Source organism: Pseudomonas sp. REP124 (assembly GCF_020164475.1).
Classification (GTDB): Bacteria; Pseudomonadota; Gammaproteobacteria; order Pseudomonadales; family Pseudomonadaceae; genus Aquipseudomonas.
In genome coordinates this window covers 1-50,065 of the sequence record NZ_JAIQWX010000033.1, presented here as the reverse complement: position 1 = coordinate 50,065, position 50,065 = coordinate 1, and the positions used below count along the sequence as shown (strand labels likewise).

General features: G+C 61.1%; 44 protein-coding genes and 2 tRNA genes. 12 read left to right on the top strand and 34 right to left on the bottom strand.

Translation table 11 applies throughout. The features are described 5' to 3' along the window. Nucleotides 1–44: 44 nt before the first annotated feature. From dnaB to rnr, 7 genes are all read right to left on the bottom strand, one after another. The gene (gene dnaB / locus K9857_RS11065; RefSeq protein ID WP_224535699.1) at nucleotides 45–1,442 is read right to left on the bottom strand and encodes a replicative DNA helicase; all 1,398 of its coding nucleotides are present in this window, start codon (nucleotides 1,440–1,442) and stop codon (nucleotides 45–47) included. Between the two features lie 135 nt (nucleotides 1,443–1,577). Further along, a complete protein-coding gene (rplI, locus tag K9857_RS11060; RefSeq protein WP_224535697.1) occupies nucleotides 1,578–2,024 on the bottom strand; it encodes a 50S ribosomal protein L9 in 447 nt (148 codons plus the stop codon). Between the two features lie 18 nt (nucleotides 2,025–2,042). Further along, nucleotides 2,043–2,936 carry a hypothetical protein gene (locus K9857_RS11055; RefSeq protein ID WP_224535695.1) on the bottom strand — a complete coding sequence of 298 codons (894 nt, stop codon included), beginning with the start codon at nucleotides 2,934–2,936 and terminating at the stop codon, nucleotides 2,043–2,045. Nucleotides 2,937–2,972: 36 nt separating this feature from the next. Beyond that, on the bottom strand, nucleotides 2,973–3,203 hold the full coding sequence (gene rpsR / locus K9857_RS11050; protein ID WP_002551829.1) for a 30S ribosomal protein S18: 231 nt from the start codon (nucleotides 3,201–3,203) through the stop codon (nucleotides 2,973–2,975). Nucleotides 3,204–3,231: 28 nt separating this feature from the next. Continuing rightward, the gene (gene rpsF, locus K9857_RS30275; protein ID WP_008048087.1) at nucleotides 3,232–3,654 is read right to left on the bottom strand and encodes a 30S ribosomal protein S6; all 423 of its coding nucleotides are present in this window, start codon (nucleotides 3,652–3,654) and stop codon (nucleotides 3,232–3,234) included. A gap of 305 nt (nucleotides 3,655–3,959) precedes the next feature. Continuing rightward, nucleotides 3,960–4,721 (bottom strand): 23S rRNA (guanosine(2251)-2'-O)-methyltransferase RlmB, encoded by a 762-nt coding sequence (rlmB, locus tag K9857_RS11035; protein ID WP_224535694.1) that lies wholly within the window; start codon nucleotides 4,719–4,721, stop codon nucleotides 3,960–3,962. Continuing rightward, nucleotides 4,718–7,336: a ribonuclease R gene (rnr, locus tag K9857_RS11030; protein ID WP_224535693.1), complete on the bottom strand. Its 2,619-nt coding sequence runs from the start codon at nucleotides 7,334–7,336 to the stop codon at nucleotides 4,718–4,720. Before rnr ends, rlmB begins: the two co-directional genes overlap by 4 nt. Nucleotides 7,337–7,561: 225 nt before the next feature. On the opposite strand from rnr, the gene K9857_RS11025 reads away from it, so the two are divergent. The 4 genes from K9857_RS11025 to K9857_RS11010 all read left to right on the top strand — a co-directional run bounded on the left by K9857_RS11025 (nucleotide 7,562) and on the right by K9857_RS11010 (nucleotide 10,762). After that, nucleotides 7,562–7,648 (top strand) — tRNA-Leu (locus tag K9857_RS11025). Between the two features lie 181 nt (nucleotides 7,649–7,829). Next, nucleotides 7,830–7,916 (top strand) — tRNA-Leu (locus K9857_RS11020). Nucleotides 7,917–8,189: 273 nt separating this feature from the next. Continuing rightward, nucleotides 8,190–9,200, top strand: a complete 1,011-nt coding sequence (locus K9857_RS11015; RefSeq protein ID WP_224535692.1) for an iron ABC transporter substrate-binding protein — start codon at nucleotides 8,190–8,192, stop codon at nucleotides 9,198–9,200. After that, nucleotides 9,200–10,762, top strand: coding sequence for an ABC transporter permease (locus tag K9857_RS11010; RefSeq protein ID WP_224535691.1), 1,563 nt, complete (start codon nucleotides 9,200–9,202; stop codon nucleotides 10,760–10,762). The genes K9857_RS11015 and K9857_RS11010 overlap by 1 nt, the downstream gene beginning before the upstream one ends. A 121-nt stretch (nucleotides 10,763–10,883) precedes the next feature. On the opposite strand, the gene K9857_RS11005 is transcribed toward K9857_RS11010, so the two are convergent. The 3 genes from K9857_RS11005 to K9857_RS10995 form a co-directional block, all read right to left on the bottom strand. Next, complete coding sequence (locus tag K9857_RS11005; RefSeq protein ID WP_224535690.1) at nucleotides 10,884–12,818, bottom strand: methyl-accepting chemotaxis protein; 1,935 nt, start codon at nucleotides 12,816–12,818, stop codon at nucleotides 10,884–10,886. A gap of 149 nt (nucleotides 12,819–12,967) precedes the next feature. Next, the gene (locus K9857_RS11000; RefSeq protein ID WP_175375456.1) at nucleotides 12,968–14,260 is read right to left on the bottom strand and encodes an adenylosuccinate synthase; all 1,293 of its coding nucleotides are present in this window, start codon (nucleotides 14,258–14,260) and stop codon (nucleotides 12,968–12,970) included. Between the two features lie 54 nt (nucleotides 14,261–14,314). Continuing rightward, nucleotides 14,315–15,502, bottom strand: coding sequence for an ATP phosphoribosyltransferase regulatory subunit (locus tag K9857_RS10995; protein ID WP_175375455.1), 1,188 nt, complete (start codon nucleotides 15,500–15,502; stop codon nucleotides 14,315–14,317). A gap of 49 nt (nucleotides 15,503–15,551) precedes the next feature. On the opposite strand from K9857_RS10995, the gene K9857_RS10990 reads away from it, so the two are divergent. Further along, nucleotides 15,552–15,797: a hypothetical protein gene (locus K9857_RS10990; protein ID WP_224535689.1), complete on the top strand. Its 246-nt coding sequence runs from the start codon at nucleotides 15,552–15,554 to the stop codon at nucleotides 15,795–15,797. A gap of 17 nt (nucleotides 15,798–15,814) precedes the next feature. On the opposite strand, the gene hflC is transcribed toward K9857_RS10990, so the two are convergent. The 9 genes from hflC to K9857_RS10945 form a co-directional block, all read right to left on the bottom strand. Next, nucleotides 15,815–16,684 carry a protease modulator HflC gene (gene hflC, locus K9857_RS10985; RefSeq protein WP_224535688.1) on the bottom strand — a complete coding sequence of 290 codons (870 nt, stop codon included), beginning with the start codon at nucleotides 16,682–16,684 and terminating at the stop codon, nucleotides 15,815–15,817. Next, nucleotides 16,684–17,862: an FtsH protease activity modulator HflK gene (gene hflK, locus K9857_RS10980; RefSeq protein ID WP_224535687.1), complete on the bottom strand. Its 1,179-nt coding sequence runs from the start codon at nucleotides 17,860–17,862 to the stop codon at nucleotides 16,684–16,686. The genes hflC and hflK overlap by 1 nt, the downstream gene beginning before the upstream one ends. A 96-nt stretch (nucleotides 17,863–17,958) precedes the next feature. Further along, complete coding sequence (hflX, locus tag K9857_RS10975; RefSeq protein WP_224535686.1) at nucleotides 17,959–19,260, bottom strand: ribosome rescue GTPase HflX; 1,302 nt, start codon at nucleotides 19,258–19,260, stop codon at nucleotides 17,959–17,961. 12 nt (nucleotides 19,261–19,272) lie between these two features. After that, a complete protein-coding gene (hfq, locus tag K9857_RS10970) occupies nucleotides 19,273–19,533 on the bottom strand; it encodes an RNA chaperone Hfq (protein WP_110966069.1) in 261 nt (86 codons plus the stop codon). Between the two features lie 94 nt (nucleotides 19,534–19,627). After that, nucleotides 19,628–20,599, bottom strand: a complete 972-nt coding sequence (gene miaA / locus K9857_RS10965) for a tRNA (adenosine(37)-N6)-dimethylallyltransferase MiaA (protein WP_224535685.1) — start codon at nucleotides 20,597–20,599, stop codon at nucleotides 19,628–19,630. Beyond that, nucleotides 20,599–22,509, bottom strand: coding sequence for a DNA mismatch repair endonuclease MutL (mutL, locus tag K9857_RS10960; protein ID WP_224535684.1), 1,911 nt, complete (start codon nucleotides 22,507–22,509; stop codon nucleotides 20,599–20,601). The genes miaA and mutL overlap by 1 nt, the downstream gene beginning before the upstream one ends. Further along, complete coding sequence (locus K9857_RS10955) at nucleotides 22,506–23,936, bottom strand: N-acetylmuramoyl-L-alanine amidase (protein WP_411961554.1); 1,431 nt, start codon at nucleotides 23,934–23,936, stop codon at nucleotides 22,506–22,508. The genes mutL and K9857_RS10955 overlap by 4 nt, the downstream gene beginning before the upstream one ends. Next, entirely contained in the window at nucleotides 23,937–24,407 is a 471-nt protein-coding gene (gene tsaE / locus K9857_RS10950) for a tRNA (adenosine(37)-N6)-threonylcarbamoyltransferase complex ATPase subunit type 1 TsaE (protein WP_224535683.1), read from the bottom strand. Continuing rightward, entirely contained in the window at nucleotides 24,395–25,894 is a 1,500-nt protein-coding gene (locus K9857_RS10945) for an NAD(P)H-hydrate dehydratase (protein ID WP_224535682.1), read from the bottom strand. The genes tsaE and K9857_RS10945 overlap by 13 nt, the downstream gene beginning before the upstream one ends. Before the next feature lie 63 nt (nucleotides 25,895–25,957). On the opposite strand from K9857_RS10945, the gene queG reads away from it, so the two are divergent. Then, nucleotides 25,958–27,022: a tRNA epoxyqueuosine(34) reductase QueG gene (gene queG, locus K9857_RS10940; RefSeq protein WP_224535681.1), complete on the top strand. Its 1,065-nt coding sequence runs from the start codon at nucleotides 25,958–25,960 to the stop codon at nucleotides 27,020–27,022. 103 nt (nucleotides 27,023–27,125) lie between these two features. Here queG and K9857_RS10935 read toward each other — a convergent pair whose 3' ends face one another. Both K9857_RS10935 and orn read right to left on the bottom strand, forming a co-directional pair. Further along, the gene (locus K9857_RS10935; RefSeq protein ID WP_224535680.1) at nucleotides 27,126–27,737 is read right to left on the bottom strand and encodes a trimeric intracellular cation channel family protein; all 612 of its coding nucleotides are present in this window, start codon (nucleotides 27,735–27,737) and stop codon (nucleotides 27,126–27,128) included. A gap of 97 nt (nucleotides 27,738–27,834) precedes the next feature. Further along, nucleotides 27,835–28,377: an oligoribonuclease gene (orn, locus tag K9857_RS10930; protein ID WP_224535679.1), complete on the bottom strand. Its 543-nt coding sequence runs from the start codon at nucleotides 28,375–28,377 to the stop codon at nucleotides 27,835–27,837. A 109-nt stretch (nucleotides 28,378–28,486) separates the two neighbouring features. On the opposite strand from orn, the gene rsgA reads away from it, so the two are divergent. Beyond that, complete coding sequence (gene rsgA, locus K9857_RS10925; protein WP_224535678.1) at nucleotides 28,487–29,518, top strand: small ribosomal subunit biogenesis GTPase RsgA; 1,032 nt, start codon at nucleotides 28,487–28,489, stop codon at nucleotides 29,516–29,518. A 165-nt stretch (nucleotides 29,519–29,683) separates the two neighbouring features. Here the strand turns inward: rsgA and motB are convergent, their stop codons facing one another. Beyond that, nucleotides 29,684–30,709, bottom strand: a complete 1,026-nt coding sequence (gene motB, locus K9857_RS10920; RefSeq protein ID WP_224535677.1) for a flagellar motor protein MotB — start codon at nucleotides 30,707–30,709, stop codon at nucleotides 29,684–29,686. Nucleotides 30,710–30,712: 3 nt separating this feature from the next. After that, nucleotides 30,713–31,564 carry a flagellar motor stator protein MotA gene (gene motA, locus K9857_RS10915; RefSeq protein ID WP_224535676.1) on the bottom strand — a complete coding sequence of 284 codons (852 nt, stop codon included), beginning with the start codon at nucleotides 31,562–31,564 and terminating at the stop codon, nucleotides 30,713–30,715. A gap of 166 nt (nucleotides 31,565–31,730) precedes the next feature. Here motA and K9857_RS10910 point away from each other — a divergent pair, with 166 nt between their 5' ends. Genes K9857_RS10910 through asd form a run of 3 tightly spaced genes read left to right on the top strand, consistent with a single transcriptional unit; the run spans nucleotide 31,731 to nucleotide 35,007 of the window. Then, entirely contained in the window at nucleotides 31,731–33,269 is a 1,539-nt protein-coding gene (locus K9857_RS10910) for an HDOD domain-containing protein (protein WP_224535674.1), read from the top strand. Nucleotides 33,270–33,313: 44 nt separating this feature from the next. Then, on the top strand, nucleotides 33,314–34,129 hold the full coding sequence (rhdA, locus tag K9857_RS10905) for a thiosulfate sulfurtransferase (protein ID WP_224535672.1): 816 nt from the start codon (nucleotides 33,314–33,316) through the stop codon (nucleotides 34,127–34,129). Between the two features lie 17 nt (nucleotides 34,130–34,146). After that, nucleotides 34,147–35,007, top strand: coding sequence for an archaetidylserine decarboxylase (asd, locus tag K9857_RS10900; protein WP_224535670.1), 861 nt, complete (start codon nucleotides 34,147–34,149; stop codon nucleotides 35,005–35,007). A gap of 138 nt (nucleotides 35,008–35,145) precedes the next feature. Here the strand turns inward: asd and serB are convergent, their stop codons facing one another. After that, on the bottom strand, nucleotides 35,146–36,360 hold the full coding sequence (gene serB, locus K9857_RS10895) for a phosphoserine phosphatase SerB (RefSeq protein ID WP_224535667.1): 1,215 nt from the start codon (nucleotides 36,358–36,360) through the stop codon (nucleotides 35,146–35,148). 134 nt (nucleotides 36,361–36,494) lie between these two features. Here serB and K9857_RS10890 point away from each other — a divergent pair, with 134 nt between their 5' ends. Then, nucleotides 36,495–37,976, top strand: a complete 1,482-nt coding sequence (locus K9857_RS10890) for an AhpA/YtjB family protein (RefSeq protein WP_224535665.1) — start codon at nucleotides 36,495–36,497, stop codon at nucleotides 37,974–37,976. A 319-nt stretch (nucleotides 37,977–38,295) separates the two neighbouring features. Here K9857_RS10890 and K9857_RS10885 read toward each other — a convergent pair whose 3' ends face one another. The 9 genes from K9857_RS10885 to K9857_RS10845 form a co-directional block, all read right to left on the bottom strand. Next, nucleotides 38,296–39,012 (bottom strand): membrane integrity-associated transporter subunit PqiC, encoded by a 717-nt coding sequence (locus K9857_RS10885; RefSeq protein ID WP_224535663.1) that lies wholly within the window; start codon nucleotides 39,010–39,012, stop codon nucleotides 38,296–38,298. A gap of 176 nt (nucleotides 39,013–39,188) precedes the next feature. Next, nucleotides 39,189–41,453: a DNA topoisomerase IV subunit A gene (gene parC / locus K9857_RS10880; RefSeq protein WP_224535661.1), complete on the bottom strand. Its 2,265-nt coding sequence runs from the start codon at nucleotides 41,451–41,453 to the stop codon at nucleotides 39,189–39,191. Between the two features lie 7 nt (nucleotides 41,454–41,460). After that, nucleotides 41,461–41,985, bottom strand: a complete 525-nt coding sequence (locus tag K9857_RS10875; RefSeq protein ID WP_224535659.1) for a TIGR02281 family clan AA aspartic protease — start codon at nucleotides 41,983–41,985, stop codon at nucleotides 41,461–41,463. Then, a complete protein-coding gene (locus K9857_RS10870; RefSeq protein ID WP_224535656.1) occupies nucleotides 41,982–42,971 on the bottom strand; it encodes an esterase-like activity of phytase family protein in 990 nt (329 codons plus the stop codon). The genes K9857_RS10875 and K9857_RS10870 overlap by 4 nt, the downstream gene beginning before the upstream one ends. Further along, nucleotides 42,971–44,878: a DNA topoisomerase IV subunit B gene (gene parE / locus K9857_RS10865; RefSeq protein WP_224535655.1), complete on the bottom strand. Its 1,908-nt coding sequence runs from the start codon at nucleotides 44,876–44,878 to the stop codon at nucleotides 42,971–42,973. Before parE ends, K9857_RS10870 begins: the two co-directional genes overlap by 1 nt. A 67-nt stretch (nucleotides 44,879–44,945) precedes the next feature. Further along, nucleotides 44,946–45,554 carry a YqiA/YcfP family alpha/beta fold hydrolase gene (locus tag K9857_RS10860; RefSeq protein WP_224535653.1) on the bottom strand — a complete coding sequence of 203 codons (609 nt, stop codon included), beginning with the start codon at nucleotides 45,552–45,554 and terminating at the stop codon, nucleotides 44,946–44,948. Between the two features lie 218 nt (nucleotides 45,555–45,772). Continuing rightward, nucleotides 45,773–46,588 carry a 3',5'-cyclic-AMP phosphodiesterase gene (gene cpdA / locus K9857_RS10855; RefSeq protein WP_224535701.1) on the bottom strand — a complete coding sequence of 272 codons (816 nt, stop codon included), beginning with the start codon at nucleotides 46,586–46,588 and terminating at the stop codon, nucleotides 45,773–45,775. Between the two features lie 104 nt (nucleotides 46,589–46,692). Next, nucleotides 46,693–47,145 carry a DUF1249 domain-containing protein gene (locus K9857_RS10850; protein WP_175375430.1) on the bottom strand — a complete coding sequence of 151 codons (453 nt, stop codon included), beginning with the start codon at nucleotides 47,143–47,145 and terminating at the stop codon, nucleotides 46,693–46,695. Then, nucleotides 47,136–47,753, bottom strand: a complete 618-nt coding sequence (locus tag K9857_RS10845) for an NUDIX domain-containing protein (protein ID WP_224535651.1) — start codon at nucleotides 47,751–47,753, stop codon at nucleotides 47,136–47,138. Before K9857_RS10845 ends, K9857_RS10850 begins: the two co-directional genes overlap by 10 nt. 221 nt (nucleotides 47,754–47,974) lie before the next feature. Between K9857_RS10845 and K9857_RS10840 the strand changes: the two genes are divergently transcribed. Then, nucleotides 47,975–48,721 carry an RsiV family protein gene (locus tag K9857_RS10840; RefSeq protein WP_224535648.1) on the top strand — a complete coding sequence of 249 codons (747 nt, stop codon included), beginning with the start codon at nucleotides 47,975–47,977 and terminating at the stop codon, nucleotides 48,719–48,721. On the opposite strand, the gene cytX is transcribed toward K9857_RS10840, so the two are convergent. Next, nucleotides 48,690–49,982 carry a putative hydroxymethylpyrimidine transporter CytX gene (gene cytX, locus K9857_RS10835; protein WP_224535646.1) on the bottom strand — a complete coding sequence of 431 codons (1,293 nt, stop codon included), beginning with the start codon at nucleotides 49,980–49,982 and terminating at the stop codon, nucleotides 48,690–48,692. The genes K9857_RS10840 and cytX overlap by 32 nt on opposite strands. Nucleotides 49,983–50,065: the final 83 nt, after the last annotated feature.

The window sequence follows — 50,065 nt, the reverse complement described above, 5'->3', positions numbered from 1 at the left end:
AGCGAGGCTTGCCCGCGAAGAGGCCCCGTCAGGCGACGAAAATCTTATTCGTCATCATCGAAGTTATAGCTACCCGGCGCCAGGTTCTCGAACCGGGTGTATTTACCGATGAACGCCAGCCGGATAAAGCCGATCGGGCCGTTACGCTGCTTGCCGATGATGATTTCGGCGATGCCTTTGTGCTCGGTTTCCGGGTGATACACCTCGTCGCGGTACACGAACATGATCACGTCGGCGTCCTGCTCGATCGCTCCGGATTCGCGCAAGTCGGAGTTCACCGGGCGCTTGTTCGGCCGCTGTTCCAGGGAGCGGTTGAGCTGGGACAGTGCCACCACCGGGCAGTTGAATTCCTTGGCCAGGGCTTTCAGGGAACGGGAGATCTCGGAAATCTCGTTGGTCCGGTTATCACCGCTGGAGCCCGGGATCTGCATCAGCTGCAGGTAGTCGATCATGATCAGGCCGATTTCGCCGTGCTCACGCACCAGACGACGGGTGCGGGCGCGCATCTCGGACGGGCTGATACCGGCTGTATCGTCGATGAACAACTTGCGGTCGTTGAGCAGGTTGACCGCCGAAGTCAGACGCGGCCAGTCATCGTCCTCCAGTTGGCCGGAACGAACCTTGGTCTGATCGATACGGCCCAGGGACGAAAGCATACGCATGATCAGCGATTCACCTGGCATCTCGAGGGAGTACACCAGAACCGCCTTGTCGCTGCGCAGTACGGCGTTTTCCACCAGGTTCATCGCAAAGGTGGTCTTACCCATCGACGGACGGCCGGCGACGATGATCAGGTCGGCCGGCTGCAGGCCACTGGTCTTGTCGTCGAGATCGGTGTAACCGGTAGACAGGCCGGTGATCCCTTCACCTGTGTTGAACAGAGTGTCGATGCGGTCGATGGCCTTGGTCAGCAAATCGTTCACACCCACCGGACCGCTGGTCTTCGGGCGGGCCTCGGCGATCTGGAAGATCTGCCGCTCGGCCTCGTCGAGAATCTCTTCGGCGGTACGGCCTTCGGGGTTGAAGGCACTGTCGGCGATCTCGTTGCTGATGCCGATCAGTTGGCGCAAGGTCGCACGCTGGCGGACGATCTGCGCATAGGCCTTAATATTGGCGACGGACGGCGTGTTTTTCGCCAGTTCACCCAGGTAACCAAGGCCGCCGACCTGGGACGTCTGTCCTTCCTTGTCCAATTGCTCGGCCAGGGTCACGACGTCGATCGGCATGTTCTGATCGGCAAGCTTGGAGATCGCACGGAAAATCAGGCGGTGGTCATGTCGATAGAAATCACCGTCGGAGACTTGATCGAGCACGCGCTCCCAGGCGTTGTTGTCCAGCATCAGACCACCGAGCACAGCCTGTTCGGCCTCGATGGAATGCGGCGGCACCTTCAGCGCGGCGGTTTGCAGATCGTATTGCTCGGGAACTGAGATTTCGTTCATGGCCACTTGGATTGTTTGGAAAAGCAGGGGTTGAAAAACAGGTATTGCCAGAAAGACAAAGGGCACGACCTGTAAACAGGATCGTGCCCGATGTTAACCGCCTGACGGACAAGCCGCCAGCCGATCAGGTGTTGCTTAAGCTGCTACCACGACAACGCGTACGGTGGCTTCAACTTCAGCGTGCAGGTGCACGGCTACGTCGAATTCGCCTACGTTGCGGATGGTGCCGTTCGGCAGACGAACTTCGCTCTTCTGCACTTCAACGCCGGAGGCGGTCAGTGCGTCAGCGATGTCGTGGGTGCCGATCGAACCGAACAGCTTGCCTTCGTCACCGGCAGTGGCAGTGATGGTCACTTCCAGCTCAGCCAGGTGAGCAGCGCGGCTTTCAGCCGATGCTTTACGGTCAGCTGCAGCTTTTTCCAGCTCAGCGCGACGCTCTTCGAACGCAGCCAGGTTGGCAGCGGTCGCAGCGGTGGCTTTGCCGAAAGGCAGCAGGTAGTTACGGCCGTAACCGGCCTTAACGTTTACTTTATCGCCCAGGTTGCCCAGGTTTGCGATTTTTTCCAGAAGGATCAGTTGCATTTGGAAATCCTCTAACTTTTAACCTTCACCGTTCGCGTTATCAGCGTCTTTCGACGCCAGACGCCCGCGAAAATCAATCAGGCTGTCGACGATGGCCAGGACCACCAGCAACGGATAGATCAGCTGCATGAACAGCAACAGCGTTACGTACAACCCCACCAGCCAGAACCTGGCCAGTCGCTTTTGCGCCACCAGCCCGTGAATCAGGGCCAGTCCGGCGAAAACCAGCGGTACGCTGCACAACGGCACAAGCATGGACATCTGGGCACCGAAGTTCGGTGTCACAACCATGCCCGCCAGCAGCAACATCGCGGGCCCCAGCGGGATTCTCACGGCGCGAAACTCGCGACCGAAACCACCTGGGTTGTACAACAACGCCTGCCAGTAGCGCCCGACAATCAGGCTCAGCACACTGACGATTTGCAGCAAGGCCGCTATCAGGCCGGTCAGGATAGGTGCAATCAGGGCCGCGAAACGCGCTTGCTCGTCTACCGACATCTGCTGGTAGACCTGACCGAGTAGCGACGGCATGACTTTGATCAAAGCCTGCGCCAGCATCTCGATCTGGGGACCAAAAGCCGTCCCCAGCACCACTGAAAACACCACTCCCATCGCTATGCTGACCAGCAGCACGCGGAGCCAGGACTCACTTGCGCGCAAAACCAACGCAAGGCTCGCAGACCCCAGCAGCACCAGAAGTGCCCGTGGGTCGTCGGAGTACAGCCACCAGATCAACGCCGGCAGCAGTCCCAGAGCAAGAACGCCCAGGGCGTCCTTCATTCCGCGCCGCAAGAGCACAAGGCATCCGGCGGCAGCACCCAACCAATACAACAGCGGCAACGCCGCGCATCCAGCCACTACCAGAGTGGCCTGCATACGGCCCCGCATGATGAACTCAGCTAAGGCACGCATACATTCAATCCTTTGCTACGTGTCGACTGCCCGGTCTCAGCGGCCGTGGCTGTCGGTGTAGGCCAGCAGGGCCAGGAAGCGGGCGCGCTTGATAGCGGTGGCCAGCTGACGCTGATAACGAGCTTTGGTACCGGTGATGCGGCTTGGAACGATTTTGCCGGTCTCGGATACGTAGGCTTTCAGAGTGTTGAGATCTTTGTAATCGATCTCTTTCACGTCTTCAGCGGTGAAGCGGCAGAATTTACGACGACGGAAGAAACGTGCCATTTGATAGGCTCCTTAAAAGGTCCGTGGATTACTCGTCAGCGTTATCGCTGTTGTCGCTGTCATCACTATCAGCGCTTTCAGCGCCTTCGTGCTCAGGACGGTCGCGACGCTCACGGCGCTCACTGCGGTTTTCTTCAGCCTTGAGCATCTCGGACTGGCCGGTAACGGCTTCGTCGCGACGGATGACCAGGTTACGGATCACTGCATCGTTGTAACGGAAGTTGTCTTCCAGCTCGGCCAGGGCCTTGCCAGTGCACTCAACGTTCAGCATCACGTAGTGAGCCTTGTGAACATTGTTGATTGCGTAGGCCAGTTGACGACGGCCCCAGTCTTCCAGACGGTGGATTTTGCCGCCGTCTTCTTCGATCAGCTTGGTGTAACGCTCAACCATGCCGCCGACTTGCTCGCTCTGGTCAGGGTGGACCAGAAAGATGATTTCGTAATGACGCATGAATGCTCCTTACGGGTTGTAGCCTGCCGCTCAAAAGCGGTCAGACAAGGAGTGAATGACACTTATGGACTTGCGTGGACGAGGCACATGCGCGCCTGCCGTCACAGCAAGGGGCGCAATTGTAGAGAAGGGTCGTGGGAGGTGCAAGGTAATTGGTGATTATTTGAACAACATCAAATCATTCATTCACCACAAAACAACTGTAGGAGCGAGCTCGCTCGCGATAGCGGTATATCAGCCACCATTGAAGTCGACTGATACACCGCATCGCGAGCAAGCTCGCTCCTACAAGGGGACTGCGTGGGTCAGGGCTTTTTAGCGCTGGCCTTTGCGCCGCGCTGACGCTGGGCTTCGAACAGACACACACCTGTTGCCACCGATACGTTCAGGCTGCTGACGCTACCGGCCATCGGTAGATGAACCAGATAGTCGCAATGCTCACGAGTCAGGCGGCGCATGCCCTTGCCTTCGGCACCCATGATCAGAATGGTCGGGCCGGTCAGGTCCTGCTCGTAGATACTGGTTTCCGCCTCCCCTGCCGTACCGACAATCCACAGGCCGCGCTGCTGGAGTTTTTCCAGGGTGCGAGCCAGGTTGGTCACCGCCACCAGCGGGATTACTTCGGCAGCACCGCAGGCGACTTTTCGCACAGTCGGCGTCAAGGTCGCAGACTTGTCCTTCGGCACGATCACCGCCAGCGCGCCCGCGGCATCGGCGGAACGCAGGCAGGCACCGAGGTTGTGCGGATCGGTCACGCCGTCGAGCACCAGCAATAACGGCGCGCCTTCGGTGCGATCGAGCAACTCGTCGAGCATCGCCTCGCCCCAGACCTGACTCGGACTGACTTCTGCGACCACGCCCTGATGAACGCCCTCGACCCAAGCGTCCATTTCCCGGCGCTCGGCCTGGCCGACCTGGACACGATTTTCATTGGCCAGCTCGATCAGCGTCTGCACCCGCGGATCATTGCGGCCTTCGGCCAGCCAGATCTGCTTGACGCGCTTGGGGTGGTGACGCAGCAACGCTTCTACAGCATGCACGCCGTAGATTTTTTCCAACTGACTCATGACTTCGCCTTGGGTTTACGTGCCCCGCCGCTTTTGGCTGGAGCCGAGCCCGCTTTTGGCGGACCTTTACGATGTTTGCTTGGTTTGCTGCCCGCCGCCTTTTCAGACGTCGAGCGCCCGGCTTTTCCCGAAGCCGTTGCCTTGCTGCTGCTCTTCGCATCGGACAGCAGTGCTTTTTTCAGCTCGCGGCTCTTGCGCACTTCGGCGTTTTTCGCCGCCGCATCGCTCGAACGATAAGACTCGGCAGGCTTTTCCTTGGCCGGACGACGACCGGTTTTCGCCGGTGCCGGCTCTGCCGCGGTTTTTGCCGCTGGAGCCGAAGTTTCGGTACCGCGCTTTTTGCGACCGATTGGCGCGCTGATGGTTTTTTCGGCCATCTCGAAGTCGATCTTGCGCTCGTCGAGATCGACGCGCATGACCCGCACTTCAACGGTATCGCCAAGACGGAAGCTGCGACCGGTGCGCTCACCCGCCAGGCGGTGGTGTACCGGATCGAAGTGGTAGTAATCCCCCGGCAGAGCCGTGACGTGCACCAGACCTTCGACATAGATGTCGGTGAGTTCGACGAACAGGCCGAAACCGGTCACCGCCGTGATCACGCCCGGGAACGACTCGCCCACGCGATCTTTCATGAACTCGCACTTGAGCCAGTTCACCACGTCGCGGGTCGCTTCGTCGGCACGACGCTCGCTCATCGAACATTGTTCGCCGAGCTGCTCCAGCGCCGCTTCGTCGTACGGATAGATGCGCGCCTTTGGAATCGTCATCGCACCGGCACGACGAACGTGCGGAGTGTCCTGCTTGGAATGGATCACACTGCGGATGGCGCGGTGCGTGAGCAAGTCCGGGTAACGACGGATCGGCGAGGTGAAGTGGGTGTAGGCCTCGTAATTCAGGCCGAAGTGGCCCTGGTTATCCGAGGTGTACACCGCCTGGCTCAACGAGCGCAGCATCACCGTCTGGATCAGATGGAAGTCCGGACGGTCCTTGATGCTGGCCAACAGCGCCTGGTAATCCTTCGGCGATGGACCATCCTTGCCCTTGTGCAGGGACAGACCCAGCTCACCCAGGAAGGCGCGCAGTTTTTCCAGACGCTCCGGCGGCGGACCGTCGTGAACACGGTACAGCGCAGGAATTTCGTGCTTTTGCAGGAATTCGGCGGTGGCCACGTTGGCGGCCAGCATGCATTCCTCGATCAGCTTGTGCGCATCGTTGCGCACGGTCGGCCGGATTTCGGCGATCTTGCGCTCGGAGCCGAAGATGATCCGGGTTTCCTGGGTTTCGAAGTCGATGGCGCCGCGCACATGACGGGCCGCCAGCAACACCTTGTACAGCGCATACAGCTGCTTGAGGTGCGGCACGAGGTCGGTGTATTCGCCACGCAGCTTGCGCGCCTCGGCGATTTTCGGCGTTTCGAGCATGGCGCTGACCTTGTTGTAGGTCAGGCGCGCATGGGAGTGGATCACCGCTTCGTAGAAGCAGTAGTCGGTCATTTCGCCGGATTTGGAGATGGTCATCTCGCAGACCATGGCCAGACGGTCGACCAGCGGGTTCAGCGAGCACAGACCGTTGGACAGCTGCTCGGGCAGCATCGGGATTACGCGCTCGGGGAAGTACACCGAGTTGCCGCGAACCTGGGCTTCGGCATCCAGCGCCGAACCGAGTTTCACGTAGCTGGAAACGTCGGCAATCGCCACGTACAGCTTCCAGCCGCCGGAGAACAGACGCAGCTTGCCCGGACGGGCCTCACAGTAAACCGCGTCATCGAAGTCGCGGGCATCTTCGCCGTCGATGGTGACGAACGGCAGATGGCGCAGGTCGATGCGCTTCTCTTTGTCTTTCTCTTCGACTTCCGGCTTGAGCTTGCCGGCTTCCTTGAGCACGGCGTCCGGCCAGACGTGAGGAATATCGTAGGTGCGCAGGGCGACATCGATTTCCATGCCCGGCGCCATGTAGTTGCCCACGACTTCGATCACGTCGCCTTGCGGCTGGAAGCGCGGAGTCGGCCAGTGAGTGATCTTCACCTCAACGAACTGACCGATATCGGCGTTGGCGTTGCGACCCGGGGTTACCAGCACTTCCTGCTGGATTTTCGGGTTGTCGGCAACCACGAAACCGATGCCGCCTTCTTCGAAGTAGCGACCCACGATGGTTTCGTGAGCACGGGAAACCACTTCGACGATCATGCCTTCGCGGCGACCACGACGGTCCAGGCCGGACACACGAGCCAGCGCACGGTCACCATCGAACACCAGGCGCATTTGCGCCGGGCTCAGGAACAGGTCGTCGCTGCCGTCGTCCGGCACCAGGAAGCCGAAGCCGTCGCGATGACCGCTGATGCGGCCCAGGATCAGGTCGAGCTTGTCCACCGGCGCATAAGTGCCGCGGCGGGTGTAAATGAGTTGAGCATCGCGCTCCATGGCACGCAGGCGGCGGCGCAGGGCTTCGATCTGGTCTTCCGTGGTCAGGCCGAACTCTTCGACCAGTTGCTCACGGGCAGCAGGCGAACCACGATCAGCAAGGTGCTGAAGGATCAGTTCGCGGCTAGGGATGGGGTTATCATATTTTTCCGCTTCACGAGCGGCCTCGGGATCGAGGGATTGCCAATCGGCCATTAGAGAGTTTTCACCTTGTCTATATGCGGGTTAGTTTGGCATAGGCGTAATGAAACAGGAAATTTCGGACTATATAGAGCCCATATGACGCCTTGTATCGACGCATCCAAGTCGTTTTGAACACCGCTGGTAAAAAAAATCATTTTTTTGGACGACGGGGGTTTACAGTTAAAAAAGCGCTCCGTATAGTGCGCGCCATCGACACGCAGACATGCTGTTGATGATGCCCAGGTGGTGAAATTGGTAGACACGCCAGCTTCAGGTGCTGGTGACCTTACGGTCGTGGAAGTTCGAGTCTTCTCCTGGGCACCAATTTCGAGTTTGAGACTAGATCAGTTTCAGGACTCACACAAAAAACCCGCGAAAGCGGGTTTTTTGCATTCTGGACATGCATTTTGTCAGAACTGATTTATTAAAATTAAATCAGGGGTTTACAGATCAAAACGCTGTCCGTATAGTGCGCCACATCAACAGCGGTAACGCTGAAGATGAAGCCCAGATGGTGAAATTGGTAGACACGCCAGCTTCAGGTGCTGGTGACCTTACGGTCGTGGAAGTTCGAGTCTTCTTCTGGGCACCAATTCAAATTCAAGGTTACGATCTTGAATCTCACAAAAACCCGCGAAAGCGGGTTTTTGCGTTTCTGCCCTCCGGAAGTTTTCACCTCCCCCTGTAGGAGCCGAGCTTGCTCGCGATGGTCGCCAACGATAACGCTGGCTGCCTGATACCCTGCGGAGCCCCCGCCTCCATCGCGAGCGAGCTCGGCTCCTGCAGAAAAGCAAGCGCATTTGAGAACAAATATCGTTTATCATTGTTGCAAGTTTTTGCAATGCGACAGTGAGGAACCCTGCGAATGATGTTTCGAAATACCCTGCGCCGAGGCTTGACCTTCACCCTGCTCGGCCTGGCTCTCGCCACTCCCCTCACCCAAGCCGCCGACAAGGTTTCCCTGACCCTCTACAACGGCCAACACAAGGAAGTCGGTGACGCCGTCGCCAAAGCCTTCGAAGCCAAGACCGGGATTCACGTCAATGTGCGCAAGGGCAGCAGCAACCAGCTCGCCAGTCAGATCGTTGAAGAAGGCGATCGCTCGCCCGCCGACGTGATCTACAGCGAAGAATCGCCGCCACTGAACAAGCTCGGCGAACAAGGCCTGCTGGCCAAGGCCGATGATGCAACATTGGCGGTTCTACCCAAGGACTATGTCGCCAGCAACGGCACCTGGATCGGCGTCACCGCCCGGGTTCGCGTCGTCGCGTTCAATCCCAAGCTTGTCGATGAAAAGAACCTGCCGAAATCGGTGATGGAATTCTCCGATCCGAAATGGCAAGGCAAGGTCGGCTTCGTGCCTACCAGCGGCGCCTTCCAGGAACAGGCCGTGGCGATCATCAAGATGCACGGCATGGACGCTGCCGAAGAATGGCTCACCGGCCTGCGGGCATTCGGCAAGACGTACAGCAACAACATGGTCGCGCTCAAAGCCGTGGAAAACGGTGAGATCGCGACCGTGCTGGTCAACAACTACTACTGGTTCGCCCTGCAACGGGAAAAAGGCCAACTGGACTCGAAACTGCACTACTTCACGGGCGGCGACGTCGGCGGTCTGATCACTGTTTCCAGTGCGGCCGTGGTGAAATCCAGCAAGCACCCACAGGAAGCCCAACAGCTGCTCGCCTACATGGTCAGCGAAGAGGGACAGCGCGTGATCACCCAGACCACCGCCGAATACCCGCTGCACAAGGGCATGGAGTCGGATCGCGGGCTCAAGCCTTTCAGCGAACTGGAAGCTCCGAAGGTGACTCCAGCGGATCTGGGCAACGCTGAAGAAGCCCTGGACCTGGAACGTGATGTTGGCCTGAACTGATGAGCGCATCGTTAACCGCCGCCGCTCAGGGCAACTTTGTGCCGCGGCGCAAGCGGCCATCGATCTGGCTGTTGTTGCCGGTGTTGCTGCTGGTCCTGCTCAGCCTGCTGCCGCTGGCCTATGTCGGGCTCAAGGCCTGGCAGGCTGGCTGGGCCGAGGCGCTGCACCTGCTGTGGCGGCCTTATGTGTTCGGCCTGCTGCGCAACACCCTGGCACTGATGATCGGCGTGACGCTGGCCTGCGGCGTGATCGGCCTGTCGCTGGCCTGGCTGCTGGAACGCAGCAATCTGCCGGGGCGGCGGTTGTGGGGAGTGATTCTGTGCCTGCCGTTCGCCGTTCCGGCGTTTGTCAGCAGCTTCACCTGGGTGTCGCTGAGCGCCAACTTTGAAGGGCTGGGCGGGGCGATCCTGGTGATGACCCTGTCGAAGTATCCGCTGATTTTCCTCCCGGTGGCGGCTACCCTGCGCAACCTCGACCCTTCGCTGGAAGAGTCCGGGCGCACCCTGGGGCAGAATCGCTGGGGCGTGTTCTTCAAGATCACCCTGCCCTTGCTCTGGCCATCGCTGCTCGCCGGCTCGCTGCTGATTGCCCTGCATATGCTGGTGGAGTTCGGCGCGCTGTCGATCATCGGCCTGCAGACCTTCACCACTGCGATCTATCAACAGTTCGAACTGGAGTTCAGCAACGCCAACGCGGCGATGCTGTCGGCGGTACTGCTGATTCTGTGCCTGCTTCTGCTCTGGCTGGAATTGCGCGTGCGCGGCAAAGCCCGGCACGTGCGCACCGGCCAGGGCGCGGCGCGACAGGCCGAACAGGTTCGCCTGGGACCATGGACGGCGGCAGGACAACTGTATTGCCTGATGCTGGCGATCGTCGGCAGCGGGATTCCGCTGGGCATGCTGGGTTACTGGCTGGCGGTGGGTTCGTCGGCAGCCTTTCCGGTTGCCGCCATCGGCGAGGCACTGCTGTCTTCCCTGGCATTGTCCTTGGGCGGCGCGGCGCTGTGCCTGGTGCTGGCGGTGCCCGTCGGGTTGCTGGTGGTGCGCTACAAGGGCCAACTGGCGATCTGGGCCGAACGCCTGCCGTATCTGCTGCACGCCCTGCCAGGCCTGGTGATTGCCCTGACCCTGGTGTATTTCGCCCTGCATTATGTGCCGGCGCTGTACCAGACTTCGGCACTGCTGCTGATCGCCTATGCGCTGCTGTTTCTGCCACTGGCCCAGGCTCCGATCCGCACGGCCTTGAACAAGGCGGCACCGCAACTGGAAGAGGCAGCCCGCACGCTGGGCGCGTCATCGTTCACCGCGTTTTGCCGGGTCACCTTGCCGATCATCTTCCCGGCACTGGGGGCGGCGTTCGCGCTGGTGTTTCTGGATGCGATGAAGGAGCTGACGGCGACCCTGCTGCTGAGCCCGACCGGGCTCAATACCCTGGCGACAGAGGTTTGGGCGCATACCGCGAATGTGGAATTTGCGGCGGCGGCGCCTTATGCGGCGTTGTTGATCGTGGTGTCGGGGTTGCCGGTGTATCTGCTGACGACGCGGATGTATTTGAGCCGCTGAAAAGCTTCGCGGGCAAGCCTCGCTCCTACAGCGGTTGCGTTAACCCCTCGCGGCGAGGACTGCATTAACCCTGTAGGAGCGAGGCTTGCCCGCGAAGGCGTCAGATCAGACGACGCAAAAACTAAGCCCTGAATTGCCCAAGGCTCGCCTTCAACTGCGCCGCCAACCCATCCAGCACCTTGCCGCTGGCCGTGGTTGCCACGACAGCCTGAGCCGCCTTCTCGGCCTGTGCATGAATGGTCTCCACGCGACCACGCACCGCCTGAGCACCCTGCGCCTGATGCGCGGCCGCCTGGGTCGCCAGACCGATCGCCGCGTGCACCTGCTCCACCGAAGCCTGCACCGATTGCTGCAACCGCGCGCTGTCACGCAACACCAGCAAGCCTTCGCTGGCCTGACGCCCCGCCTGCCCGATTGCCGCCACCGCTTCCCGCGCGCCCTGCTGCAAGGCCACGATGTGCGCCTGGATGTCGCCGGTGGAGCTTTGAGTCTTGCTCGCCAGCGCCCGCACTTCGTCGGCCACCACGGCAAAACCACGACCGGTTTCGCCGGCACGCGCCGCCTCGATGGCCGCGTTCAGCGCCAGCAAGTTGGTCTGCTCGGCGATGCCGTGAATCACCGTCAGCACCACCTCGATCTGCTCACTCTGCTGCGCCAGCCGCTCGATCACTTGCGCACCGGTATCGACCTGCCCGGCCAATGCCTCGATCAGACTGCCGACTTTCGCCGACGTCCGAGTGTTTTCATCGGTGGCCTGACGGATATCCACAACCTGCTTCAGCGCCGCCTGCATGGCATGGCTCTCGGACTGTGCCTCATCGGCCATCTGCGACAAAGCCCGCAGGCTCTCGGCCACTTCGTCGCGCTGCATGCCCGCTGCCGCATCGGCGCCGGCATTGCGCAGGGTCATGGCGCCGATTTCCACGCCGGTGCGCTGAGCCACGTCACCGGCTTCGCGCACGATCGGCTGCAACTTATCCACAAAGCGATTGACCGCCGAGGCCATCGCGCCGATTTCATCCTTGCTGTTGATCTGCACGCGCTTGGTCAGGTCGCCCTCGCCGGCCGCCAGATCATCCATGGCGACAATCAGCATCTTCAAGCGATTGACCACGCGACGCCCCAGCACCACGGCGAGCAGCAGCAGAACGCCAGCCCCCACCAGCGCCAGGCTCACACCGATGCGCCAGCGCAGGGTCGCCGCCGCTTCCTGCACGGTACCGGTGGTATTGGCTTTCATCTCGGTGGCGGTGGATTGCGCCGACTGCAGGCGTGCGCGCATGGCTGCCGCACTGTCAGCTGCCGCACCCTTGAGGCTGTCGCCCACCAACTGATCGCTGCTGGCGATCAGTGTGGCGAAACGCTTGTCCAGGGCAGCGAGATCGGTTTCCACCGAAGCAGTCGAAACCCCCATCAGGACCTTGCCGATCTCCACGCCATTGGGGTTGATGGAGGATTCGACGTAGTAGACCGAAGGATCGGACTTGGCCGCATCCAGCACCTTGTCCAGCGCCCGCTCGCCCTGGCCCTTCTCAAGCAGGGCCTTGTTGATCGGGTTTTCCCGGTTCAGATAGCGGGTCAGGTGCTGGCCGGTCGCGTCGTCATAGACCACGAACAGCACGTTCGGATTGCGCTGCGCCCGGCGGGCGAATTCGGAAAGGGTCGGAATGTCGTTGTCCCACATGGCGCGGGGTGCGACCGAGGCCAGGAGCTGCGCCATATCGTTGGCGGAGTCCTTCAGGTCTTTTTCCAGGGTTGCACGCAGTTGTGCCTGCTCTTCTTCCAGTCGCGAGGACAGACCGGCTGTGAGCCGTTGCCGCGTGCTGGCCGAAAGGCTGTCGAGGCTGGAGGTGACTTCACGCCCCGCCTGCTCCAGTTCGCCGGAGAGTTTTTGACTGTCAGCTCCCAGGCGCGAAGCCAGATCGGCTTCCAGCGCAGTCACCGTGCTCCGGGTCAGAGCAACGGCTACCAGCACCTGCACCAAAAGGGCGATACCGAGAGTAACGAATACAGGCCGCAACAGACGGCTTTGTAACAGGGAGAGAACGGCCGACATTGAAATCCCTCTGCTTTGGCGCCATTAAATTGATAGCACGCCGGAAGCAATGCTTTTTTCAATGTTCGCTGCAAAGGTCATGCCGCGCGACGGGCATATACGACAAAGGCCCCGATTAAGGGGCCTTTGTGTTTTACATCAACGACTTATCAGGCGAACGGGTGACGCAGAACGATGGTTTCGTTGCGGTCCGGACCTGTCGAAATAATGTCGATCGGCGCGCCGACCAACTCTTCGAGACGGGTGATGTAGTTGCGTGCCGCCTGCGGCAGCTCTTCCAGGGTCTTGGCGCCCAGGGTGGATTCTTTCCATCCCGGCATCTCCTCGTACACTGGCTCCAGGCCGATGTAGCTGTCGGCGTCGGTCGGCGCGTCGATCACTGCACCGTCCTGGTTCTTGTAGCCAACGCAGATGTTGATGGTTTCCAGACCGTCCAGTACGTCCAGCTTGGTCAGGCACAGGCCCGAGATGCTGTTGACGTCGATGGCGCGACGCAGGATGACGGCATCGAACCAGCCGCAACGACGGGCACGACCGGTGGTTGCACCGAATTCGTGGCCACGCTTGGCCAGGAAAGCACCCACGTCGTCGAACAGTTCAGTCGGGAACGGACCGGAACCTACGCGAGTGGTGTAAGCCTTGGTGATACCCAGGATGTAGTCGATGAACATCGGACCCACACCGGAACCGGTGGCGATGCCGCCGGCAGTGGTGTTGGAGCTGGTGACGTACGGGTAGGTACCGTGGTCGATATCCAGCAGGGAACCCTGGGCACCTTCGAACATGATGTCCTTACCGGCGCGACGAAGCTCGTGCAACTCGGCGGTGACGTCGAGCATCAGCGGCTTGAGCAGCTCGGCGTATTCCATGCACTCGTCCAGAGTCTTCTGGAAGTCGATGGCAGGCTCTTTGTAGTAATTGACCAGTACGAAGTTGTGGTAATCCAGCAACTCGCCCAGTTTGGCGGCGAAACGCTCGCGGTGGAACAGGTCACCGATACGCAGGCCGCGACGTGCAACCTTGTCTTCATAGGCCGGGCCGATGCCGCGACCGGTGGTGCCGATCTTGTGCTCGCCACGGGCCTTTTCACGGGCCTGGTCCAGTGCTACGTGGTAGGACAGGATCAGCGGGCAGGAAGGGCTGATGCGCAGGCGCTCGCGCACCGGTACGCCTTTCTCTTCCAGCTTGTTGATTTCCCGCAGCAGGGCGTCAGGTGCAACCACCACGCCGTTGCCGATCAGGCACTCTACGCCTTCGCGCAGTACGCCCGACGGAATCAGGTGCAAGACGGTTTTTTCGCCGTCGATCACCAGTGTGTGGCCAGCGTTGTGGCCACCCTGGTAGCGCACTACGGCGGCAGCATGTTCGGTCAGCAGATCAACGATCTTGCCTTTGCCCTCATCACCCCATTGGGTGCCCAGGACTACGACATTCTTACCCATAACACTTGTCCTCATTCGCGCAAACTTGGTGCCGGCGGCGGCCGGCAGGAAAACTCAAGAAGCCAGTGGCGATACTTGCCAAAGCCCGTTCTGCTGAATCAATTGCCGGTCGCAGTCCGCTTCACGGGCGGCGGCCAATGGTTGCCCAGGCAAGGCCTGAACGACACGCTGACCCTCACTGCGCAACTGGCAAACCTGCTGCCAGAGTGCCGCATCCGTACTGTCAGGCATCCAGATACCGCCAGACGGTAGCTCGATCTCAGCACGCCCCAGGGTCACCAGGGTTTTCAAATCGGTAGAGAAGCCGGTTGCCGGACGGGCACGACCGAAGTCGGCGCCGATGTCGTCGTAACGACCGCCTTGGGCAATGGACTGGCCAACGCCCGGCACGAACACCGCGAATACCACACCGGTGTGGTAGTGGTAGCCGCGCAGCTCACCGAGGTCGAAGTACAACGGCAGTTCCGGGAAACGCACGGACAGACGCTCGGCAATCGCCAGCAGGTCGTCCAATGCCGCCAAAACCGGAGCCGGGGCTTTCGCCAGACGCTCACGAGCCGCTTCCAGCACTTCGCGGCCACCGCACAGATCCACCAGCGCGCGCAGCATGTCCGACAGATCCGCCGGCAGACCTTCGGTCAAGGTAATGACCTCGTCGATGGCCTTGCGTTGCAATGCATCGAACAATTGCTGCTCGACTTCACCGGACAAACCGGCGGCGCGAGCCAGGCCGCGGTAGATGCCGACATGCCCCAGGTCCATGTGCACGTCCGGCACATCGGCCAGTTGCAGCATGGCCAGCATCAGGCTGATCACTTCTACGTCGCTGCTCGGGCTGGCATCGCCGTACAGCTCGGCGCCCAGCTGGATCGGGCTACGCGAGGACGACAGGGCGCGCGGCTGGGCGTGCAGTACGCTGCCGGCATAGCACAAGCGGTTGGGGCCTTCGCGACGCAGGGTGTGCGCATCGATGCGCGCTACTTGCGGCGTAATGTCGGCACGGAAACCCATCTGCCGACCCGATTGCGGGTCGATGACCTTGAAGGTGCGCAGATCCAGGTCCTGACCTGCGCCGGTCAGCAGGGATTCCAGGTACTCGATATGGGGAGTCACGACGAACTCGTAACCCCAGCTCTGGAACAGATCCAACACCTGACGACGCGCGACTTCTATGCGCGCCGCCTCCGGTGGCAGTACTTCTTCGATGCCATCTGGCAGCAGCCAGCGGTCTACCGTTGCCATTACGCCATTCCCCTTTGATCCGGGCGGCAAGCCGTTGGGCGAGCCTTGAGTGAAGCAGAAAATGATCCGCCCAGCGAAAGCAGCGCGCATGGGCGACGAAGCGAAAAGCCTGAAATGGGCTTCGCCAAGCACTTTCCTCGTAAAACCTGTCGAGCCATCAGGCCTTGGCATCCGCACAAAAACAGCAATCAAACATGCAGACGCAAAAAAGCCGGGAATTTCCCGGCTGCCGCATCATACACACGTTTTCCCAAAGGATCACCCCGCCAGAGGTTTTAACCGCCGGGCGGGGTGATTTCGGTCAACGTCGTATCAAGGCTTGGCTTTTTCCAGGTAGTGGAAGAAGTCACTGCTTGGGTCCAGGACCATGACGTCGGATTTGTTCGCGAAGCTTTCACGGTAGGCACGCAGGCTACGGTAGAACGCGTAGAACTCCTGATCCTGACCGTAGGCCTTGGAATAGATCGCAGCGGCCTGGGCATCGCCGTCACCGCGAATCTCTTCCGATTCACGATAGGCTTCAGCCAGCAGCACGCGGCGTTGACGATCGGCGTCGGCACGGATGCCTTCGGCCAGCTCGTTACCCTTGGCGCGGTGCTCGCGAGCTTCACGCTCACGCTCGGTGCTCATACGTTCGAACACGCTGCGGTTCACTTCTTTAGGCAGGTCGATGGTCTTGACGCGAACGTCGACCACTTCGATGCCCAGTTCCTTTTCGGCCATCTTGTTCAGCGATGCGGTGATGTCAGCCATCAGCGCATCACGCTCACCCGATACCACTTCGTGCAGGGTGCGCTTACCGAACTGGTCACGCAGGCCCGATTCCAGACGACGGGACAGACGCTCGTCGGCAATCTGCTTGAGGCCGGAAGTCGCGGTGTAGAAACGCTCGGCGTCCTTCACACGCCACTTGGCGTAGGCATCGACCATCACGGCTTTCTTTTCCAGGGTCAGGAAGCGTTGTGTCGGCGCATCCAGCGTCATCAGGCGAGCGTCGAATTTGCGCACCTGGTTAACGTAAGGCACCTTCACATGCAGGCCTGGCTGAACATCTGCCTGGACCACACGACCGAACTGCAGCAACACCGCGCGCTCGGTCTGAGCCACGATGTAGAAGCAGTTCCAGGCTGCGATGGCCACGACGACGCCGACAATAAGGGCGATCAGCGATTTATTGCTCATCAGCGACTCTCCCTGGTACGTGCTGGCTGTTGTTGCAGATCAGCTGCTGCACGCGCATTCGCTTCATTGCTGCTGGCTGCCGCACTGCTCATCGGCGAGCTGGTGCTACGACCACTGCTGTCGATCATCTTGTCCAGCGGCAGGTAGAGCAGATTGTTCTGGCCTTCCTTGTTGCCGGTCACGAGAACCTTGCTGGTGTTGCTGAAGACTTCCTGCATGGTGTCCAGGTACAGACGCTGGCGGGTGACTTCAGGGGCCTTGCGATACTCGGCAACCAGTTTGGTGAAGCGATCGCCCTCACCCTTGGCGCGCGAGATGGTTTCGTCTCGGTAACCGTTGGCATCTTCGAGAATGCGCTGGGCCTGACCACGGGCTTCCGGCACGACGCCGTTGGCATAGGTTTCAGCCTGGTTGCGCGAACGCTGCTCGTCTTCACGGGCACGGATTACGTCATCGAAGGCTTCCTGTACTTCACGCGGTGCTGCTGCGCTCTGTACGTTGACCTGGGTTACGGTGATACCGGTGCGGTAGGTGTCCATGAAGCGCTGCAGACGATCCTTGATTTCGCTGGCCATCTGCTCACGACCTTCGGTCAGCACCTGATCCATCGCGGTGGAACCCACCACATGGCGCAGGGCACTGTCGGTCGCGTGCTGCAGGCTGATCTCCGGCTGATCGACGCTCAGCACGAAGTCCTGCAGGTTGCTGATCTTGTACTGCACGGTCAGCGGCACTTCGACGATGTTCTCGTCTTCGGTCAGCATCTGGCCCTGCTTGGTGTACGCACGCTCACGCGTGACGTTTTCCATGTACTTCTTGTCGATCGGCGGGAAATAGATATTCAGGCCAGGACCCACGGTCTCGTAGTACTTGCCGAAGCGCAGCACCACGGCTTGCTCCTGCTCGTCGACTACATAGACCGCGCTGTACAGCCATACGGCTGCCGCAACGACCAGACCGATACCCAGCAGACCGCCGAAGCCGCCACTCTTGCGCGGGCCACCGCCGTCATCACCACCACGTTTCTTGCCACCACCGAACAACCCGTTCAGGCTTTCCTGCAGCTTACGGAAGGCCTCGTCGAGATCTGGTGGTCCCTTGCGATCGCCGTTATTACGACGCTTGCCACCCCAAGGATCCTGATTATTCGAGTTGCCACCCGGCTCATTCCAAGCCATAGCGCTCTCCATCTGATAAAGCAAAGACGCACCCACGGCGCGCCGACCAATGCTACAGAATGCCTGTCACCACGACACAACCGCTTTTTCAGGCTTTTATTGCAAAGTGTGTTGCTCGATGAAGTCCAGCGGCTGCAAACCTTCGCGGCTCACCAGTCGATTCAGTTCGACTCGTGGCAAGCGAACGGCCAGCAGGCTGATGCCTTCCTCGTCGTGTTCTTCCTTTTGTACCGCACCGACTTCGAAAAACTGCGCACGCAGTCGAGCAAAACGTTGCGGCAAGCGCAAGGTGCCAACAAACAAATCCTCGCCGAGCAGTTCGGCAACAGCCTGTTTGAGCAGATCCAGACCGGAACCGTCCTTGGCCGACAACCAGACCCGCTGCGGCTTGCCATCGGCATCACGCTGGATCTGCGGCTCAACGCCCTCGAGCAAATCGAGTTTGTTGTATACCTCAAGTATCGGCAAGTCCTGGGCCCCGATCTCGCCGAGCACCACCATGACCTGTTCGATCTGCGCCATGCGCTCGGGCTCATGGGAGTCGATCACGTGCAGCAGCAGGTCGGAGTTGCTCGACTCTTCGAGCGTAGCCCGAAATGCCTCGACCAGTTTGTGCGGCAGGTGGCGAATGAAGCCCACTGTGTCGGCCAGCACGATCGGCCCGAGGTCATTGAGCTCAAGACGGCGCAAAGTCGGGTCGAGGGTGGCGAACAGTTGATCGGCGGCGAAGACGTCGGATTCGGTGACGGAGTTGAACAGCGTCGATTTGCCGGCGTTGGTGTAACCCACCAGTGAAACCGTCGGGATCTCCGCGCGCTTGCGGCCGCGACGCGACTGCTCGCGCTGGCTGCGAACCTTTTCCAGGCGCCCCTTGATCTGCCGCAGGCGAACCCGCAACAGGCGTCGGTCGGTTTCCAGTTGGGTTTCACCCGGACCACGCAGACCGATACCGCCCTTCTGACGCTCAAGGTGAGTCCAGCCACGCACCAGCCGCGTACTCATGTGCTCAAGCTGGGCCAGTTCGACCTGGAGCTTGCCTTCATGGGTGCGGGCGCGTTGGGCGAAGATATCGAGAATCAGACCCGTGCGGTCGATCACGCGACACTCGAAAACACGTTCGAGGTTACGTTCCTGACTGGGCGTGAGGATGTGATTGAAAATCACCAGATCGACCTGTTCGGCCTTGACCAGGTCGCGCAGCTCCTCGACCTTGCCACTGCCAATCAGGTATTTGGCGGTTGGCCGATTGCGCGGCACGTTGAAAAACGCGGCGGTCTCGGCGCCAGCCGACGCTGCCAACTCCTGAAACTCCTGCGGATCTTCGCGCGCCTCAGGGTCCTGACCATCCAAGTGAACGAGAATGGCTCGTTCCCCACCACCGTGGCGCTCAAAGAACAAAGGAGACTCCTATCAGGCGTTACCTGGCTCAGCATCGCCAGATTCGTTATCACCTGCGCTTGGCAGACGAATCGGACGAACCGGCACTACTGTAGAGATAGCGTGTTTGTAGACCATCTGGCTTACGGTGTTTTTCAGCAGGATAACGAACTGGTCAAACGACTCGATCGTGCCTTGCAGTTTGATACCGTTGACCAGGTAGATGGACACCCCAACTTTTTCTTTACGTAAAGTGTTCAAGTAAGGGTCTTGTAGCGAATGCCCTTTTGACATGTGCCGCACTCCTTTAAGGATTCAATAATAAAAAATAGGTAAACGATGACTTGTGGCCGTCACACCCCCAAGGATAGACGGCAATTGCAAGGACTCAGCTCAATATGGAGATCGTCCCCAAGTATTTCAAGGCGCGCGGCAGATTGTCGCAATCCAGGCTGTCCAGCCAATGTAAATCAGCCCAACTGCGCAACCAGGTGAACTGACGTTTTGCCAATTGTCGCGTGGCTATAATTCCACGCTCCTGCATCTCGGCAGCAGTCAGTTTGCCGTCCAGGTAATCCCAGACTTGTCGGTAGCCTACTGCACGTATAGACGGCAACCCGGCATGCAGGTCACTTCGCTCACGCAGGGCTACGACCTCGTCGATGAATCCCTGTTCCAACATTAAAGTGAATCTTTGTTTAATTCGCTCGTGCAGTACCTGGCGATTTGCCGGAGCAATGGCCAAGTTCGCGACAGTATAGGGCAATTGTTGCCGTCCCGAAGCCGCAGCTTCAGTACTTTGCGCAGATTGTTGCAGGCGCAGGTCGGTCATGCTCTGACCACTGACGCGATAAACTTCCAGCGCTCGACTGAGTCGCTGCGGATCGTTCGGATGGATGCGCGCGGCAGATACCGGATCGATCACCGCCAATTGATCATGCAGGGCTTGCCAGCCAAGGCGCGCAGCTTCTTCTTCGATCTGCGCACGCACTTGCGGATCGGCTGCCGGCATGTCCGCCAGGCCTTCGATCAACGCCTTGTAGTAGAGCATCGTGCCGCCTACCAACAGCGGAATTTTTCCCCGCGCGGTGATATCGGCCATCGCTTCGAGGGCATCACGGCGAAAATCCGCTGCCGAATAACTCTCCGCCGGATCGAGAATATCGATCAGACGGTGCGGAAACTCTGCCAGAAGCTCTTTGGAGGGCTTGGCCGTGCCGATGTCCATACCACGGTAGACCAGCGCCGAATCGACACTGATCAACTCGCAGGGCAGCACCTTGGTGAGCTCGATGGCCAGATCGGTCTTGCCCGCCGCGGTCGGGCCCATCAGGAAAATCGCGGGTGGGAACTGGCTCATCAACGACCGCGCAAGAACAGTTTGTCCAGATCATCCAGACCCAATTGGGTCCAGGTTGGCCGGCCATGGTTGCATTGGCCGCTGCGTTCGGTGTTTTCCATGTCCCGCAGCAGACCGTTCATTTCCGGTATCGCCAGGCGCCGGTTCGCTCGCACCGCGCCGTGGCAGGCCATGGTCCCGAGCAACTCATTCAGGTGCGCCTGAATGCGGTCGCTGGTGCCGTACTCCATCAGGTCGGCCAGCACGTCGCCGACCAAGCGGTTGGCTTCGGCCTGCTTGAGCAGGGCCGGGATCTGCCGGATCGCCAGGGTTTCCGGACCCAGGCGCTGCAATTCGAAGCCCAGGCGCTGGAACCAGGCGGCGTGTTCTTCGGCGCAATCTGCTTCACGCTGACTGACCGCCAGCGACTCGGGCACCAGCAGCGGCTGGCCGCTCAAGCCCTCACTGGCCATCGCGATTTTCAGGCGTTCGTACATGATCCGCTCGTGTGCGGCGTGCATGTCCACCAGCACCAGACCCTGAGCGTTTTCCGAAAGAATGTAGATGCCTTTGAGCTGCGCCAGCGCATAACCCAGCGGTGGAATATCACCCTGCCCGGCTGGCAATGCCGTCGCATTGGCTTCAGGCAGCGGCGCGAAAAACTCACGATAGGCCGCCTGCGCTTCAGCGGCAGGAACCGCGGACTGCGGACGCGGGGTGTATTGATATTGATAGCCACCACCGGAACCTGCGCCCGACGGCGTATTGAATGAGGGCTGTGCCTGTGGCTGCTCCAACAGGGCATTGGCCGCCAGGCTCATTTCGCCCTGAGGGCCGAACTCGCCCGCGTCCAGCCCGGTAGGCCGCACGATGGCGGTCGCAACCGGCGCCGCCAGATGATCTTCCGGCCGTACATCGCCCAGGGCGCGGTGCAAGGTGCCATAAAGAAAGTCGTGAACCATGCGCCCTTCACGGAAACGCACTTCGTGCTTGGTCGGGTGCACGTTGACGTCGACGCCGGTCGGGTCGACTTCGAAAAACAGCACGAACGTCGGGTGCCGGCCATTGAACAGCACATCGCGATAAGCCTGGCGCACCGCGTGGGCGACCAGCTTGTCGCGCACCGCGCGGCCATTGACGAAGAAATACTGCAGATCCGCCTGGCTGCGATTGAACGTCGGCAACCCGACCCAACCCCACAAATGCAGGCCATTACGCTCGATTTCGATCGGCAGCGCCTGCTCAAGGAAGCCGGGCCCGCAAATCGCCGCTACTCGCCGGGCACGAGCGGCATCGTCACGGGCTTCGTGCAGGCTGAGGATGGTCTTGCCGTTATGGCGCAGATGGAACGCCACGTCGAAACGTGCCAGGGCCAGGCGCCGGATCACTTCCTGCAGATGATCGAATTCGGTTTTTTCGGTCTTGAGAAATTTGCGACGCGCCGGGGTATTGAAAAACAGGTCGCGAACTTCAACCGAAGTGCCCACCGGATGCGCGGCCGGCTGGACCCGGGGCGACATTTCGCGGCCCTCGGTCTCGACCTGCCAGGCCTGATCGGCATCGCGGGTACGCGAGGTCAGGGTGAGGCGGGCCACAGAGCTGATCGACGCCAATGCCTCACCGCGAAAGCCCAGGCTCATCACCTGCTCGAGGTCTTCCAGATTGCGAATTTTGCTGGTGGCGTGACGGGCCAGGGCCAGAGGCAGGTCATCGGCGGAAATGCCGCTGCCGTCATCCCGCACCCGCAGCAACTTGACGCCGCCCTGCTCCACGTCGACATCGATGCGCCGTGCGCCGGAGTCGAGGCTGTTTTCCAGCAACTCCTTGATCACCGACGCCGGGCGCTCGACCACCTCGCCGGCGGCGATCTGGTTCGCCAGTCGGGGGCTCAGCAGCTCGATACGAGCACTGTTGATCACGGCCTCACTCATTCCTTGGCCGCCAGTTCCGTACCCGGAATGGTCAGATGTTGACCAACCTTAAGCTCATCGCTGGAAAGCTTGTTCGCGCTACGCAGCGCGGCTGGCGAGATCTGATAACGCACGGCGATCATCGCCAGGGTTTCGCCCGGGCTAACCCGGTGGTCACGTGGCCCCTGGGCGATCTTGCCGGAGTCACGCAGCCAGGCGATGTAAGTGCCCGGTGGCGGATTCTGCTGGAAGAACTGCCGCACGCCACTGCTGATCGAGCGCGCCAGCGCCTGCTGGTGGCTCGAAGCGGCAAGCTTGGAGGCTTCGTTGGCGTTGGAGATGAACCCGGTTTCCACCAGGATCGACGGAATGTCCGGTGATTTCAGCACCATGAATCCGGCCTGTTCGACTCGCTGCTTGTGCAGCGGCGTGACCCGGCCGATATTGCTCAGGACTTTCTGGCCAACGTTCAGACTGGAAGTCAGGGACGCGGTCATCGACAAGTCCAGCAGCACGCCAGCAAGCATGCGGTCCTTGTCATCGAGGCTGACGTTGCCGGCACCACCGATCAGGTCGGAGCGGTTTTCACTGTCGGCCAGCCAGCGCGCGGTCTCGGAAGTCGCGCCGCGATCGGACAGGGCGAATACCGAGGCACCGAAAGCGGCAGTCGAAGGCGCGGCGTCGGCGTGGATCGAGACGAACAGGTCGGCGCCCTTCTTGCGGGCGATCTCGGTACGACCGCGCAATGGAATGAAGTAGTCACCGGTACGGGTCAGTTCGGCGCGGAAGCCTTTCATGCCATTGACCTGACGCTGCAATTCGCGGGCGATCTGCAGCACCACGTCTTTTTCACGCTGGCCGCGAGAGCCGGAGGCACCCGGGTCTTCACCGCCGTGACCGGCGTCGATCACCACTATGATGTCGCGTTTGCCGGCAGGTGCCGGTGGCAGCTTGATTGCCGGCTCCGCAGGCGTGACCGGCACCGCCGGAACAGTGGCCACCGAAGGGCTTGGCGCAGGCGGTGGCGCGGCGTCCGCAGGGTTGTCGAACAGGTCGACCACCAGTCGGTTGCCGTACTGGGCATTCGGGGCCAGGGAGAAGCTTTTCGGGGTGACGGCCTTTTTCAGGTCGATGACCACCCGCAGGTCGGTCGGTGTGCGTTGAGCGGAGCGCATCGCCGTGATCGGAGTATTGGCACCGTTGATGTTCAACGGCGCGCCCAGGGTGGCGCCATTGATGTCGATGACCAGACGATCGGGAGCCGTCAGGGTAAAGACGCTGTGTTGCACGGGACCTGTCAGGTCAAACACCAGCCGTGTGTTGTCCGGCGCCCGCCACAGGCGCACGCTGTTGACCTTCGTCTCGGCCATGGCGTCTACGGTTACAGCCAGAAACAACACCCCAACGGCAGCAACCAACGCGCGAAAGCGCATACCTAACCCCATCATCTATTTGGATTCCAATGCCAAAGCGGCACACCAGGATTCGCCACGCGAACCCTGGGACAAAATTTTCAGCGAACGCCCGCTGTCTTGCGGGCTAATGGTAATGGTCAGGTCAGGCTTTGGCAAAAAGCCTGCACCTTTATCCGGCCACTCGATCAGGCACAGAGCATCGTCTTCGAAATAGTCGCGGATACCGAGGAATTCCAGTTCTTCCGGGTCGACCAGACGGTAGAGGTCGAAGTGAAAGGCGCGAATGTCGCCGATCTCGTAGGGCTCGACCAGGGTAAAGGTCGGGCTTTTCACCGCGCCGACGTGCCCAAGCCCCCGGATAATGCCCCGGGACAGGGTGGTTTTGCCCATCCCCAGGTTGCCCTCGAGAAAAATCAGGCCGTGCCCCTTTGTGATCTGTGCGATACGCGTACCGAACGCGGTCATCGCCTCTTCATCCGCCAGGTACAGGGTTACTTCAGACACGGTGCATGCTCCTCCAACAACTGACGAATGGCTGGTATCAGATCACTGGCCGCCAGCCCACGGCCGAATTTACCTTGTTGCTCACCGGCATTGGCATGCAGCCAGACCGCCAGGCAGGCTGCATCGAAAGCCTCCATGCCTTGGGCCAGCAGTGCGCCGACCAATCCTGCCAACACATCCCCCAAACCCGCGGTGGCCATGGCCGGGTGTCCCTGATGACACACCGCCAGCCGTCCGTCGGGGCTGGCGATCAGGCTGCCGGCACCCTTGAGGATCACGACCGTTGAGTATTTTTTGCTCAACGCATGGGCGGCGGCCGGGCGATCGGCCTGAACTTGGGCGGTACTGATACCGAGAAGTCGCGCCGCTTCCCCGGGATGCGGCGTAATCACGCAATCCCTGGGCAAATTCACCCGTTCTTCGGCCAACTGATTCAGCGCATCGGCGTCCCAGACTTGCGGCAGCGGTGCGTTGGCCGCAGCGGACAAAAGGCTGCGGCCCCAGGCAGCTTGGCCAAGACCGGGACCGACGACCAACACGGAAACTTTTTGAAGCAATTCCATCAACTGATTGGCCGACGAAGTCCCCAGCACCATCGCTTCGGGGATTCTGGCCAGAGCGGCGGGCACATGTTCGCTACGAGTCGCCACCGACACCATGCCCGCGCCACTGCGCAACGCACTTTGCGCGCTCAGCAGGATCGCCCCACCCAAACCGCGATCGCCACCGATCAGCAGCAGATGACCGAATTTGCTTTTATGGGAAGTCGGTGGCCGGGTGGCCAGGCGCGGCAGATTGCCGGAAGTCAGGCGCAGCGCGCTGATTGGCGCCGCTTCGAGCAGTGACGGATCGGCGTGCAGGTCGTTGAACACCAGTTCACCCACCACATCCGCCGCATCGCCGGTGAACAGGCCCAGTTTCAGACCGATGAAGGTGACGGTCAGATCCGCTCGCACTGCACATCCGAGGATGCGCCCCGTGTCGGCGCACAGCCCGGAAGGGATATCCACCGCCACGACCGGCAGGCCACTGGCGTTGATCGCGGCAATCACGCTGGCATAGGGCTCGCGCACCTCGCCGCTGAGGCCGATGCCGAGCAGGGCGTCCAGCACCAGGCCGCGCAATTCGGACTGCACTGTCCACGGCTCGATAGAAACCTTTTCCGCCTGGGCTTCGGCATGGGCCGAGGCCGCGTCGCCGCGCAGCAATTGCGGATCACCCGCCGCCAAAACCCGCACCGACCAACCGGCACGCTTGGCCAGTACGGCCACTAGATAGCCGTCGCCAGCGTTATTGCCGTGCCCGGCAATCACTGTCAGTTCGTTCGCCGCCGGCCACTTGCGCACCAGCGCGCGCCAAGTAGCCCGCGCGGCCCGCTGCATCAATTCGAAGCCCGGCGTACCGGCCGCAATCACGCTCGCATCCAGTGCTCGAACCTGCGCGGCGCTGTACAGCGCGTCGGGGAAATCATCTTTAGTGTGCGGCATGCGTCTTCGGGCTCCGATGTCTGGCAGAATTATACGCACCTCAGCTCCGGTTTCTCTCGCCTCATGCCCGCTATTACCACAGACCTGCCCGCCCTCGCCCAATCCATCAAGGACTGGGGCCGCGAGCTGGGCTTCCAGCAAGTCGGCATCAGCGGCCTGGACCTGGCCGAACACGAGCAGCACCTGCAACGCTGGCTCGAGGCGGGCTACCACGGCGAAATGGACTACATGGGCGCCCATGGCAGCAAGCGCTCGCACCCCGAAGAACTGGTACCGGGCACATTGCGCGTGGTTTCGCTGCGCATGGACTACCTCTCGGGCGACACCCAAATGGCGCAGCTTCTGGCCCAACCGGAAAAAGCCTACGTCTCGCGTTATGCCTTGGGCCGCGATTACCACAAATTGATCCGTAAACGCGTGCAGCAACTGGCGGAAAAAATCCAGGCACAGATCGGCCCCTTCGGTTTTCGCGCCTTCGTAGACAGCGCTCCGGTGCTGGAAAAAGCCATCGCGGAACAGGCCGGCCTGGGTTGGATCGGCAAGAACACTCTGGTCTTGAATCGAAAGGCGGGAAGTTACTTCTTCCTCGCCGAGTTGTTCGTCGATTTGCCGCTGCCCGTGGACCCGCCCCACGCCACCGAGCACTGCGGTCGATGCAGTGCCTGCCTGGACATCTGCCCGACCAATGCCTTCGTCGGCCCTTATGTGCTGGATGCCCGGCGCTGCATTTCCTACCTGACCATCGAACTCAAGGGCGCGATTCCCGAAGATCTGCGACCGTTGATCGGCAATCGTGTGTTCGGTTGCGATGATTGCCAGATCGTTTGCCCGTGGAACCGCTTCGCCCGGCCGTCCGGGGAAAGCGATTTCAAGCCACGACACAACCTGGACAATGCCGATTTGGCTGAGTTGTTCATGTGGGATGAAGACAAATTTCTCGCCAGCACCGAAGGCTCGCCGCTGCGTCGGACGGGTTATGTGAACTGGCTACGTAATCTGGCGGTTGGGCTGGGCAATGCGCCGTCGACGATTCCGGTGATCGAAGCGCTAAAGGCCCGCCGCGATCATCCCTCCGAAATGGTCCGCGAACACGTCGAATGGGCCCTCAAACAACACGGCCTCCTGTAGGAGCGAGCACGCTCGCGATGAACGACCGGGCACCGCGGGGCGTCAGGCAGCCAGCGTTATCGTTGACGACCATCGCGAGCAGGCTCGCTCCCACAGAGAAATATCAGGCTTCGTCGTTGTAGACGAACTTGGGCATTTCCCAGTGGAAACGGATCGCCAGCAAGCGCAGCAGGAAGCCGCCAAATAGCGTGATCAGAAGCGCCTGTTCGCTCGGCACGTTCAGATAAAGGCAAAGCATGTAGCACCAGGCGGCCGCAAAGGAGACGCTGGCGTAAAGCTCGCGACGAAAGATCAGCGGAATGTCGTTGCAGAAGATATCCCGCAGGATGCCGCCGAACACCCCGGTGATCACCCCGCTGACGGACGCGACCAGCATGCCGTGGCCCATTTCCAGGGCAGTCATGCAGCCAATCAGGGTGAAGGCCACCAGACCGACGGCGTCGAGCACCAGAAACAGTGAGCGCAGGTGACGCATCCAGCGTGCAGCGAACACCGTGAACATCGCTGCGATGCTGGTCAGCACCAGGTATTCCGGGTGTTTGACCCAGGTCAGCGGATAGTGTCCGAGCAGCACATCCCGCACCGAACCGCCACCCAATGCCGTGACGCAGGCGATCAGCACCACGCCGAACCAGTCCATGCCCCGACGGCCTGCGGACAGGGCGCCGGTCATGGCTTCGGCGGTGATGGCGATGAGGTAGAGCATCAACAGCATGGTGGCGATCCTTGCGAAAAAGGCGCGCAGTCTACGCATTTCACCACTGGCTTGTGTAGGCGCTGCCCTTCGACAGCGCCTGCAAAAGAGCGTCCGATCAGAACTTGATGAAGTGCTTGCGGTAATGCTGCAGCTCGGCGATGGATTCGCGGATGTCGTCCAGGGCCAGGTGGGTGCTGCCCTTCTTGAAGCTGTCACGCACGTCCGGCGCCCAGCGTGCCGCCAGTTCCTTGAGCGTCGAGACGTCGAGGTTGCGGTAATGGAAGAAGCTTTCCAGGGATTTCATGTGCGTATAAAGGAAGCGGCGATCCTGGCAGATGCTGTTGCCGCAGATCGGCGACTTGCCCCGTGGCACCCACTTCTCCAGGAACTCGATGGTCTGGGCTTCGGCTTCGGCCATGCTGATGCGGCTTTCGCGCACGCGCTGGGTCAGGCCCGAGTTGCCGTGGGTGCGGGTGTTCCATTCATCCATGGTGGCCAGGACTTCGTCGCTGTGGTGAATGGCGATGACCGGACCTTCGGCCAAGGTGTTCAGGTCACTGTCGGTGACGATGGTGGCCATTTCGATGATGACGTCGGTGTCCGGGTTCAGACCGGTCATTTCCAGGTCGATCCAGATCAGGTTTTGCGAACTTTGCATGTGTCGGCTCCTAGGCAATGCTGCGCAGTTTAGCCTAGGCCGGTGGCCGGGCGTGCTAAACTCGCGGCCGTTTTACCTAATCGCTGCATTCTTTCAATACGGAACACCCATGGCCAAACGCCAACTCAATCGTCGCCAGAACTGGCGCATCGAAAAGATTCAGGGCGAACGCGCTGCCCGCGCCGCCAAACGCGAGTCCTCGGCTGTCCAGGCACTCGAGGGCGGTGATCTGGGCCCGGAACAGCACGGACTGGTGATCGCGCACTTCGGTGTGCAGGTCGAAGTCGAAGCCCGTGATGGCGAGCACGCGGGCCAGGTGTTCCGTTGCCACCTGCGCGCCAACCTGCCGGCGCTGGTGACCGGCGACCAGGTGGTCTGGCGCGCCGGCAACCAGGGCATCGGCGTGATCGTCGCGCAACTGCCGCGCCACACCGAACTGTGCCGTCCGGACAGCCGCGGCCAGCTCAAGCCGGTGGCGGCCAACGTCGACATGATCGTGATCGTGTTCGCGCCGCTGCCCGAGCCCCACGCCAACCTGATCGACCGCTATCTTGTCGCCGCCGAACACGCGGGCATCAAGCCGCTGCTGTTGCTGAACAAGTACGACTTGATCGATGAGAACAACGCTCCGGCCTTGAATGCCTTGCTGGGTGTCTACCGCACCCTGGGTTATCCGGTGCTGGAAGTATCGGCGCACCACGGCAACGGCATGGAGCAACTGCAACAGAAGCTGGACGGGCGCATCAGCGTGTTCGTCGGCCAGTCCGGCGTCGGCAAGTCGTCGCTGGTCAACAGCCTGCTGCCGGACGTCGAAACCCGCGTCGGGCCGTTGTCCGAGCTGTCCGGACAGGGCACCCACACCACCACGACCGCGCGGTTGTTCCACTTCCCCGGCGGCGGTGAGCTGATCGACTCCCCGGGCATCCGGGAATTCGGTCTGGGTCATGTCAGTCGCGCCGATGTCGAGGCCGGTTTCATCGAGTTCAACGACCTGCTCGGCACCTGCCGCTTCCGCGACTGCAAGCACGACCGCGAACCCGGTTGCGCCCTGCTCAAGGCCCTGGAAGACGGTCGCGTGCAGCAACAGCGGATGAACAGCTATCGCTCGATCATCGCCAGCTTGCCGGAGAACGGTTACTGAGCCTTGGTTGCAGAAACGAAAAAGCCGCGATGATCTCGCGGCTTTTTTGTGGCTGATGTTTTTGTGTTGATTCGACTATTGCCATCGCGAGCAGGCTCGCTCCCACATTTGGAATACATTCCCCTGTGGGAGCTTGCTCGCGATGGCGTCAGAACCATCACCGCATCACTGCTTCGGCGCCTCACCCTGCTTCGGCGGCGGGTTGTCGAACAGGTTCAACCGCTCGCGCAGCTCATGGGCCGGCAACGGCTCCTTGTCCGCAGGCAACGCGTTCGGATCAGCTGGCGGCGTGGCCGGTGCCGCGCCCGGCGCTGCTGGTGGAGTCTCCGGAGCCGGTTCCGCGCCTTGCGAACCTTCGATGGCCCGCTGGGCCTTCTTGGTCAGCACGATGATGTCGATACGACGGTTGACCGGATTGAACGGATGCTCGCGATCAAACAGCGCCGACGATGCATAACCCACGACCCGCGCCACTTGCTGGTCCGGATAGCTGCCCGCCACCAGCGCACGGCGAGCGGCGTTGGCACGGTTGGCCGACAGCTCCCAGTTGCCGAAATCACCAGTGCCAATATACGGCTTGGCATCGGTGTGACCGCTGATGCTGATCTTGTTCGGCACGGCCTTGATGGTGTCAGCCATGGCCAGCAGGATGTCCTCGAAATACGGCTTCAGACGCGCAGAGCCCGAGTCGAACATCGGCCGGTTCTCGGCGTCCACGATCTGGATGCGCAAACCGTCCGGGGTGATCTCGAACATGATCTGGTCTTTGAACTTCTGCAGCTGCGGATTCTCTTCGACCTTGTTCTGCAATTCCTGCAGCAACAGTTCGAGGCGCTCCTTCTCCACCATCTCGGCCATGCCTTCGACCTGTTCGGCGTCGACCGTGACCTTGTCCGGCTGCGGCTGGGACTTCACCTCGGGGTTAAGGGTGTTTTCCGGCGCCAGGGTCGGCGTACCGCCCAGATCGATGATGTAGGGCGTACCGCTTTCGGAGAAGCCGATCGGGTCTTTGAAGTAACCGGCGATGGCGATCTTCTGCTCCGGCGTTGCGGTGGACAGCAGCCACAACACCAGGAAGAACGCCATCATCGCCGTGGCGAAGTCGGCGAAGGCGATTTTCCAGGCGCCCCCGTGATGCCCGCCGGCGATGCGCTTGACGCGCTTGACGATAATCGGCTGGTTATTTTCCATGACTTAGCGACCGCGAACCGCTTGTTCCAGCTCCGCGAAGCTAGGACGGTGCGCCGGGTACAGAACCTTGCGCCCGAACTCCACGGCCAGCGACGGCGGCATGCCGGAAGCCGAGGCTACCAGCGAAGCCTTGATGGCTTCGTAGACGTTCAGTTCTTCCTTGGCGTCGTGGGCCAGGGAGTGGGCCAGCGGACCGAAGAAGCCGTAAGCGGCGAGAATACCGAAGAAGGTACCTACCAGCGCCGCACCTACGTGCAGGCCGATGGATGCCTGGTCGCCCTCGCCCAGGGAGGCCATGGTCACCACGATACCCAATACTGCCGCGACGATACCGAAGCCGGGCATACCGTCAGCGATACCGTTCACTGCGTGAGACGGGTGCTCCAGATCTTCCTTGAGGCTGTAGAGCTCCATGTCGAACAGGCCTTCGAGCTCATGGGGCGCCATGTTGCCGGAGGACATGATGCGCAGGTAATCGCAGACGAAGGCAGTCATGCGCTCGTCTTTCAGGACCGAAGGGTACTTGGCGAAGATCGGGCTCGCGGCGGCGTCTTCGATATCGCCCTCGATGGCCATCATGCCTTCGCGACGACTCTTGTTGAGGATCTCGTAGATCAGGCCCAGCACTTCAAGATAGAAGGCGTGACTGAAACGCGAACCGAACATGCTCAGGGACTTCTTGAGCACGTGCATGGTCATATAACCAGGGTTGGCCTGCAGGAACGCGCCGAGGGCCGCACCACCGATGATCATGACCTCGAAGGGCTGGATCAGGGCGGCGATTTTACCGTGGGAGAGCACGTATCCGCCGAGCACGCTCGCGAATACGACGATGATGCCGATTATTTTAGCCATAGGTTGGGGAGCACTTACTGAGTCGGGTTCAAGGTCATATTCGGAAGTTAATAAATCTCTTCTTCTACTTATCGGCAAAACTGCGCCAGACTAAAGGCAGTTCAGGCGAAAAGCCAATTTGACCCACTCCGGGCCCCGGGAATGCTGACGATGATCGCCTCCAGACATGGCTAACGAAACCAACGCTGCGACTCAAAAACCGACAACCCTCGAAGGCTGGGTCAAGCTTCTGGATGGCGTGCGACTACCGATTCCCCAGGCAAGTCACGACCGTGTCTGCCGGGCGATCCGCGACAGTCGCAGCTCGTTGCGCAACATTGCCGAACTGATGCAGGACAGTCCTGCCCTGGCACTGAGCATTTTTCGCGAAGCCAACCGGCACAATCACGGCAGCTTGAGCGAGCCTGCGGAAAACCTCGAAGTCGCGATCAGTCGCCTTGGCCTCAAGCGCACCGAGGAGCTGCTCGAACGCCTGCCCGCCATCCCCCAGCACGAAATCCCCAAGGCCCTGCGCCAACTGCAGATGATCAGCCAGCACGCCACGCAACAGGCCAACGGCTTTTTCGCCAGTCGCCTGGCGCGGCTATGGCAGGACATACACTGGGGCAGCCTGCTGTTTCTTTCGCCATTGTGGCCACTGGCGCTGACCCATCCACAGTTGCTCGAAGAGTGGGAGCTGCGGGTCATCCATAAGGGCGAGTCGGCACGCAAAGTCGAAAAGCAGTTGTTTGGCGTGCGTCTGCTGAAAATCGGCCTGGCGATGGTGGACCTCTGGCGCCTGCCGATCTGGGTCCAGCAGGGTTACAAGCTGCTGCTGAGCGAGCAGCGGGAACTGGTGAAAGTGCTGCGCATCGCCCGCGACAGCGAGCACCCGCTGCGCCAGCAGAACCGTCTCGACGACGACCCGACCCTGCGCACCTGGCTCAATCAGCCGGCCAACACGGTGCTGCTGGCCAACGGTCTGGCGCTCTCGGCGCAACAGGCCTGGGACAGCCCGCACAGCCAGCGTTGGCAGTACCTGACCAGCCTTTATCTGCAAATTTCGATGGACGAGGTGCAACAGCAGTTGCACCAACAGGCGGCCAACAGTGCGCGTCACCACGCCATGCCCGATCTGTGGCACCCCGCCGTTGCGCTGCTCTGGCCGTGGGGCACGAACCGTGTGCATGCCGGCCTGCTGCCGGCCCCGGCGCCTACCGCCGAAGACCTGGCCAAGTGGCGCAGCCAATGCGCCGAACTGCTGGTCGAGCCGAGCCGCTTCACCAACGCCATGCACCTGACCACGTCGGCCCGCGATGCCTTGATTGCCTGCGGCATGCGCCGGGTGATGATCCTGATGGCCGACCGCACCCACGCCAATCTGCGAGTACACCAGACGGCCGGGCTGCCAAAAGAAGCTGCCGGCCTGAATTTCGTGGTCAGCCAGAGCAACGTGCTGCAACGTTTGCTGGCGCAACAGGCGCAGGTGCGGATCACACCGGACAACAACGCGCAATTTTCCGCGCGCCTGCCCAACAGCCTGCGGGCGCAGTTCGGCGGTGAACATTTGCTGATTCGATCACTGGTCAACAATGGCCGGGTGATCATGATCGTCGTTGCCGATCAGGGTGGCGGACCGTTTTCCGAGATCACCGTACAAGCCTTTGGCAAAACCGCGCAGTGCATCGAGAAAGCGCTGCACAGCTTTAGTCAGCGCGGCAAATAAGCCTGCGTTACAATCCCCGTTTTTTTGTGCTCTGGAGACCTCACATGTCTGACTTCTCTGGCTTGCCGCTGGTCATCGAGCCGAGCGACTTGCTCCCTCGCCTCGAGGCCCGCGAGCTGATTCTGGTCGACCTGACCAGCAGCGCCCGCTACACCGAAGGGCACATTCCTGGCGCGCGTTTTGTCGACCCGAAACGCACCCAGCTCGGCCAGGCGCCTGCGCCGGGGCTGATGCCGCCGCAAGCGGCGCTCGAAGCGCTGTTCGGCGAATTGGGCCACAATCCCGACGCAGTCTACGTGGTGTATGACGACGAAGGCGGCGGCTGGGCCGGGCGTTTCATCTGGCTGCTGGATGTGATCGGTCACCACAAATACCACTACATCGACGGTGGCCTGCCGGCCTGGCTGGCCGAAGGCTTGCCGATGTCGATCCAGGTCCCGACGCCGGTTGGCGGCCCGGTGCCGTTGACCCTGCACAACGAACCCACCGCCACCCGCGAATACCTGCAAAGCCGTCTCGGCGCCGCCGACCTGGCGATCTGGGATGCGCGCGGGCCGCTGGAGTTCTCCGGCGAGAAAGTCCTGGCTGCCAAGGGCGGACACATCCCGGGCGCGGTCAACTTCGAATGGACCGCCGGCATGGATCAGGCGCGCAACCTGCGCATCCGTACCGACATGCCGCAGATCCTGGAACAACTGGGGATCAGCAAAGACAAAGAAGTCATCACCCACTGCCAGACCCATCATCGTTCTGGCTTCACCTATCTGGTGGCCAAGTCCCTCGGTTATCCGCGGGTCAAGGGCTACGCCGGCTCCTGGGGCGAATGGGGCAATCATCCCGACACCCCTGTAGAGATTTAAGGTCTTAAGGACAATCAATGAACAAGCGTCTGTTTATCATCAGCCAGTACCTGCTGCCCCACCACTTGCTCTCGCGACTGGCCGGCTGCATCGCCGAGTGCCGCGTGCGCTGGTTCAAGAATGCCTTCACCGCCTGGTTCGCCAAGCGCTATCAGGTGGACATGTCCCAGGCACTGGTCGAAGACCTGACCGCCTATGAGCATTTCAACGCCTTCTTCACCCGCGCCCTGAAAGATGGCGCGCGTCCACTGGACGAAACCCCGGGCGCGATCCTCAGCCCGGCCGATGGTGCCGTCAGCCAATTGGGCCCGATCGAACACGGTCGCGTATTCCAGGCCAAGGGCCACAGCTTCAGCGTGCTGGAGTTGCTCGGTGGCGATGCTGCCAACGCCGCGCCGTTCATGGGTGGTGATTTTGCGACTATCTACCTGTCGCCGAAGGACTACCACCGCGTACACATGCCGCTGGCCGGTACTTTGCGTGAGATGGTCTACATCCCGGGGCGGATTTTCTCGGTGAACCAGACCACGGCCGAAAACGTTCCGGAACTGTTCGCCCGCAACGAGCGTGTGGCGTGTATTTTCGACACCGAGCGCGGGCCGATGGCCGTGGTGCTGGTGGGTGCGATGATCGTCGCATCGATCGAAACCGTGTGGGCTGGCCTGGTCACTCCACCGAAGCGCGAACTGAAAACCTTCCGCTACGACGAAGCCGCCCGCGCGCCGATCCACCTGCAAAAAGGTGCGGAGCTGGGTCGTTTCAAATTGGGTTCGACCGCTGTCGTGCTGTTCGGGCCGGATCAGGTGAAATGGGCTGAAGAACTGGCGGCGGGATCGCCGGTGCAGATGGGTCAGGGCCTGGGCGCGCCAAAGGCCTGAGCCTGACGCAAAACCCAATGTGGGAGCGGGCTTGCTCGCGAAAGCGGTGTATCAGTCGACATTGAGTTGTCTGACACTCCGTATTCGCGAGCAAGCCCGCTCCCACAGTTGTTTTGCGGCGTTAGATGTTGTGCGGTGTTATAGCTGCCCGTCGCGATCGCGGAAGCCCAGCAGGTAAAGCACACCATCCAGCCCCAGGGTCGAGATCGCCTGCTTGGCCGACTGTTTAACCAACGGCTTGGCGCGGAATGCGACGCCCAGTCCGGCAATCGCCAGCATCGGCAAATCGTTGGCGCCGTCGCCGACCGCAATGGTCTGCTCCAGACGCAAACCTTCCTTGACCGCCAGTTCCTTCAATAGATCAGCCTTGCGCTGCGCATCGACAATCGGCTCGACTGCGACACCGGTCACCTTGCCGTCCACCACTTCCAGCTCGTTGGCGAACACGTAATCGATGCCCAGCTTGGCCTGCAACTGCTTGGCGAAATAGGTGAAGCCGCCTGACAGAATGGCCGTCTTGTAGCCCAGACGCTTGAGTTCGGCGAACAGGGTTTCGGCGCCTTCGGTCAGACGCAGCGAAGCGCCGATCGAGTCCAGCACGCCGACATCCAGACCCTTGAGCAAAGCCAGACGCTCCTTGAAGCTGGCACGGAAATCCAGTTCACCGGCCATGGCCCGCTCGGTAATTTCCGAGACTTTGTCGCCCACGCCGGCGGCCTTGGCCAGTTCGTCGATGACTTCGGCTTCGATCAGGGTCGAGTCCATGTCGAACACCGCCAGACGGCGATTGCGACGGAACAGCGAATCTTCCTGGAAAGCGATATCGACGTTCAGTTCTTGGGCCACGCTGAGGAATTCGGCGCGCAGTGCCTGCGGATCGGCCGCTTCGCCACGCACGGAAAACTCGATGCAGCCCTTGCCTTGGTCGGCCGGAGTATCGAGCGGCATGCGCCCGGACAGGCGATCGATGTGATCAATGTTCAGGCCGTACTTGGCGGTGATCGAGCTTACGGCCTGCAATTGGCCGGCGGTCACCTTGCGGGTCAGCAGCGTCACGATGTGGCGCTTTTTGCCCTGGTTGCCGACCCACTGCTGGTAATCCTGCTCGGAGACCGGCGTGAAACGCACCTGTTGATCCAGCTCGTAGCCTTTGAACAGGATGTCCTTGAGGACCGACTTGCCTTGTTCGGTGTCGGGAATTTCAACCAGGATGCCGAACGACAGGGTGTCGTGGATCACCGCCTGACCGATGTCGAGAATGTTCACACCACCCTGGGCCAGAACGCCGGTAATGGCCGCAGTCAGACCCGGACGATCGGATCCGGTGATGTTTATCAGGACGATTTCGCGCAAGGCGCACCCCCGCAAGTGGAAAAAAACCGCATTCTACCCACTTTCAGTGACCATCGGGCACCGTGAGCGCTTTGACGGTCTAGGGCCTCTCGCTATACTGCGCGTCAACTTCACGGACTAAGAGCCGAGCTCAAGTGAACCGGCCCACGCCAGTAAAAACCGATAACTTCTTTCTGCTGATCTTCCGGGCACTGCGCCACCGCCGTGTACCGATTGCATTGCGCATCGCCAGCCATAACGTGATCCTGGTCGCCCTGGCCCTGGTGATCTATGCCGGTGTGATGGGTTTGCAGTTCAAGCAGGCCATGCACGAGCAGGCGGATGCGCTGGGTGAAAGCCTGACCACGCAGACCGCGACCTCCGCTACCGAGCTGCTGGTGTCCAACGACATCCTCAGCCTCAATGTGCTGCTCAATAACCTGACCAAGAACAAGCTGGTAGCCCACGCCGCCATCTACAGCATGGATAACCGCATCCTTGCCGAAGCCGGTCAGCGTCCCAAGCACGGCCTGTTGGGTGAAGCCGAAGGCATCTATCAGAGCAAGATCACCTTCCAGGACGTGACCGCCGGCCAGTTGCGCATCAGCCTGGACATGGACCAGTTCCAGCAGCCGATGACCATCAGCCTGCAGAGCATGGGCATTCTGAGCGCGATCCTGCTGGCACTGTCGCTGGCCTTGAGCCTGCGCCTGGGCCGCCACATCACCACGCCTCTGTTGCAGTTGCGGGTGTGGTTGCGCCGTATCGACGAAAACACCCCTGGCATTGACCGTCAGGACGAGATCGGCGATCTGGCGCGCCAACTGCACGCCGACTTCGCACCGGAACCTGCCGAACCCGAGTCTGAACCGGAGCCCGAGTTCGACGACAATGATTACGACGATGCGCAACCGGGTTTCGACGAAGGCCGTCCGTTGACCGCAGTCAAAGCTGCGCCACGGCGCGCTGTCAGCACCGTCGATGATGATGACGATGATGCGTTCGCCGATCTGCTCGATGAATCAGAGGACAGCCCGGTAAAAACGCCGGTCAAATCCAATCTGCCTCAACACAGCGCCGTGCTGGCCGTGCAGCTGGGTTCTCAGGAGCAGCTGCGCCGCCTGCCTCGCACTCGCCTGGAAGAATTGCTCAAACGCTACCGCGACTGCCTTGATCAAGCGGCGTCGCTCTATCAGAGCGAGCTGCACACCCTGAACGATGGCAGCACGCTGATGCTGTTCCATACCGAGGACAGCGGCGACGACTACCTGACCAACGCCATCTGCTGTGGCGAGTTGCTGAGGGCATTGGGTCACCAGTTGCAGATCGAAGTCGCCGACAGCGGCATCACCCTGCAATTGCAGTTGGGCCTGACTCTGGGTGACGAGTTGTTCGGTCTGAGCCAGATCGACCTGCTGCTGACCGACCCGGCCCAGGACGCCCTGGCCCTGTCGCAGCACAGCCGTAACCTGCTGCTGGTTGAGCGCAAGATCAGCGACGATGCGTTGATTCGCCAACGCGCCCGCATCCGACCGATCGCCAGCCCTGAGGGGGCTTGCTGTGTGGAGCGGTTGATGGAGCCTTATCCGTCGATGCTCGAGCGGCAGTTGGCGCGGATGCATGAGCGCCGGGCTTAACCGCCAGCCTTGATGTAGAAAAGCCCGCAGATGAGTGATCGTCTGCGGGCTTTTTTGTTGCCTGGTGTGGAGCTATCGCGAGCAGGCTCGCTCCCACAGGATTCGCGCATCTGGGAATTCTTTGCTGGCTGTGCGGGCCCATTCGCGGGCAAGCCCGCTCCCACAGGGATCGCGGCGTATACAGAACCGGGGTACACCATCGTCCACTGTGGGAGCGGGCTTGCCCGCGAAGAGGCCGGAACAGCCAGCGAAAATCTCAACCCTGCAGAAACAACAAAGCCCACACAAGGCGGGCTTTGGCGATGAATCAACGACGACCTTAGAAGCGGAACACTTCCATATCGGTGCGAATCGGCGCAGCCATCGGGATCTTCGGCTGCTTTTCGGCCTCAGCGGCAGGCGCCACAGGCTTGGCGGGTGCCTTGCGCGGTGCGGCTTCGGCTACCGGTGGCTGGTTGGCCAGCGGCTTGAGCGCCACGGACAGCTGCTCGGCGAGTTTCTGCAACAACGCACCCTGCGCATGAACCTGGGCGGCCGTGGTACCGGCGTGTTGTTCCTGAAGGTGAATGATGCGGTTGTCACGCACCTGACCACGACGGTCGATCAAACGCCACTGGGCATCGAGGATCGCCGGTTGCTTCTGGCCCGAGTCCAGGCGAGTGATGGTCAGCAAAACCTGAACATCCGGGGTGAAACCTGCGGTAGCCGGCGCCAGCACGACGCGCTGGCTGTCCAGGCGACCGGACACCTGACGCAACAGCAACTGATCTATGTCAGAAGACAGGCTGCCAGCCCAGCGACCATCGGTCGAAGCCTGCAGGCTGCCGTCAGGCTGGCGCTGCAACAGGGTTTCGCGTTGCAGATAGTCGGCAACGGTCACCGGCCCCAGCAAAACTGCCATGCCCGCGCTTTGCGCAGGCTGAACCGGACTTCCTGTGTCCAGTTGGTACAGCGACACCGGCTGGTGCACGCTGCAACCCGCCAGGCCTAGAAGCCCGGCGAGCATGAGAATAAAAGGAAGGCGCAGAGCAGTCATCGTCCCATCCAGGTGATCGCCATAAGGTCGATCACAGTGAAAATACTCAATAAATATGAAGAACGCTCGGCCACGCCGGCGCTTGAAAGGGCATATCATCCGTGAATATGCGCTCCGACTCCAGCGCCAAAGCGCCGAACTACGCGTTAAATCGTAGATCCGGCGCTCTAGGACGCTTAATTGAGGTTTTCGACGAGCAGCGCATCCACTCGCTGGAAGCCACGTGGCAATTTGTTGCCACGACGCCCACGTTCACCTTTGTAGTGTTCGAGGTCGTCCGCTTTCAGCGACAAGGTACGTTTTCCGGCCTGCAGCACCAAGGTTGCGCCTTCCGGTATGACGGCGATGTCCGTGACAAACTCTTCGCGACTGGCCACTCGCTCACCGGAAATCCCGATGATCTTGTTGCCTTTGCCCTTACCTAATTGTGGCAGATCACTGATCTTGAAGATCAGCAGGCGACCTTCGGTGGTCACCGACGCCAGCCAGTTCTGCTCGCGATCGGCCACCGGGCGCGGCGCGATCACTTTGGCGTTGTTCGGCAGGCTCAACAGCGCCTTGCCCGCCTTGTTCTTGGCCTGCAGATCTTCACCCTTGACCACGAAACCGTAGCCGGCGTCGGAGGCGATGACGTACAGCGCATCGTCTTCGGGCATCAGCACGCATTCAAAGCTCGCGCCAGGCGGTGGCGTCAGACGACCGGTCAGCGGTTCGCCCTGGCCACGGGCCGATGGCAAGGTGTGCGCCGCCACCGAATAGCTGCGACCGGTGGAGTCGATAAACACCGCGAACTGGTTGGAGCGCCCCGCTGCCGAGGTCTTGAAGCCATCGCCGGCCTTGTAGGAAAGCCCGGTGGCGTCGATTTCATGACCCTTGGCCGAACGTACCCAGCCTTTTTCCGACAGCACGACGGTGATTTTCTCGTTCGGCAGCAGCTCGGTTTCGGTCAGGGCCTTGGCTTCGGCGCGCTCGACGATTGGCGACCGACGGTCGTCGCCGTAGGTTTCGGCGTCCTTGATCAGCTCGCTGCGCACCAGCTTCTTCAGCTTGGCTTCGCTGCTCAGCAGGGCTTGCAGCTTGGCTTGTTCCTTGAGCAGTTCGTCCTGCTCGGAACGCAGTTTCATTTCTTCCAGTCGCGCCAACTGACGCAAGCGGGTGTCGAGGATGTAGTCAGCCTGGATTTCGCTCAGGGCGAAGCGCTCGATCAGCTTGGCCCGCGGATGCTCCTCGGTACGGATGATGTGGATCACTTCATCCAGATTGAGATAGGCAATCAGCAAACCGTCCAACAGGTGCAGACGACGCTCGACCTTGTCGAGGCGGAATTGCAGGCGGCGACGCACGGTCTGCACGCGGAATTCCAGCCACTCCACCAGCAAGTTGCGCAGGTTCTTCAACTGCGGCTTGCCGTCCAGGCCGATGATGTTGACGTTGACCCGGTAGCTGGATTCCAGCTCGGTGGTGGCGAACAGGTGCTGCATCAGCGCTTCATGATCGACGCGGCTGTTGACCGGGATGATCACGATGCGGCACGGGTTCTCGTGGTCCGACTCGTCACGTAGGTCCGCCACTTGCGGCGCCTTGGACGGCTTGGCCTGCATCATCGCGGCGATCTGCTCCAGGACCTTGGCCCCGGAGACCTGATGCGGCAGCGCGGTGACGACGATATCGCCGTCTTCGATGTGATAAACGGCGCGCATGCGCACCGAACCACGACCGGTTTCATAGATTTTCAGGAGTTCAGCGCGCGGCGTGATGATTTCCGCTTCGGTCGGGTAATCCGGGCCCTGGATGTGTTCGCAGAGCTGTTCGACCGTGGCCTTGGGCTCATCGAGCAAGCGCACGCAGGCGCTGGCGACTTCGCGCAGGTTGTGCGGCGGAACGTCGGTGGCCATGCCCACGGCGATGCCGGTGGTGCCGTTGAGCAGGATGTTCGGCAAACGTGCCGGCAATACCAGGGGTTCGTCGAGGGTACCGTCGAAGTTCGGGCCCCAGTCCGCAGTGCCCTGCCCCAGTTCGCTGAGCAGCACTTCGGAATAGCGCGACAGCCGTGCCTCGGTGTAACGCATGGCGGCGAAGGACTTGGGATCGTCCGGTGCACCCCAGTTACCCTGGCCGTCCACCAGCGTGTAGCGATAGCTGAACGGCTGGGCCATCAGCACCATGGCTTCGTAGCAGGCCGAGTCGCCGTGGGGGTGGAACTTGCCGAGCACGTCACCGACGGTACGCGCCGATTTCTTGTGTTTGGAGTCGGCATCCAGACCCAACTCGCTCATGGCATAGACGATGCGCCGTTGTACGGGCTTCAGGCCGTCGCCGATATGCGGCAGGGCACGGTCCATGATCACGTACATGGAGTAGTTGAGGTAGGCATTTTCGGTGAAGTCAGCCAGCGATCGGCGTTCTACGCCATCTAAGCTGTCTGCAAGAATGTCGCTCATGCGGGCCTCATCGGTTCGTTGTCTGGCGCAGCAGCATGGTGCCACCGCGCTGGGTAAATTCAAGTTTGTTCAGGGCGCTCATGCCGAGCAGCACCTGGTCGCCATGCAGGCCGGGCGCCACCAGTGCGCGGACGTCCCGCAGCACGATGTCGCCCAGTTGCAGGCGGTCGATACGGGTGCGATAGCCCTGGCTCAGGCCGTTGGCCGTGCTCAGGGTCACACCGAAACCTTGTTCCAGCTTCAGGCGCTCGGCCAATTGCGCCGGGATCGCCACGTCAGTCGCCCCGGTGTCGAGCATGAAGTCCACCGGCTGGCCGTTGATATGGCCACTGGCGACGAAATGCCCCTGGGCGTTACTGACCAGTTTCACCTCGATGAAACCATCGCCCTGTTCCGAGCTGACCACCACATTCGGGTTCTGCTGGCGCTCTTCCCACTGGCCAAAAAATCGCGTCGCCAGAAACAGCGCGGCACACCACGCCAGCACCAGCATCACCCGACCGGCACGCTGCCCCGGGGTTTGCCGGCTCACGGCTTGGCGCTCCAGCCGCCCTCGGGCGCGGCGAAACGCCAGACAATCGGACGGTTCTCGCCATCGGCGCGGGCATCATTATTGTTATCGATGCCGATCCAGGCGCCCTGCTCATCGATGACCAAGGCTTCCGCCAGCCCGAAGGACTGTGGATAACGACGATTTTCCTTCAATGCATCCTCGGCAAACGACCAGCAGCGCTCGACCTTGGCCGTCACCGCGTCACGACGGCAGATCTCGTACGCATTGCGTTCGAGGGTAAACAGCTTGCCGTTGTACAGCGACAGGTCGGCGAAATCCCGGGGCATCGGCTTGGCGCCCGGAAACTGCGAAGGCTGCATCTCCTTTCCGGCTTCGCTCAGCAGTACGCAGCCACCATCGCAATCCCAGACCGTCTGCTTGCGCTTGATCAGCAACAATCCGCGGCTCTCGCGCTCGGCGGCCAACCACAGCTGGTCACCCTCAGGATTGATTGCCAGACCTTCAAACACTGCATTGAAGTTCAACAACAGGCCCCTGGCCCGCGCTTCACGAACCATCAGCGGCGAAATCTTCAGCCAGGAACTCGGCCCCGTTGGGGGAATCTGCAGCACGGCGGCGTGGGCCTCGCTGACGACGTAACGATTGCCGGCGCTGTCGCAGGTAATGCCTTCGAAATCCAGATCGCCGCCGCGCACGAAGGATGCGACCCAGGCGCGAGCGCGCAGCCCCCAGGGCAAACCGCTATCGGGTACCGGCGGAACATCGATGCCCACGGTTTCAGCGTGCCAGACACCGTCGCCGGTGGGCAGGCGATAGATCTGATCGTCGTCGCGGTCGGAAACCGCCCACAGCTCCTTGCCGCACTGAGCCAGGCCCGACAGGTTGCCGCCGCGCATGCCTTCGACGGCATGCTCGGACAACAGACGCAGTTGGGGTGCCGGTTCGGCAGAGACCGTGATCGAGGTCAGCAGCAACGCACACGCCAGGGCAAAGCCCTGACGCATCAGCTCAGCACCTCGGCTAGATTGCCCTTGGACTCAAGCCAGCTTTTGCGGTCACTGGCGCGCTTTTTCGCCAGCAGCATGTCCATCATCTCCGAGGTCGCAGCGAAGTCTTCGCCCAAGGTCAGTTGCACCAGACGTCGAGTGTTCGGATCCATGGTGGTTTCACGCAGCTGTGGCGGGTTCATTTCACCCAGACCCTTGAATCGGGTGACCTGTGGCTTGCCGCGTTTCTTCTCGGCAACCAGACGATCGAGGATGCCATCGCGCTCGGCTTCGTCCAGGGCGTAGTAGATTTCCTTGCCCAGGTCGATGCGGTACAGCGGCGGCATGGCGACGTAGACGTGACCGGCTTCGACCAGCGCACGGAAGTGCTGGACGAACAGGGCACACAGAAGAGTTGCGATGTGCAGGCCGTCGGAGTCGGCGTCGGCGAGGATGCAGATCTTGCCGTAGCGCAGTTGGCTCATGTCCGCTGCACCCGGATCGACACCGATCGCCACGGCGATGTTGTGCACTTCCTGGCTGGCCAGCACTTCGCTGCCGTCAACTTCCCAGGTGTTGAGGATCTTGCCGCGCAACGGCAGGATCGCCTGGAACTCTTTATCCCGCGCCTGCTTGGCCGAACCGCCGGCGGAGTCACCTTCCACCAGGAACAGCTCGGAACGCATCGGGTCCTGCCCGGCGCAGTCGGCGAGCTTGCCCGGCAGCGCCGGCCCTTGGGTGATGCGCTTGCGCTCGACTTTCTTGCTCGCCTTCAGGCGACGGCCGGCGTTGTTGATCGCCAGCTCCGCCAGTGCCAGACCGGTTTCCGGATGGGCGTTGAGCCACAGGCTGAACGCATCCTTGACCACACCGGAAACAAACGCCGCCGCTTCACGGGACGACAGACGCTCCTTGGTCTGGCCGGAGAATTGCGGCTCCTGCATCTTCATCGACAGCACGAAGGCGATACGCTCCCACACGTCTTCCGGCGCCAGCTTGACGCCACGCGGCAGCAGGTTGCGGAACTCGCAAAACTCGCGCATCGCGTCGAGCAGGCCCTGGCGCAGGCCGTTGACGTGAGTACCGCCTTGGGCGGTCGGGATCAGGTTGACGTAGCTTTCCTGCACCGCATCGCCACCTTCCGGCAACCACAGCAGCGCCCAGTCCACCGCTTCCTTGTTACCGGCCAGGCTGCCGCAGAACGGTTCGTTCGGCAGGCGTTCGAATTCGCTGACCGCGTCTACCAGATAGGAACGCAGACCGTCTTCGTAATGCCATTCGACTTTCTCGCCGGTAGCCTTGTCTTCAAAGCTGACCAGCAGCCCCGGGCACAGTACAGCCTTGGCCTTGAGTACGTGCTTGAGGCGGCTGATGGAGAATTTCGGCGAATCGAAGTATTTCGGGTCCGGGGAGAAAAACACGCTGGTCCCGGTGTTGCGTTTGCCGACGCTGCCGACGATTTCCAGCTCGGTGGCCTTGAAGCCATCGGCGAAGGTCATCTGATATTCGTTGCCGTCGCGTTTGACCCGCACCCGCACTTCGGTCGACAGGGCGTTGACCACGGAAATACCCACCCCGTGCAGACCGCCGGAGAACTGGTAGTTCTTGTTGGAGAATTTGCCGCCCGCGTGGAGCTTGGTGAGGATCAGTTCGACGCCCGACACGCCTTCTTCGGGGTGAATGTCCACCGGCATGCCGCGACCGTCGTCACTGACTTCCAGCGAGTGATCGGCGTGCAGGATGACCTGCACCGATTTGGCGTGCCCGGCCAGCGCTTCGTCGACGCTGTTGTCGATGACTTCCTGGGCGAGGTGGTTCGGTCGGCTGGTGTCGGTGTACATGCCGGGGCGCTTGCGCACCGGGTCGAGGCCCGAGAGGACTTCGATGGCGTCGGCGTTATAGGAGCTAGCGCTGGGAGTGGCCATGGGGTCTCGTCGTCCTTCAGTGAAAAGCTGTTCAGTGAAAAAAATTCAGTGCCAAAAGTGGCAGGGGTCACAGTGCCGCGAAATCGATCGCCTGATACTGATCCGCGCCAATGCCGGCAAAACTCAGCATTGCCGGAAGGCGTTCGGCAAAACCCTGGAAACCATGGTCGCCACCGGCCTGGATGCGCAAGGCGCAGGCCCGGTAATACTGCTGGGCGAGGCGATAGTCCAACGTTTCGTCCCCGGTCTGCAACCACACCTGATAACGATGGGGATCCTGCGGCGCCGGCACTTCCAGCTCGGCCAGGGCCGTCACGTGGTCGTGGGTCAGTTCCCAGGCCTCATCGGTATACAGGTTTTTCTGCGTTCCCAGAAATCCGTCGAACATCCGGTGCGGACTGACAGCAGGGTTGATCAACAGGGCTTTCAAGCCATGACGCTCGGCCAGATGAGTCGCATAGTAGCCGCCGAGCGAGCTGCCGACCAGCAGCGGCCGACCGAGCTCGGCAATCGCCTGCTCCAGCTGGCCAATGGCCTGGCGCGGGTGGTGATGCAAGGCTGGCACCCGCAGATGATCGCTCAGGCCCAGGCGCTCCATCACTTCGCTCAACACCGTGGCCTTTTTCGAGGCGGGCGCGCTGTTGAAACCGTGGATGTAGAGGATCGAGCCGGACATGGGGACTCCCTGTGCGTCGGGTAAAGATGGCGGAGTTTACAGGGTGTCGGGCAAATCGGGATATTCGTGGGAATTATGTCGCCTGGACGGACGCCATCGCGGGCAAGCCCGCTCCCACAAGGATCTTCAGTGAACACAAATAGTGTAAACGACGAAAAACCTGTGGGAGCGGGCTTGCCCGCGATGGCCGCGCCGATATTTTGGATATGACGACTGAATCAGTAGCCGTTGGAGCCGTAATCCACGGTGAATTCGAAACCGGTCACCCGCTCCACCCCCGTTTCCAGCTGCCCGTCCGGCAACAGGCGCAGCCAGCGATAGCCCGGCGCCTGTTCGCCCACCTTGAAATCCTCGCTGCCCGGCTCGAACTGAATGCAGGTCGAGGGCGATGCGATCAGGCGCACGTCGTTGCGAAACTGATCGATCTCCTGATGCACATGGCCCCAGAGCACGGCGCGCACCTGTGGAAAACGATCCAGCACGGCAAACAATGCATCGGGATTGCGCAGGCCGATCGGTTCCATCCAGGCACAACCGATGGATACCGGATGGTGATGGAAGCACACCAGATGATGACGCTGCGGCGCCTCGCTCAACGAACGCGCCAGCAATTGCAGTTGGTCGTCCTGCAAATACCCCGGCACCGAGCCCGGCACGGCTGAATCGAGCAACGTGACGCGCCAGTTGCCGATGTCCACCACCGACTCCAGCAAGGCACTGCCCACCACGGCTTCGGCCATGATTTGCGGTTCGTCGTGATTGCCGGGAATCCAGCGCGCCGGCGCATCCAGCTGCCGGGTCGCGTCGCGAAACTGCTGGTAGGACTCCAGCGTGCCGTCCTGGGAAAGATCGCCGGTGGCCAGAATCAGGTCGATCCGCGGCTGCTGCATGCGCACCAGTTCGATGACTTTCTGCAGGCTGTCACGGGTATTCATGCCCAACAGCGCACCGTCTGCCTCGGCAAACAGGTGGCTGTCGGAGAGTTGCACCAGCAACGCCTGATCGGCGGTGGTCAATGTGGATACGCTCGGCAAGGCGTTCTCCCAGGGCGTGATCACGGGATGGGGTCAGTGGCGCAATTATGCTGGGGGATGAGGGAAAAGGGGAATCGGCGAACCTGACGCAGTTCACAAGAACGTTAACGCACGACTTCGTACTCATGCCCCAGCGCCAGGCAATGGCTCAGCCATTCGCCCAGGAACATGTTCAGCTGGGCCTTTTCGTCAGGCTGATGCATGAAGGCGTTCGGGTAAGGATAGATGCCGCGAAAGCGTCGGGCATGTTCGGCGCTGACCACTTCGGCCATGCAGGCGTCGTGATAGACCTGCACTTCCAGTTGCGGCACCGGCAGCCAGGGCAGGCTGTGTTCCTGGCGCACTTGCAGGGTGGTGGTGTACGGACAGACCTGCAGCACTTCCAGCGCCAGCACCCCGAGCATCTGGTCGCCATGGGTCACGGCGATGCGCCGCGCCGCAGGCTCGGTGCGCATGTCCGGCAGCAGTCGCATCAGGCGCGCGTAGTTCGCCTCGCAGGATGCTTGCAACCCCGCCAGATCAACCCGATAGCGCTCGCGCAGCTTGTTTACGACCATAGCCCCCTCACTTCAACGCGGTTCAAAGCCAGCCATTGCAAGGCAATGATCGTGGCCGCGTTGGCAATACGTCCGTCGCGCACGGCTTGCAGGGCATCTTCGAACGCCCAGACCGAGACACGAATATCTTCTGCTTCTTCCTCCAGCCCATGCAGGCCGCCGACCCCGGTTGTCTGGCAACGCCCCAGGTACAGGTGTACGAATTCATCACTGCCGCCAGGGGATGGGAAATATTTGGTTATCGGCCACAGCGCCCCGAATACCACCCCAGCTTCCTCCTGCCCTTCGCGGTGAGCAACTTCTTCCGGTTGTTCATCCTTGTCGATCAGACCAGCGACCATTTCGAGCAGCCACGGATTGTCGGTCTTGCCCAGAGCGCCGACGCGAAACTGCTCGATCAGTACAACTTCATCGCGCTGCGGATCGTAAGGCAGCACACACACCGCATCGTGGCGCACGAACAATTCACGGCTGATTTCACGACTCATGCCTCCGGCGAACAATTCGTGTCGCAAGTGCACTCGATCGAGCTTGTAAAAGCCCTCGAAGCACTTTTCGCGCCGAACGATATCGACGGCGGTCGGAATGGCGTTGGCAAAATCAGTCATGTCGATCCTCGATGCTACAAATCCAATACGAGGTCTTTTTGTACAACCTCGACTTCGCGCCATCCTAACGCGCCCGCGCCGTTTGATGCAGCCCCTTTCCCGTCAGCGGGATAGACGGTGAGGACGAAACCCACTCTAATTAGCTTAGTGGCGAACTGACTGCGCTGTTGAGAGTCGAAGCGGGTAACTTTTTGCCTTTCCCTGTTTTATGAAGGACACCCATGTCGCTTTTTAAAATTGCCTCCGCGGCCGCTATCGCCCTGACCCTGGGCGCCTGCCAGAGCCTGTTTCAGCCCAACTATCGCGTGCCGCTGGAGACCACCCGCGACGCCACCGAACAGTTGAAACCAGGCTGTTCGGACCAGGATTGCCCGCTGGTGAACATCGACACCGTGCACTTTCCCGCCGAGCCTGCGCTGGACAGCATCGTCGAAAAGCGCCTGCTGCAAATGACCCGCACCTCGCCAGACGCCCCGGCCGCGCCGACGCTGGCGGCATATCGCGAGCAGTTTTTGCGCAACGCAGGTCCCAAATACAGCAGTTATCTGCAGGCGAAAGTACGCGAGCAGCATGACGGTCTGGTGATTGTCGAGTTGTCCAGCTACCTGGACACCGGCGGTGCCCATGGCACGCCGGGCCGCGGCTTCATCAACTATTCGCGCCAGGAGCACAAGGTGCTGACGCTGTCGGACATGCTGGTGCCGGGGCAGGAAGAAGCGTTCTGGAAAGCGGCGCAAGTTGCGCACAACAGCTGGTTGATCAGCACCAAGCTCGATCAGGAACCGGAGTTCGTCAAGAGCTGGCCGTTCCAGAAAACCCAGAACGTGGCGCTGACCTATGGCGGGGTGATCCTCAAGTACGAAACCAGCAGCATCGCGCCTTACGCGCTGGGCCATGTCGAACTGAAGATCCCCTACCCTCGCCTCAATGGCATCCTCAAGCCCGAGCTGTTTCCTGGCCGTAGCTGAAGGCACGACCCAGCACCAGCTGCAGCAGCCCTGCCAGGATCAATGCCGGCAGGGTTGCACCAACGTCCGGATACAGGTTGGCCAGCAGATGATAAGTGCTGATCCCGCCCAGCCAGGCCAGCAGCGCCGGCCAGCGCAATGCGGCTGACGCCACCTGGCCGCTGCGCTTGCGCAGGATGAAGTGATCCACCAGCACCACGCCGAACAGCGGCGCGAACACCGAACCGATCAGCAGCAGGAAGTTCTGGTACTGCGCCAGCGGCGCCAGCAAGGCGATCAGGGTGCAGACCACGCCGATAGCCAGCGCCAGGTGTTCGACTTTCATACGCAACAGAATCCCGCTGGACACCGCCGCCGAGTGAATGTCGGCAAAGGCGTTTTCCGACTCATCGAGCAGAATCAGCAGCAGCGGAATCCCCAGACCCGCACCGGCCAGCGCCAGCAGCAAGGCATTGACTTCACCGCTCGGCGCGAACGCCAGGGTGTAGGCCACGCCCAGGCTCATCAGCCAGAAGTTACCTATGAAGAAGCCTATGGCGGTGCCACCGAAGACGTTTTTCGCGCGCTTGCCGAAACGCGAGTAGTCGGCAATCAGCGGCAGCCACGACAGCGGCATGGCGATGGCAATGTCGAAACCCACGGCAAACGGCATCGAACCGTCACCGGCCTGGGCCCACAACGCGGCCAGGTCAGCCTTGGCGAACAGGTTCCAGGTCAGCCAGATGCACGCGGCCAGCAGCAACCAGATGCCCCACTTGCGCAGGATCTGCCGCACGAAAGTCAGCGGACCGCTGACAGCCAGCAGGGTTGCCAGACCGCCGAAGAACAGGGTCCAGAGCATCGGGTTCGACAACAGGCTGCCTTCGCTGAAGGCACGAGCGCCCAAGAGGCTGGCGGCGTCGCGCATGACGATGATTTCGAACGAGCCCCAACCGATCAGTTGCAGCAGGTTCAGCACCGCCGGCACGCTGGCGCCGTGCTTGCCGAGACTGAGCTTGAGCGCCGCCATCGACGACAGGCCGGTGTCGCTGCCGATCACGCCGACCGAAGCCAGCAACAGAACGCCGACCAGAGTGCCGAGGAAAATCGCCAGCAACGAACCGGACAGACCCAGACCGGGCGCGAGCAAGGCGCCGGTCTGCAGGACCATCAGGCCGATGCCCAGGGAGAACCACAGGGAAAACAGATCGCGGCCGCCGAAGACACGTTTGTCGGTCGGCACTGCGATGTCTGGAGAGTAAGTGCTGGGTTGAATGCTCAAGGGTGTTATCTCAGAGGGACATTTGTTGTTTTGTCACCAAATTCCTTGTGGCGAGGGGGCTTGCCCCCGTTGGGCTGCGAAGC

Bases quoted from the DNA above. Each gene is read 5' to 3' on its own strand.
- dnaB (WP_224535699.1), bottom strand. From the start codon at position 1,442: ATGAACGAAATCTCAGTTCCCGAGCAATACGATCTGCAAACCGCCGCG.
- rplI (WP_224535697.1), bottom strand. From the start codon at position 2,024: ATGCAACTGATCCTTCTGGAAAAAATCGCAAACCTGGGCAACCTGGGC.
- K9857_RS11055 (WP_224535695.1), bottom strand. From the start codon at position 2,936: ATGCGTGCCTTAGCTGAGTTCATCATGCGGGGCCGTATGCAGGCCACT.
- rpsR (WP_002551829.1), bottom strand. From the start codon at position 3,203: ATGGCACGTTTCTTCCGTCGTCGTAAATTCTGCCGCTTCACCGCTGAA.
- rpsF (WP_008048087.1), bottom strand. From the start codon at position 3,654: ATGCGTCATTACGAAATCATCTTTCTGGTCCACCCTGACCAGAGCGAG.
- rlmB (WP_224535694.1), bottom strand. From the start codon at position 4,721: ATGAGTCAGTTGGAAAAAATCTACGGCGTGCATGCTGTAGAAGCGTTG.
- rnr (WP_224535693.1), bottom strand. From the start codon at position 7,336: ATGGCCGATTGGCAATCCCTCGATCCCGAGGCCGCTCGTGAAGCGGAA.
- K9857_RS11015 (WP_224535692.1), top strand. From the start codon at position 8,190: ATGATGTTTCGAAATACCCTGCGCCGAGGCTTGACCTTCACCCTGCTC.
- K9857_RS11010 (WP_224535691.1), top strand. From the start codon at position 9,200: ATGAGCGCATCGTTAACCGCCGCCGCTCAGGGCAACTTTGTGCCGCGG.
- K9857_RS11005 (WP_224535690.1), bottom strand. From the start codon at position 12,818: ATGTCGGCCGTTCTCTCCCTGTTACAAAGCCGTCTGTTGCGGCCTGTA.
- K9857_RS11000 (WP_175375456.1), bottom strand. From the start codon at position 14,260: ATGGGTAAGAATGTCGTAGTCCTGGGCACCCAATGGGGTGATGAGGGC.
- K9857_RS10995 (WP_175375455.1), bottom strand. From the start codon at position 15,502: ATGGCAACGGTAGACCGCTGGCTGCTGCCAGATGGCATCGAAGAAGTA.
- hflC (WP_224535688.1), bottom strand. From the start codon at position 16,684: ATGAGCAATAAATCGCTGATCGCCCTTATTGTCGGCGTCGTCGTGGCC.
- hflK (WP_224535687.1), bottom strand. From the start codon at position 17,862: ATGGCTTGGAATGAGCCGGGTGGCAACTCGAATAATCAGGATCCTTGG.
- hfq (WP_110966069.1), bottom strand. From the start codon at position 19,533: ATGTCAAAAGGGCATTCGCTACAAGACCCTTACTTGAACACTTTACGT.
- miaA (WP_224535685.1), bottom strand. From the start codon at position 20,599: ATGAGCCAGTTCCCACCCGCGATTTTCCTGATGGGCCCGACCGCGGCG.
- mutL (WP_224535684.1), bottom strand. From the start codon at position 22,509: ATGAGTGAGGCCGTGATCAACAGTGCTCGTATCGAGCTGCTGAGCCCC.
- K9857_RS10955 (WP_411961554.1), bottom strand. From the start codon at position 23,936: ATGATGGGGTTAGGTATGCGCTTTCGCGCGTTGGTTGCTGCCGTTGGG.
- K9857_RS10945 (WP_224535682.1), bottom strand. From the start codon at position 25,894: ATGCCGCACACTAAAGATGATTTCCCCGACGCGCTGTACAGCGCCGCG.
- queG (WP_224535681.1), top strand. From the start codon at position 25,958: ATGCCCGCTATTACCACAGACCTGCCCGCCCTCGCCCAATCCATCAAG.
- K9857_RS10935 (WP_224535680.1), bottom strand. From the start codon at position 27,737: ATGCTGTTGATGCTCTACCTCATCGCCATCACCGCCGAAGCCATGACC.
- orn (WP_224535679.1), bottom strand. From the start codon at position 28,377: ATGCAAAGTTCGCAAAACCTGATCTGGATCGACCTGGAAATGACCGGT.
- rsgA (WP_224535678.1), top strand. From the start codon at position 28,487: ATGGCCAAACGCCAACTCAATCGTCGCCAGAACTGGCGCATCGAAAAG.
- motB (WP_224535677.1), bottom strand. From the start codon at position 30,709: ATGGAAAATAACCAGCCGATTATCGTCAAGCGCGTCAAGCGCATCGCC.
- motA (WP_224535676.1), bottom strand. From the start codon at position 31,564: ATGGCTAAAATAATCGGCATCATCGTCGTATTCGCGAGCGTGCTCGGC.
- K9857_RS10910 (WP_224535674.1), top strand. From the start codon at position 31,731: ATGGCTAACGAAACCAACGCTGCGACTCAAAAACCGACAACCCTCGAA.
- rhdA (WP_224535672.1), top strand. From the start codon at position 33,314: ATGTCTGACTTCTCTGGCTTGCCGCTGGTCATCGAGCCGAGCGACTTG.
- asd (WP_224535670.1), top strand. From the start codon at position 34,147: ATGAACAAGCGTCTGTTTATCATCAGCCAGTACCTGCTGCCCCACCAC.
- K9857_RS10885 (WP_224535663.1), bottom strand. From the start codon at position 39,012: ATGACTGCTCTGCGCCTTCCTTTTATTCTCATGCTCGCCGGGCTTCTA.
- parC (WP_224535661.1), bottom strand. From the start codon at position 41,453: ATGAGCGACATTCTTGCAGACAGCTTAGATGGCGTAGAACGCCGATCG.
- K9857_RS10870 (WP_224535656.1), bottom strand. From the start codon at position 42,971: ATGCGTCAGGGCTTTGCCCTGGCGTGTGCGTTGCTGCTGACCTCGATC.
- parE (WP_224535655.1), bottom strand. From the start codon at position 44,878: ATGGCCACTCCCAGCGCTAGCTCCTATAACGCCGACGCCATCGAAGTC.
- K9857_RS10860 (WP_224535653.1), bottom strand. From the start codon at position 45,554: ATGTCCGGCTCGATCCTCTACATCCACGGTTTCAACAGCGCGCCCGCC.
- K9857_RS10850 (WP_175375430.1), bottom strand. From the start codon at position 47,145: ATGGTCGTAAACAAGCTGCGCGAGCGCTATCGGGTTGATCTGGCGGGG.
- K9857_RS10845 (WP_224535651.1), bottom strand. From the start codon at position 47,753: ATGACTGATTTTGCCAACGCCATTCCGACCGCCGTCGATATCGTTCGG.
- K9857_RS10840 (WP_224535648.1), top strand. From the start codon at position 47,975: ATGTCGCTTTTTAAAATTGCCTCCGCGGCCGCTATCGCCCTGACCCTG.